The 57,671-nt window shown below is 73.2% G+C and carries 44 protein-coding genes and 2 pseudogenes (1 of these 46 cut by a window edge); 24 read left to right on the top strand and 22 right to left on the bottom strand.

Features of this window, described 5'->3' with window-relative positions; genetic code table 11:
• Positions 1-514: 514 nt before the first annotated feature.
• A pseudogene (locus tag ACFC1R_RS21435) lies at positions 515-954 on the bottom strand (transposase); the annotation flags it as partial.
• A gap of 1,249 nt (positions 955-2,203) precedes the next feature.
• Here ACFC1R_RS21435 and ACFC1R_RS21440 point away from each other — a divergent pair.
• Positions 2,204-3,088, top strand: a complete 885-nt coding sequence (locus ACFC1R_RS21440) for an LLM class flavin-dependent oxidoreductase (RefSeq protein ID WP_375940853.1) — start codon at positions 2,204-2,206, stop codon at positions 3,086-3,088.
• A 388-nt stretch (positions 3,089-3,476) separates the two neighbouring features.
• Entirely contained in the window at positions 3,477-6,161 is a 2,685-nt protein-coding gene (locus ACFC1R_RS21445) for an AAA family ATPase (RefSeq protein ID WP_375940855.1), read from the top strand.
• On the opposite strand, the gene ACFC1R_RS21450 is transcribed toward ACFC1R_RS21445, so the two are convergent.
• A complete protein-coding gene (locus ACFC1R_RS21450; protein ID WP_375940857.1) occupies positions 6,156-7,124 on the bottom strand; it encodes a GNAT family N-acetyltransferase in 969 nt (322 codons plus the stop codon). The two genes, ACFC1R_RS21445 and ACFC1R_RS21450, sit on opposite strands and share 6 nt — an antisense overlap.
• Positions 7,125-7,582: 458 nt before the next feature.
• Here ACFC1R_RS21450 and ACFC1R_RS21455 point away from each other — a divergent pair.
• Positions 7,583-7,776 (top strand): annotated as a pseudogene (locus ACFC1R_RS21455) (LD-carboxypeptidase); the annotation flags it as partial.
• A gap of 159 nt (positions 7,777-7,935) precedes the next feature.
• A complete protein-coding gene (locus ACFC1R_RS21460) occupies positions 7,936-9,105 on the top strand; it encodes a PP2C family protein-serine/threonine phosphatase (protein ID WP_375940859.1) in 1,170 nt (389 codons plus the stop codon).
• Between the two features lie 175 nt (positions 9,106-9,280).
• Here the strand turns inward: ACFC1R_RS21460 and ACFC1R_RS21465 are convergent, their stop codons facing one another.
• From ACFC1R_RS21465 to ACFC1R_RS21480, 4 genes are all read right to left on the bottom strand, one after another.
• Positions 9,281-10,300 carry a tyrosinase family protein gene (locus ACFC1R_RS21465; protein ID WP_375940861.1) on the bottom strand — a complete coding sequence of 340 codons (1,020 nt, stop codon included), beginning with the start codon at positions 10,298-10,300 and terminating at the stop codon, positions 9,281-9,283.
• Position 10,301: 1 nt separating this feature from the next.
• The gene (locus ACFC1R_RS21470; protein ID WP_375940863.1) at positions 10,302-10,634 is read right to left on the bottom strand and encodes a hypothetical protein; all 333 of its coding nucleotides are present in this window, start codon (positions 10,632-10,634) and stop codon (positions 10,302-10,304) included.
• A gap of 213 nt (positions 10,635-10,847) precedes the next feature.
• The gene (locus ACFC1R_RS21475) at positions 10,848-12,002 is read right to left on the bottom strand and encodes a hypothetical protein (RefSeq protein WP_375940864.1); all 1,155 of its coding nucleotides are present in this window, start codon (positions 12,000-12,002) and stop codon (positions 10,848-10,850) included.
• Between the two features lie 57 nt (positions 12,003-12,059).
• The gene (locus ACFC1R_RS21480) at positions 12,060-13,700 is read right to left on the bottom strand and encodes a hypothetical protein (protein WP_375940866.1); all 1,641 of its coding nucleotides are present in this window, start codon (positions 13,698-13,700) and stop codon (positions 12,060-12,062) included.
• 229 nt (positions 13,701-13,929) lie between these two features.
• Between ACFC1R_RS21480 and ACFC1R_RS21485 the strand changes: the two genes are divergently transcribed.
• From ACFC1R_RS21485 to ACFC1R_RS21500, 4 genes are read left to right on the top strand one after another with little or no spacing between them, the layout of a single operon-like run.
• On the top strand, positions 13,930-14,301 hold the full coding sequence (locus ACFC1R_RS21485; protein ID WP_375940868.1) for a hypothetical protein: 372 nt from the start codon (positions 13,930-13,932) through the stop codon (positions 14,299-14,301).
• The gene (locus tag ACFC1R_RS21490) at positions 14,298-14,543 is read left to right on the top strand and encodes a hypothetical protein (protein ID WP_375940870.1); all 246 of its coding nucleotides are present in this window, start codon (positions 14,298-14,300) and stop codon (positions 14,541-14,543) included. The genes ACFC1R_RS21485 and ACFC1R_RS21490 overlap by 4 nt, the downstream gene beginning before the upstream one ends.
• Positions 14,543-15,685 (top strand): radical SAM protein, encoded by a 1,143-nt coding sequence (locus ACFC1R_RS21495; RefSeq protein ID WP_375940872.1) that lies wholly within the window; start codon positions 14,543-14,545, stop codon positions 15,683-15,685. The genes ACFC1R_RS21490 and ACFC1R_RS21495 overlap by 1 nt, the downstream gene beginning before the upstream one ends.
• The gene (locus ACFC1R_RS21500; RefSeq protein WP_375940874.1) at positions 15,682-16,938 is read left to right on the top strand and encodes a glycosyltransferase; all 1,257 of its coding nucleotides are present in this window, start codon (positions 15,682-15,684) and stop codon (positions 16,936-16,938) included. The genes ACFC1R_RS21495 and ACFC1R_RS21500 overlap by 4 nt, the downstream gene beginning before the upstream one ends.
• Positions 16,939-17,048: 110 nt before the next feature.
• Here the strand turns inward: ACFC1R_RS21500 and ACFC1R_RS21505 are convergent, their stop codons facing one another.
• From ACFC1R_RS21505 to ACFC1R_RS21530, 6 genes are all read right to left on the bottom strand, one after another.
• On the bottom strand, positions 17,049-17,624 hold the full coding sequence (locus ACFC1R_RS21505) for a hypothetical protein (protein WP_375940875.1): 576 nt from the start codon (positions 17,622-17,624) through the stop codon (positions 17,049-17,051).
• Positions 17,621-19,003 carry a hypothetical protein gene (locus ACFC1R_RS21510; protein WP_375940877.1) on the bottom strand — a complete coding sequence of 461 codons (1,383 nt, stop codon included), beginning with the start codon at positions 19,001-19,003 and terminating at the stop codon, positions 17,621-17,623. The genes ACFC1R_RS21505 and ACFC1R_RS21510 overlap by 4 nt, the downstream gene beginning before the upstream one ends.
• Entirely contained in the window at positions 19,000-19,806 is an 807-nt protein-coding gene (locus tag ACFC1R_RS21515) for an ABC transporter ATP-binding protein (RefSeq protein WP_375940879.1), read from the bottom strand. The genes ACFC1R_RS21510 and ACFC1R_RS21515 overlap by 4 nt, the downstream gene beginning before the upstream one ends.
• Before the next feature lie 62 nt (positions 19,807-19,868).
• A complete protein-coding gene (locus tag ACFC1R_RS21520) occupies positions 19,869-20,684 on the bottom strand; it encodes a zf-HC2 domain-containing protein (protein ID WP_375940881.1) in 816 nt (271 codons plus the stop codon).
• On the bottom strand, positions 20,681-21,184 hold the full coding sequence (locus tag ACFC1R_RS21525) for an RNA polymerase sigma factor (RefSeq protein WP_375940883.1): 504 nt from the start codon (positions 21,182-21,184) through the stop codon (positions 20,681-20,683). The genes ACFC1R_RS21520 and ACFC1R_RS21525 overlap by 4 nt, the downstream gene beginning before the upstream one ends.
• Before the next feature lie 424 nt (positions 21,185-21,608).
• On the bottom strand, positions 21,609-22,823 hold the full coding sequence (locus ACFC1R_RS21530) for a CopD family protein (RefSeq protein WP_375940885.1): 1,215 nt from the start codon (positions 22,821-22,823) through the stop codon (positions 21,609-21,611).
• 945 nt (positions 22,824-23,768) lie between these two features.
• Between ACFC1R_RS21530 and ACFC1R_RS21535 the strand changes: the two genes are divergently transcribed.
• The 3 genes from ACFC1R_RS21535 to ACFC1R_RS21545 all read left to right on the top strand — a co-directional run bounded on the left by ACFC1R_RS21535 (position 23,769) and on the right by ACFC1R_RS21545 (position 27,534).
• Positions 23,769-24,818, top strand: a complete 1,050-nt coding sequence (locus ACFC1R_RS21535; protein WP_375940887.1) for a substrate-binding domain-containing protein — start codon at positions 23,769-23,771, stop codon at positions 24,816-24,818.
• A 98-nt stretch (positions 24,819-24,916) separates the two neighbouring features.
• Positions 24,917-26,497 carry a sugar ABC transporter ATP-binding protein gene (locus ACFC1R_RS21540; RefSeq protein ID WP_375940889.1) on the top strand — a complete coding sequence of 527 codons (1,581 nt, stop codon included), beginning with the start codon at positions 24,917-24,919 and terminating at the stop codon, positions 26,495-26,497.
• Entirely contained in the window at positions 26,494-27,534 is a 1,041-nt protein-coding gene (locus tag ACFC1R_RS21545) for an ABC transporter permease (protein ID WP_375940891.1), read from the top strand. Before ACFC1R_RS21540 ends, ACFC1R_RS21545 begins: the two co-directional genes overlap by 4 nt.
• A 446-nt stretch (positions 27,535-27,980) precedes the next feature.
• On the opposite strand, the gene galK is transcribed toward ACFC1R_RS21545, so the two are convergent.
• Positions 27,981-29,126: a galactokinase gene (gene galK, locus ACFC1R_RS21550; RefSeq protein WP_375940893.1), complete on the bottom strand. Its 1,146-nt coding sequence runs from the start codon at positions 29,124-29,126 to the stop codon at positions 27,981-27,983.
• A 496-nt stretch (positions 29,127-29,622) separates the two neighbouring features.
• Here galK and galT point away from each other — a divergent pair, with 496 nt between their 5' ends.
• Positions 29,623-30,735 carry a galactose-1-phosphate uridylyltransferase gene (galT, locus tag ACFC1R_RS21555; protein WP_375940895.1) on the top strand — a complete coding sequence of 371 codons (1,113 nt, stop codon included), beginning with the start codon at positions 29,623-29,625 and terminating at the stop codon, positions 30,733-30,735.
• Positions 30,736-30,885: 150 nt separating this feature from the next.
• On the opposite strand, the gene ACFC1R_RS21560 is transcribed toward galT, so the two are convergent.
• The 4 genes from ACFC1R_RS21560 to ACFC1R_RS21575 form a co-directional block, all read right to left on the bottom strand.
• Complete coding sequence (locus ACFC1R_RS21560; RefSeq protein WP_375940897.1) at positions 30,886-32,220, bottom strand: Dyp-type peroxidase; 1,335 nt, start codon at positions 32,218-32,220, stop codon at positions 30,886-30,888.
• A gap of 32 nt (positions 32,221-32,252) precedes the next feature.
• Complete coding sequence (locus ACFC1R_RS21565) at positions 32,253-33,266, bottom strand: hypothetical protein (protein ID WP_375940899.1); 1,014 nt, start codon at positions 33,264-33,266, stop codon at positions 32,253-32,255.
• Positions 33,267-33,338: 72 nt separating this feature from the next.
• Positions 33,339-33,872 carry a hypothetical protein gene (locus tag ACFC1R_RS21570; protein ID WP_375940901.1) on the bottom strand — a complete coding sequence of 178 codons (534 nt, stop codon included), beginning with the start codon at positions 33,870-33,872 and terminating at the stop codon, positions 33,339-33,341.
• A gap of 118 nt (positions 33,873-33,990) precedes the next feature.
• The gene (locus ACFC1R_RS21575; RefSeq protein WP_375940903.1) at positions 33,991-35,064 is read right to left on the bottom strand and encodes a hypothetical protein; all 1,074 of its coding nucleotides are present in this window, start codon (positions 35,062-35,064) and stop codon (positions 33,991-33,993) included.
• A 200-nt stretch (positions 35,065-35,264) separates the two neighbouring features.
• Here ACFC1R_RS21575 and ACFC1R_RS21580 point away from each other — a divergent pair, with 200 nt between their 5' ends.
• The 6 genes from ACFC1R_RS21580 (at position 35,265) to ACFC1R_RS21605 (ending at position 42,392) form a co-directional block, all read left to right on the top strand.
• Positions 35,265-35,468 (top strand): hypothetical protein, encoded by a 204-nt coding sequence (locus tag ACFC1R_RS21580; RefSeq protein ID WP_375940905.1) that lies wholly within the window; start codon positions 35,265-35,267, stop codon positions 35,466-35,468.
• 78 nt (positions 35,469-35,546) lie between these two features.
• Positions 35,547-38,309, top strand: a complete 2,763-nt coding sequence (gene lanL / locus ACFC1R_RS21585; protein ID WP_375940907.1) for a class IV lanthionine synthetase LanL — start codon at positions 35,547-35,549, stop codon at positions 38,307-38,309.
• A gap of 69 nt (positions 38,310-38,378) precedes the next feature.
• Entirely contained in the window at positions 38,379-38,510 is a 132-nt protein-coding gene (locus tag ACFC1R_RS21590) for a hypothetical protein (protein WP_375940909.1), read from the top strand.
• Between the two features lie 53 nt (positions 38,511-38,563).
• Positions 38,564-38,689 carry an ALQxL family class IV lanthipeptide gene (locus ACFC1R_RS21595; protein ID WP_375940911.1) on the top strand — a complete coding sequence of 42 codons (126 nt, stop codon included), beginning with the start codon at positions 38,564-38,566 and terminating at the stop codon, positions 38,687-38,689.
• Between the two features lie 128 nt (positions 38,690-38,817).
• Positions 38,818-40,575: an ABC transporter ATP-binding protein gene (locus ACFC1R_RS21600; protein WP_375940914.1), complete on the top strand. Its 1,758-nt coding sequence runs from the start codon at positions 38,818-38,820 to the stop codon at positions 40,573-40,575.
• On the top strand, positions 40,572-42,392 hold the full coding sequence (locus tag ACFC1R_RS21605; RefSeq protein WP_375940916.1) for an ATP-binding cassette domain-containing protein: 1,821 nt from the start codon (positions 40,572-40,574) through the stop codon (positions 42,390-42,392). Before ACFC1R_RS21600 ends, ACFC1R_RS21605 begins: the two co-directional genes overlap by 4 nt.
• An 87-nt stretch (positions 42,393-42,479) precedes the next feature.
• Here ACFC1R_RS21605 and ACFC1R_RS21610 read toward each other — a convergent pair whose 3' ends face one another.
• Complete coding sequence (locus ACFC1R_RS21610; protein ID WP_375940918.1) at positions 42,480-45,812, bottom strand: BTAD domain-containing putative transcriptional regulator; 3,333 nt, start codon at positions 45,810-45,812, stop codon at positions 42,480-42,482.
• A gap of 955 nt (positions 45,813-46,767) precedes the next feature.
• Here ACFC1R_RS21610 and ACFC1R_RS21615 point away from each other — a divergent pair.
• A complete protein-coding gene (locus ACFC1R_RS21615; RefSeq protein WP_375940920.1) occupies positions 46,768-47,910 on the top strand; it encodes a GNAT family N-acetyltransferase in 1,143 nt (380 codons plus the stop codon).
• 3 nt (positions 47,911-47,913) lie between these two features.
• Complete coding sequence (locus tag ACFC1R_RS21620) at positions 47,914-49,149, top strand: acetyl-CoA carboxylase biotin carboxylase subunit family protein (protein WP_375940922.1); 1,236 nt, start codon at positions 47,914-47,916, stop codon at positions 49,147-49,149.
• Between the two features lie 113 nt (positions 49,150-49,262).
• Here the strand turns inward: ACFC1R_RS21620 and ACFC1R_RS21625 are convergent, their stop codons facing one another.
• The 4 genes from ACFC1R_RS21625 to ribA all read right to left on the bottom strand — a co-directional run bounded on the left by ACFC1R_RS21625 (position 49,263) and on the right by ribA (position 52,225).
• A complete protein-coding gene (locus ACFC1R_RS21625; protein WP_375940924.1) occupies positions 49,263-50,099 on the bottom strand; it encodes a class I SAM-dependent methyltransferase in 837 nt (278 codons plus the stop codon).
• The gene (locus ACFC1R_RS21630) at positions 50,096-50,950 is read right to left on the bottom strand and encodes a 3-keto-5-aminohexanoate cleavage protein (RefSeq protein ID WP_375940926.1); all 855 of its coding nucleotides are present in this window, start codon (positions 50,948-50,950) and stop codon (positions 50,096-50,098) included. Before ACFC1R_RS21630 ends, ACFC1R_RS21625 begins: the two co-directional genes overlap by 4 nt.
• A gap of 97 nt (positions 50,951-51,047) precedes the next feature.
• Complete coding sequence (locus tag ACFC1R_RS21635) at positions 51,048-51,521, bottom strand: hypothetical protein (protein WP_375940928.1); 474 nt, start codon at positions 51,519-51,521, stop codon at positions 51,048-51,050.
• A 2-nt stretch (positions 51,522-51,523) separates the two neighbouring features.
• Positions 51,524-52,225, bottom strand: coding sequence for a GTP cyclohydrolase II RibA (gene ribA, locus ACFC1R_RS21640; RefSeq protein ID WP_375940952.1), 702 nt, complete (start codon positions 52,223-52,225; stop codon positions 51,524-51,526).
• A 289-nt stretch (positions 52,226-52,514) separates the two neighbouring features.
• On the opposite strand from ribA, the gene ACFC1R_RS21645 reads away from it, so the two are divergent.
• From ACFC1R_RS21645 to ACFC1R_RS21660, 4 genes are all read left to right on the top strand, one after another.
• The gene (locus ACFC1R_RS21645) at positions 52,515-53,834 is read left to right on the top strand and encodes a hypothetical protein (protein ID WP_375940930.1); all 1,320 of its coding nucleotides are present in this window, start codon (positions 52,515-52,517) and stop codon (positions 53,832-53,834) included.
• A 52-nt stretch (positions 53,835-53,886) separates the two neighbouring features.
• Entirely contained in the window at positions 53,887-55,479 is a 1,593-nt protein-coding gene (locus ACFC1R_RS21650; protein ID WP_375940932.1) for a gamma-glutamyltransferase family protein, read from the top strand.
• Positions 55,480-55,674: 195 nt separating this feature from the next.
• Positions 55,675-56,937, top strand: a complete 1,263-nt coding sequence (locus ACFC1R_RS21655; RefSeq protein ID WP_375940934.1) for an MFS transporter — start codon at positions 55,675-55,677, stop codon at positions 56,935-56,937.
• Positions 56,930-57,671: the 5' portion of an ATP-grasp domain-containing protein gene (locus ACFC1R_RS21660; RefSeq protein ID WP_375940936.1), read on the top strand. It continues 452 nt past the right edge of the window; only the first 742 of its 1,194 coding nucleotides appear in the window; it begins with the start codon at positions 56,930-56,932; the stop codon falls past the right edge of the window. Before ACFC1R_RS21655 ends, ACFC1R_RS21660 begins: the two co-directional genes overlap by 8 nt.

Genomic DNA, 57,671 nt, shown 5'->3' on the forward strand with positions numbered 1-57,671 from the left:
TTGGTGTGGGGGCCCCCCCGGGTGGCTCGCCCACCGTGGGGGGGGGGCGGGGGGGGGGGGCCGGCCCGGGGGGGGGGTGGGGGCACGCCCCGCCCCCCCCCCCCCGCCGCTGAGGCGTCCGACCTGGGGGGAATGGCGAGGTTCCGGAGCGTCGGCCGCCCGGCCTCGGATGCGTGCAACAAGCTCAGCGGAAGCAGATGCGAGGAGCAGCAGGACGCGATGCGCGGTACCGGATGAGGAACTGGATTGCAGCTGTGGGAAGTTGGGAACATCGGGCTGTTTTCCCGTTGTGCTGCACATGGAGCGGGACGGTCGTGACGACGATCTTCGGCAGGGGTCGGAGTGCTTGCCGCAGCCGGGCTGCGAGTCGGCTGTGCAGGAGGCGGTGCCGCCGGTGCCGGACGACGATCTCCGGGAGGACGGCGGGCACGGTGAGGTTCGGGCGCTGGTGGTGCTGCGACTCGATCAGCTGACCAGTGGTGCGACGATCGCGAGGTAGGGGAGAGCGCGATCGTCAGTGGTAGGTGATCGCCGCAATACGGTCTGCCGTTGAGCACAGATGCTCGTTGAAGGCCTCGGCGGGAGTCCTCCATCCCAGGGTCTTTCGGGGGCGGGTGTTGAGGGCGGCGGCGACAGCGTCGAGATCGCTTCGGCTGTGCCTGCTCAAGTCGGTTCTCATGGAGAAGTACTGGCGAAGGAGGCCGTTCGAGTTCTCGTTCGTGCCGCGCTGCCAGGGGCTGTGCGGGTCGGCGAAGCAGACACCTGCACAGTTGCCCGGTCAGGGTGGTGATCGGGGTGGCGATGGCGTCGCGTACGGCTTCGGAGCCATGCCCGGCAAGCGCCGGGGCCCTTCTCGGCCCGTGGGCCGCCGTGGCCATCCGACGGGGGCAGGTGCAGCAGCATCGTGTAGTGGCTGGTGCGCTCGACCAGCGTGCCGATCGCTGAGCTGTCCAGGCTGGGGCATCTCGTCGGTGCGGTCCAGCCGCCGCCCCAGCAGTCGCTCGCCGAATCCTTCCGACCTGTCCACCACAGCCTTGTGGTTCTTCCGTGCGAATTCCGCCATGGGTACTCCGCAGCAGCCTTTTCCTCGGCCGGCTTCCCCGGTTTGCTTCGATGCAGGTCCGTACACGCCTCGCCGGCGATTTCTCGGTCTCAGCATCGCGCCGGCTCTCACCCCCGCGACATCCGATCCTGGATCGATCTTGTAACTGCGGGGCGTGGCCCCCTGGAGCGGCTCGTGGCCGAAAGTGGGCAAGGTGTTCGGATGGCCCCTGCCGCCGACCAGCGGAACTGCGCAACCCGGAGCGACGGCCTACATCAGGAGCCGCAGGCCCTGGGCCTGTCCCGGACGGCCCGAACGGGGCGCGGAGCCGCAAGGGCGAGCCCAAGCGGTGGTATTTGTGAACCTGGATGCCCCGAATACGTGTTTTGGGGAGTAGCCTGGAATGTGCCGGAAGAAGTTACCGGGAGTCGATCGCGAGGAGGCGAATATGCAGCTCGGTAAAACAGGAGCCCTGATTCTGCGACTCGTGATCGCGAAATTTCCGCCCAGCCTTTCGGCTGGGAGATAACGGGGGTACGTAGGGGTGGGGCGCAGGTGCAAATGCTGTTGTTCGGACTGGTGTTTACGCAGGGCGTAGGCCGTCTCCGCAGAGATGCGGGGGCGGCCTGTCTGTCGTTCCGCCAGGTGGCAGCCGCAGTGAGGTCCCATCCTGCGGCCACCAGCATTCGGGTCGTTTCTCGCCTTCGTTCTCCGGCGGGTGATGCGCCGTCTCCGAGGCAGGGCGCGCCCATGGCCTACGTCTGCCGCTACCGAGGCGTGGTCAAGGCCCGTGGTCGATTCCGGTCGGCCGGGCGGAACTGCTTCCGAAAAAACGACCAGCCAGCCGGTTGAGCCGGGCTCGGTCCTGCTGGGGACGGAGAGGACGGAACTGCCGATGGTGCGTGGTGACCACGGCCGCGCGACTGCGGCGGGTGGCTGCCGGGCCTGGTCACGGTCCGTGTACCTGTACGCATCGCACGTGTCGGCCTGGGCGCGGGCGCCTGTGCATCGGGGTTTCCAGGGCGTCGATCACCGATGTTCCACCGGTGGGGCTTTGGAGGGGCCAAGCGGTCTGCACTTGACCCTGCCCCCTGCCCGGCCGCCGGGACAAGACGCTCGACGGGGCCTCCGGCCGGGGTGCGCCGGGGTAGGGTCGGCGGCATGCGCCTGAGCACAGTGATCCTTCCCACCCGCCGATGGAGCGAAGGGCAGAAGATCTGGCAGCGGGCCGAGGACCTCGACTTCCACACCGCGTACACCTACGACCACCTGTCCTGGCGGTCCTTCCGGGATGACACCTGGTTCGGCGCGATCCCCGTCCTGACCGCCGCCGCGACGGTGACCGAGCGGATCCGCCTCGGTACTCTGGTCGCGTCGCCGAACTTCCGTCACCCCGTCACCCTGGCCAAGGAGTTGCTGACCCTCGACGACATCTCGGGCGGTCGCCTGACGGCCGGCATAGGCGCCGGCGGCCCGGGCTTCGACACGACGGTGCTGGGCCAGGAGGCGTGGTCCGCGAAGGAACGGGCCGACCGCTTCGCCGAGTTCGTCCCCCTTCTCGACAAGCTCCTCACCCGGGACGCGACGACGGAGCAGGGGCACCGCTACGCGGCCGTCGAGGCCCGCAACATCCCCGGCTGCCTCCAACGCCCGCGCATCCCCTTCCACCTCGCCGCGACCGGCCCCCGGGGGCTGCGAGTGGCGGCCCGCCACGCTCAGGGCTGGGTCACCTGCGGCGATCCGGCCGACCCGGACGTCCCCGCCGAGCGCGCGCCCGCCGTGATCGCCGCGCAGCTGGCGAAACTCCACACGGCCTGCGAGTCCGAGGGCCGCGCCCCCGACTCACTCGCCAAGGTCCTCCTCCAGGGCTTCACCGCCGAACGCCCCCTCAGCTCCCTCGACGCCTTCGTCCACTGGGCCGGCACCTATCGCGAACTGGGCATCACCGACCTGGTCCTGCACTGGCCGGTGCCCGACTCCGTCTTCGCCAACGACCTCACCGTCTTCGAACGCATCGCCACCGAGGGCCTGGCACAACTGGGTTGAGGAAGCCGCCGGAAACCACCGGCGCTTGCCTCGGACCCTTCGCCCACCGGGGGCGCCTGTGGCGGGACCGCGAGCCGTTCGGGCAAGACGCTCTCAAGGCAAGGCTGCCGGCGGCCTGACCCGGCCAGGCGCCCGATCGGCAGATGCTCGGGACCGGTGACGCGCTCGCCTTCCAGACCCTGTCGGCGACGCTGACCGGCAGGTCGTCGGTGCTGATGCCGGGGGTTTCCACACCTGCGGCGGCACCGCTGGCACTGACTTGCCCCTGACCAGTGATAATGACCCGGACACGCCTGGCGAGAAGATCATCGAGGCAGTCTCCAGCTGCTGTCACACGGTCTCGCCGGGCCTGGGCGGGGCGATCGGAACACGGGAGCAGGGGCACGTCGTGCGGGGGCGGAACGCGGAGCGGGACCGGATCGAGCAGTTGCTCGCCGACGCCCGTCAGGGGACGAGCGGCGCCCTGCTGGTGCACGGCGAGGCCGGGATCGGCAAGACCGCGCTGCTCGACTACGCCGCCGGGCGGGCGGACGGCGTGCGCGTGCTGCGCGTCGAAGGCATCGAATCGGAGATGGAACTGGCCTTCGGCGGCCTCCACCAGCTGTTCCTGCCCGTACTGGACCTCGTCGACGCCTTGCCGGAACCACAGGCTGCGGCCATTCGGGCGGTCTTCGGGCTGACCGGCGACGGCGTGCGCGACCGCTTCACCGTCGGCCTCGCGGTGCTCACCATGCTGTCGGAGGCCGCGGCCGACGGCCCGCTGCTCTGCCTGGTCGATGACGCGCAGTGGCTCGACCAGCCGTCGGTGGACATGCTCACGTTCGCCGCGCGCCGACTGCGGACGGAGGGCGTGGTGATGCTCTTCGCGGCCCGCGACGGGGCGCCCGGCGCCGCCGTGAAGGGACTGCCCGGGCTGCTCGTCGAGGGCCTCGACCGCGCGGCCGCCGCCGAGTTGCTGCCGGGCCTGCCGCCGTACGTCGCGGACCGGGTCATCGAGGAGGCCCGCGGCAACCCGCTGGCCCTGATCGAGCTGTCGGCCGCGCTCACCCCGGCCCAGCGCGCCGGACGGCTGGGCCCGTCGGCGCTCCCCGAGGCGGCCGCCGGGCTGCCGAGCCGGATCCAGGACGGCTTCCTGGAGCAGATCCGGCGGCTTCCCGAAGCCACCCAGGTGGTGCTGCTGGTGGCCGCCGCCGACGACACCGGGGATCTCACCGTGGTGCTGCGGGCCGCGGAACCTCTCGGCGGAGGGATCGAGGACCTCGAACCCGCGGAACGCTCCGGGTTCGTGCTCCTGTCCGGGGCGGTGGTGCGCTTCCGGCATCCGCTGGTGCGGTACGCGGCCTACCAGGGCGCACCGCTCGCCCGGCGCATCGCCGCGCACCGGGCGCTGGCGGAGGCGCTGGGCGCCGCCGGCCAGGTGCACCGGCGGGCCTGGCACCTGGCCGCCGCGTCGACGGGCCCGGACGAGCGGGTCGCCGAGGAGCTGGAACGGGTCGCCGAGTGGGCCGGGAGCCGACAGGCGATGGCGTCCGCCTCCGCCGCCTACGAGCGCGCCGCCCAGCTCACCGCGGATCCACAACTGCGTGCGCGCCGCCTGGTCCGGGCGGCGCAGAAGGCCGCCGACGCCGGACAGGACGAGCGGTGCGGCGCACTGGCCGACCAGGTGCCACTGCCTCTGGAGGACCCGGGTGTGGCGGCGAACTTCGCGCGCGCCCGGGCGGTGGTCGAGCTGGGCTACCGCAGGCCCGAGACGGCCGCCCGCATCCTGGTCGACAGCGCGGACCTGACCGGCGCCGGCCGCCCGGACACGATGGCGTCACTGCTGACCGACGCGGTCCACGCGGCCTTCTCCGCGGGAAGCGCCACGCTGATCGAGGAGATCACGTCCCGTGCCCCGGACCTGCCGGTACTGACCGTGCCCGCCCGACTGTTCGGCGGTGACGTGCCCGGCGCGCTCGACGCGCTGCACGCACTCGTGGAGAGCGGCCGGAACCCCGCCGCCGGCGTCATGGACCGGCTGATGACCGGGATCTACTGCCAGCTGACCGGCGACCACGCGGCCGCACGGGAGGCCGCTGCCGGAGCGGTCGCCCACTGCCGCGACCAGGGCATCAGCGGATGGCTGCCCACCACGCTCCATCTGCTGGCCCAGGCGGAACTGGCGCTCGGCCGCCATGATGAGGCGTCCGCGCACGCCGCCGAGGGCCTCCAGCTGGCCGAGTACTACGACCTGGCCCACCGGGCCGCCCACCTGCGCGCCGCCCTGGCGATGCTGGCGGGCGTCCGGGGCCAGGAGGAGGAGGGCCGCGCCCTGGCCGGCGAAGCCCTGGCCTACACGCGACCGCGCGGGGTGGGACGGGGTACGGCGGACGCCCTGTGGGCGCTGGGCCTGCTCGAACTCGGCCTGGGCCGGGCGGAGGCGGCGCTGGAACCACTGGAGTCGGCGCGGCGCGAGGCGGCCCATCCGCTGCTCTCCCTGCCCCTGCTGCCGGACCTCGTCGAGGCGGCGGGACGCGCCGGCCGCCCGGAGCGGGCGGCGGAAACGGCACGGCTGCTCGGGGAACGGGCCGCCGCACTGGGGCAGCCTGCCCTTTCCGCCCTGGCCCGCCGCTGTCAGGCGCTGACCGGCTCCGACAGTGCGGCCGAGGAGCACTTCACCGCAGCACTCGCCCTGCACGAGGGCGGCAGCGACTACGACCGGGCCCGCACCGCGCTGCTCTACGGAGAGTGGCTGCGCCGCCTGCGGCGCCAGATCGACGCCCGGGACCAGCTGCGCGCCGCGCTGGAGGCCTTCGAGCGGCTCGGTGCCCGGCCCTGGGCCGACCGCGCCCGGGCGGAGCTGCGAGCCGCGGGCGGGGAGACCGGGCTGACCGCCCGCGAGGACGGGCCGATCAGCCTGCTGAGCCCGCAGGAACGCGAGGTCGTCCGGCTGGCGGCGTCCGGTGCGAGCAACCGGGAGATCGCCGCGCAGCTGTTCCTGAGCCCCCGTACGGTCGGGCACCACCTCTACCGCGCGTTCCCCAAACTGGGCGTCAGCTCCCGCACCGAACTCGCCAGGCTGCTGGCCTCATGAGGCCGGAGCCTGCGTCGCCCCCGGGCTCTCCGGCACCGCGTAGATCATCCGGGTCTGCGCGGTCCGGTAACCGGCCCGGGCGAAGGCGGCGGCCATCGGGGCGTTGTCGGTGTCCGTGGTGGCCGTGATCAGCTCGGCACCCGCCTCCACCTGCACCCGGGTGATCTCGGCGAGCACGTCGTCGACGTACCCCCGCCCGCGCAGTTCGGGGACCACGCCCAGGTAGCCGACGTTGCGGCTGTACGGGGTCGCCGACGGGAGGGCCAGGCCGGCGACCTGCCCGTCCGGCGTGCGTGCCAGGCGCCACCAGGAGCGCTCGCCCGGGCAGCTGAGGTAGAAGGCCACCTCCTCACGGGCGGTGGCCTCGGCGCCGATGGCCGCCAGGTTGCGGCGCGTCTCGCCGTCCAGGCTGTCGACCGCGATCCGCCGGAAGACGTCGAGGAACTCCTCGTCCGACCCCTCGGTGAAGGTGAGGCGCCCGCTGGAGGCCGGGAGCCCGGCGTCAGGGGTCCACTCCAGGCGCAGCCGTTCCACCTCGGCGGTGAGCCCGGCCATCAGCGCTGCGTCGCGCCGCCAGGCCAGGGCGGCGACCACGGCCGGATCCTGGCGCCAGCCGTTCGGCAGCGTCAGGTTGTACAGCGGGGGTTTGGGCGCGCCCTGCTCGGCGAAGGCCCGCAGGCCCGCGGTGATCAGCCCGGCCGCGACCGCCACGCGGTCGGCGACCGACGGGTCGACGTGCAGGCAGTCCAGTGCGACCGGGTGCTCGCTGGAGGCCTGCCCCCACCACAGGGCACGGGCCACGACCCGGCCGCCGTCCTCGGCGATCCAGGTCCACTCCGGCCGGTACATGCCCTCCTCCAGTTCTTCGAGGTAGCGGTCGGCGGGGATCCATCCGACGGGTTCGTCGACCGTCACGGCGGTGACGCGGTCGAGGTCGGTCTCGGTCGTGGAACGGAACAGCATGTGGGTGCTCACTTCTGGTGCGTTGCGTAGGTGGTGATGGTCGCGCCGGTGTTGAAGACGCGGGAGTCGGCCGGCGTGAACCTCGCCGGAAGGAACGGCGCGTGGAAGAGCGGGACGCCGGACCCGGTGGCGACCGGTAGCGCTTGACGGTCGGTTCGTCGATCTCTCCCAGCAGCTGTCCGGCCAGCTGCCCGCCCGGTCCTGCCCCTCGGGGGCGCGGACGAACGCCACCGGGTCTCCGGAGACGGTCTCCACACCGGGGTCGAGCCGGGCGACGGTGCGGGAGCGGACGTACTGGCAAAGGTGCAGGTAGGGGCTGGTGACGCCGACGGGGTGACGTCATCGACGGTAGGCCGACCGCCCTCTGACCGGCATCGGTCATCCCGACGTAATGTGACCGGTCACGGCACCGTGCCCGGCCCGATGTCCGCGCATGTGGCGCCCGGGCGAGCAGGCGCCGCACCTCCGCCCCGCGGACACCAGCTCGCTCACCCAGCAGCAGGCCGTGCTCGACGCTCTCGGTCCGCTGGGCGTCCCGATCATCGCCGACGTCGAGTGCGGGCACGTGCCGCCGTACCTGCCTCTGGTGAACGGTGCACGGGCCCGCGTGGTGCACAGCACGCAGTTTCAGGAGCTGATCCAGATCCTGGACCGACCCGGCAGGCCGGGCACTCCGAAGAAGACCCGATGGTGGAAAGGGACTGGTGAAGATCTCGGTTTCGGCCACTGCCTGCGCGTCGGGCCGAAGCCGAGATCTTCATAGCCCTTCTGCTAGGAGGCCACCGGGGCGTCTGCGAGGCAGGCTGAACGTATGGTGTCGTTCTTCCACTCACCTTCTCGACCAGGAGCGGGCGGTCGAAGCAGGGGCCTGCTCGCACTGGCGCAGTGCGTGCCGTTCGTCATCGCGCTGGCCGTGCTGATCATCGAGCTCACCCCTGCCCACTTCATCTACACCGGCCCCTTTCTCACTGCGGTGCCGGCGCTGGCGGCGGTAACGATGGACCCCAAGCGCACCGCCCTGGCGGTGGTTCTCGCACTGGCGGTGAGCGCGGCCACGGCCACCTACAACCAGGCATGGGGGACCCTTCAGGTCTATACCAACTTCCTCGCTCTGGCTCTGGTCTCCGTAGCCGGTTTCATCACGAGTAGCGTCGTGCGTGCCTACCGGAGGAGCGAGTTCGACCAAATCCGCCGGATCGCCGTGTGCGCGCAGGAGGTCATCCTGCGACCGGTCCCCGAGCGCCTGGGCCCGGTGCGGGCGGCCAGCCTGTGTCTCGCGGCCGGGACCGGGGCGCAGGTCGGCGGTGATCTGTACGAGGCCGTGCAGACGCGGTACGGCGTGCGGATGATCGTGGGGGACGTCCGCGGCAAGGGGCTCAATGCCATGCGCGCGGTCGCGGTGGCGCTGGGCGCGTTCCGGGTGGTCGCGCACTATGAGGACGACCTCGTGGGGGTCATGGATCACTGCGCGGCCGCGTTGCGCCGGGAGGCCACCGTGCCGGGCGCCTTCCCCGAGGAAACGCTGATGGAGGGATTCACCACCGCACTCATCGCCCAGGTGTCGAACGGCGAACCCGTAGTGCAGTTGGTCAACCGCGGCCATCCGCCCCCGCTGGTACTCCACGAGGGCCGAACTCAGGCTTTGATGCCCACCTCGCCGCGTCCGCCACTGGGCTTGGAGGACCTGGTCACCGGTCCTCCCGAGACGCCGGAGGGCTATCCGTTCGTACCGGGGGACCGTCTGCTTCTCTACACCGACGGCGTGATCGAAGCCCGCGACCCCGGCAACGGTTTCTTCCCGCTGCCGGAGGCCATGGAGTCGATCAGCTTCAACACCACCCCTCAGGAGTTCCTCGAGCAACTGCACCAGGCATTGATCCGCCACACCGAAGGCCACTTGGCGGACGACGTGGCGATGATCCTTGTCGACCGTCTCGGCAGCCGATCCTCCGGCGGCCAAGGCCTTCCTGGAGCCGGCTGACCTGCAGGACGCCCGGCTCATCGGGCTCCCGGAGAACTCGACCTCCCGCCTGCGACCGGGCGCCTGGCTCGCGCAATCCGGGATCCGGCCGGTGTTCGGCACCGGCGTCGCCGACCGGGACACCGCGATCCTGCCGGCCGAGCTGGGACTCGGCCACGCCGTGGGCCGTACGGCCTCAGGGCACGACGTCGTAGGTGTAGGCCGCGGACATGTCCAGGACGGACCTCGGCGTCGCGGGGGTGCCCGCCGTGCCGGTGCTGAGCGGGGAGACGATCGGGTCGTCGATGCGCTCGCCCAGGTAGGTGGTGGCGGGGGCGCTCATGTCGGGGGCGTAGAGGCGGCCGTAGCGGTTCATCCAGCCCTGCCAGATCCGGTCCACGTTGCAGTGGTGCAGGAAGAACACCGGATCGTTGGGTGAGGTGGCGGGCGCCATGTCCCCGCCGATCCACGCGTGGACCTGGTTGTGCATGTGCACCGGCCGGCTCGGGTCCTTCGGCAGCCAGCCTTCGAGCCGGTCGCGGAAGCCCTCCGAGGAGGCGTCGAAGGCGGGGACGTCGTACCGGTCCACCGGGTTTCCGCCAGCCGGTGTGAAGGCGAGGGTGTCCTTGACCTCGGCGCCGGTCGGCAGCGTCCGCCACCCGAACGGCGGCGGCTGCGCGAAGGACCGGCGCAGGCCCCGGTGGGTCTGGAGGAGCTTCATGCCGCTCTGGTCGCTCTGGATCCGGACCGTGAAGGTGGCCGGATCGGCCGGGCTGAAGGCGAACGGCCCGGTCGTGACCGGATCGCCGTCGCCGCCGAGGTAGGAGGGAGTGAAGATCCGGGCGTTCGTCGGTGAGCCGAGGTCGCCGTCGGCCGACCAGTCCCAGTACGGCAGGGCGAAACCGGGCTTCTGCAGCACCCGTTGGATGTTCGCCTCCAGGAGGCCGAGCATGACGCGGTGCCACGGCAGGAAGATCGGCCCGCGGTGGGCGGCGTTGCGGACCATCGGGTCCCCGTGCGGCGGTACCGGGGTCATCATGGTCTTGCCGTGCCAGATCACGAACAGGTCGTAGGTGCGCACCGGGGTCTTGGGGCCGGCGATGCCGAACTGCGCGGTGGTGAACTGTCCGACCTCCTGCTTGAGCAGCAGGACACCGCGGACGTAGTCGTCGCGTGCGGTTGGGTCGGTGAGGATGTTCTTCCGGACGACGGACATCTCACGGTCCTCCTGGGAAGGCGTCCGGGTAGTTCTTGATCAGTACGCGGACGGCGTCCACCGCCGACACGAACTGGTAGGCGGGCAGGGCGTGGCACGACAGCATGCCGCTGTCGTCCACGTCCAGCCCGACCTCCAGCGGCTTGCCGTCCACCGTGACGTGGTAGGTCGTGGTGACCACGATCCGGTGCCCCAGGAACTCGGCCGTGCGGACGGACTTCGTCGGGCCGTGCCCGTGGCCCATCGGCGGCATCGGCAGGCCGGCCAGGTAACTGCCGAGTCTTTCCGGTGCAGCGGCGGCGCTCAGGTCTGTCGGGTCGATGCTCTGGTCCATGTGGCTTCCCGGGCAGGTGCGGCTCCGGCGGCGCCGGAGTTCGGCCGTCCCCTGCCTCCCACCATCCCGCCGGAACCCGGATCCCGCAGCTCGGTGGTGGACCGGTGGAGGCGCAAGGGCGCTCGCGGCAGCGGGTGCGGGGTGCGCTGCACCGTGCTCACCGGGTCCGTGAGGTCGGGGGAGCGAGGTCGGGGCGGAGGTCCGGGAACGGGGTCAGCGTCGGCGGGTGGTGAGCGAGCTGGGGGCGGCGGGGGAACTCCGGTAGCCGTGCGCGGAGAGCGGGACCGCGGCGAGGGCGGGCGCGGCCGGTCCGGCGGGCGGCGGGGGGAACTGGACGCAGGCGGTCTGCGGTTGGCTGGTGCTCTGGCCGAACCGGCAGGCGACAGCGGTAAGTCTGATGGTGATGAAGTCGGCGATCTGCGCGCCGTACTGGATGGGCGTGCCGTTGATGGTGATGTCCCCCACCGTGAAGTTCCTGTCCGCGGGGACTTCGTAGACGGCTCGCACCGGGTGGGTGGCGTTGCCGCGCCGGTAGGTCCAGTAGCTCTTCGGGTCGGAGCCGTCCGGGGCGGCCCAGCCATCGGTCCTGAGGTCGTCGAAGTAGAGCCCGACGGGGTTGGTGAGGGCGATGTCGGCCTTCTGCCGGGCGATCGCGTTCACCGCTCCGCCGATGTGCGGGTCGCTGTTGCGTTCCGGCTCACCGTACTTGCCGCACTGGATGAGTTCCTGGTCGGCGGTGAGCTCCCGGCCGTCGATCACCCGCACGATGGTGGCCGCGGCGGCGAGTTCGATCTCGGCGCCGAGGGTGTTGGCGGCCTGGATGAGGTGCATCGCACCGTGGGTCGTGGAGTCGTTCCAGCGGTTGCGCCGCTGGTAGCTGCCGTCGATCCCGAAGAGGTCGCTCTGCTGGACGTTCGGGCTGATGTGGGTCCGGTAGAGCTGGAGGACGGTGGCCGGGCTCGACTGGGCGAGGAGGTCCCAGTACTCGGGCCCCTCGCAGGTGAACATGACCTGGGTGATCTTCCCCGAGGCGGGATCGCGGGTGATGCTCCACTCGCAGTACTCGTCCTGTACGTCGCGGCTGGCGTCCGCGCGCTGCCAGCGCTGGTTGTCGCCGATCGAGTGGACCTTGATCCGGCGGGGGAAGGCCGTCCAGGTGACGGGGGCCTCGGTGGCGTCCGCCGCGGTGTCGGTCCTGGTGAGGTCGTAGAACTGGCTGCGCGGGCTGTCGTTGAGGGCCTGGCCGGCGTCGGGCCCCTTGACGGCCTGGTCGATGCTGTTGGTGATGAAGACGTTCCAGGCCTTCAGCCCGGTCTCGTCCAGGTCGGTGAGACGGCCGGGCGGGTCGTAGGAGTTGATCGTGCTCATACTGAGCTCCTTTGCGGCGGACCGGGTGATCGCCGTGGGTCCGCGGGTGGGGTGCGCCTAGGGGGCGAGGGTGGCGTCCTCGAGCATCGTCAGCCGAGGGGCGTCGGAGGGGATGTCGGTGACCGGCAGGGTGAGTTCGAACTCGTTCAGCCGCATCGCCTTGAACTCGCGGCGGCGGGACTCGGCCAGCCTGACGTAGTCGTCGAAGCCGGACGGTGTGCGGATCCGGGCGCCGACGTGTCCGAGGTAGGTGTCGATGCGTTGCGCGAAGGAAGCGGCCCAGCTGCTGTCGGGCAGGTCCCAGGCGGCCGCGAAGCGGGCCTCCGGACTGGTGGCGGGCAGCTTCGCGGCGGCGGCGAGGATCGCCTGGACGATCTGGGTGGTCAGCGCCGCCACCGTGGTCGGGACGGTCGGGACGTAGGCCATCAGCCGGGCGCGGTCCGTGCTGAACACCGGATTGGTGAAGTCGACCATCAGGGCGCACGCGGCGAACTTCGCCGGGACGACCGCCTGTTGCACCAGCTGGCGCACGACGTCGTTGTCCTCGTACGCGGCCTCGGGCGTCACGAACGCGAAGAAGGTGTCGCCGGGCCGGGAGAAGCCGCACGCCTTCTCCTCCAGGCGGAAGCCGAAGGTGGTCAGGCTGTCGACGTACAGGGACGCGGGCGCCAGGGGGAGCGACGCGGTCGTGGGCAGTGCGAGGTCGTCGAGCAGGGCGTCGGTGTTCAGCCAGAGTCCCGGGGGCAGCGGGAGGTCGTCGCCGGCCGCCGTGATGGTCGCGCTCTGGGTCGCGCTGCTGGTCAGGTTGACCGAGGTGGTGGTGAACAGATGGCGCATCAGGTGGTCGGGGTGCTCGACGGTGCCGTCCACCGTGACTGCGGCCAGCCGGGCCGCCGTCCAGCGGCTGACCAGCGAACGGACGGTCAGCTCCAGGTCCTGGGCGCCGGACACCTGCTGGTAGAGCGGGTCTTTGCGCAGCGGGTCGTCCGGGGCGAGCTGGATGGTGGCGGCCTGGGACTGCCAGTTGGGCCAGGGCTGTTTCAGTTCCTTCATGACGACGCTGCCGTTGACGTGGCTGTCGAAGCAGCCGTTCCCCCGGGAGCCGGGCGCGAGCGCGGACCACGAGTTCCCCGCCCAGACCCAGGCCGGGGTGATTCTCATGTAGTAGTTGAAGACCTTCGCGATCGGATCCCAGGCGGCGACCTGCAGGAACGTGGTGGCCGGGTCCGCGTTGGCGCCGGTGCTGATCAGCAGGTCGACGTCCCGGCCCTGGACGGAGCGGGCGATCGCGAACCTGATGTCGCGGTGCAGCCCGGGCGCGGTGCCCGGGGGGATCTGCCCTGCCTCGCTGATCAGGTACACGGCCTGCTGCGAGGGGGAGGCGGGCTGCGGCAGAGCGGCCAGCAGGTCCTGCACGGTCATGGGAAAGACGTTCCGGCGGAACAGGAGCGCGGCCATCGGGTCGCCGAGTTCCGCGAGCTCCTGCGGAGTCATCGGACGGGTCTCGTGGTCGATGCCCTGCACGTGGCGGTACAGCCGTCCGGCCTCCAGCGCGCGGATCCTCAGGTGATCACCGGCCGAGATGCGGAACGCGGTGGCGCCGGCCGTGACTGCGGCGTCGCCGGGTGAACCGGCGTCCGTTTCGAGGAACTTCCGCGCCCAGGCCGTCGCCCTCCGGTGTTCGTGGAACTCCTGCACGGCTCACTGCCTTTCCGCTGGACCCGGGCCTTCTCGGACAGGGGCGTCCCGTTCGCGACGTGACGGTGCGCGTGGACGATTTATTGGCTCACGCACGGCGTCGGGGCGCGCGCCCGATCAGGCCGAAGGGGGGCTTGGTGACACGGATGCAGCACGGAGAGAACTCATTCGACCACAAACGGTTATGGTTCTCCGGAGAGGGGGGCCATCGAGTAAGTGGAGGCACCTGATGTCCGGAGACAGTGGCGACGCGGAAATCCCGGTCACCAGCAGCGACATCGCCGCTTTTGCCGGTCGGCTCGCGGACTGGAGCGAATCCCTCACCATGACCGAGCAGTCGCTGGCCCAGGTGCTGGTCCAGTACGCACGGGACCTGCAGCCGGACGATGTCCGTCGCAACCAGCTCGTCACCGACCTCGCCGAGGCCACGCGCAACGTCGTCGCGTCCGTCAAGGAACGGTGGAGCAAGGCGGCCGAGGGCGAGGCATGGGTCGAGATCGGGCCGATCTGGCAGAAGGCCAACCCCACGGCGGAGCGGCAGGAGGTGGAGATCGTCCAGTGGATCTACACCCGGCCGCAGAAGTGGACGCCGCAGCTGTGAACGGCGACATCGTCGCCCGCACGACGATCGACGACAGCACGACCGATTCCTTCGCCGCGGCACTGGACCGGTTCGCCACCGGACTGTCCGGTCCGGACCACGCCATCCTCGTCGCGGTGCTCAACGCCGCGATGGGGCCGTGGGAGCGGATGGCCGCACGACCGGCACAGGAGCTACTCGACCCGGCGGACGCCCAGTTGGTGGAACGGCTGGTGGAGCGAGCCCGCCGGGGGGAGGACTAGTGGGCCGCTACCTCGGTCTGATCGTGAAGGCGACGCGGTCGTGCAACCTGCGGTGCGCGTACTGCCACGACTGGCGGAGCGGGCCGGACCAGAGCATGAGCTTTCCGGTGCTGGCCCGGCTGACCGCACGGGCGCTCGCCGATCCCGCCCACGACGCGGTCGAGTTCATCTGGCACGGCGGCGAACCGACCGTGCTGGGGCGCCCGTTCTACGAGCGCGCGGTGTACCTGCAGGCCCGCCTGCGCCGGCCGGGCCAGACGATCCGCAACTCGCTGCAGACCAACGGCACGCGGATCGACCGGGCCTGGGCCCGGTTCTTCAGGGAGTTCCGGTTCAGGGTCAGCGTGAGCCTGGACGGACCGCCCGCGGTGCACGACCGCTACCGCCGCTACGCCTCCGGGCGGCCCTCCTTCGACGACGTGCGCCGCGGACTGGACGCCCTGCGCGACAACGGCGTACCCGTCAGCGTGCTCATGGTCATCGACAGGGGGGCGATCGAGCTGGGGCCGGACCCGATCTTCGACTTCTTCGTCGCGGAGGGGATCACCAACTACGGCCTGCTCGCCGCCAAGCCGACGAACCAGCCGGACGCACCGCCCGGTACGCCGACGTCGCACTACGTGACCCCGGCGGAGATGAGCCGGTTCCTGCAGGCGTACTTCGACCGCTGGGTGGCCCACGGCGACCCCGGCATCCGGGTCAGGGAGTTCGACGGACTGCTGAACCGGCTGTCGGGCCGGGGCGCCAACGTCTGTACGCTCGCCGGTGACTGTTTCGGCCGGTACTACCTGGTGGAACCCGACGGCGAGGTGGCGCACTGCGACCTGTTCGTCGACGACCCCGCGTACACCGTGGGCAACGTGCTGGCCGATTCCTTCACCTCGTTCCGCGACGGGCCTACGCTCGTCCGCCTGCGGGGTTCGAACGACCGCGCGCTCGCCGGGATGCGCGACTGCCCCGACTTCGGCGTCTGCAACGGCTGGTGCCCGCACGAGCGCTACATCGCCTCCCGGCACGACCCCGGATTCACCGGCGACTGCTGTGGACTGCGCGACCTGATCCAGCACGTGCGGGAGCACCTCGCGGTCACCGGGCCGGACGCCTCGGTCGCGCCGGCCGCTTCCGCCGCTTCGGCACCGTGAGGGTCCTGCTGGGGCCGGCGCACGAACTGCACGTCGGCGTGCACGGCTCGCTGCTGACCGCGCCGCCCGCCGGAGCGGCGTACCTCCAGTGCACGTACACGCTGCGCTTTTGCCCCGACCGCGAGTCCTGCCAGGCGTTCTCGCCCCTGCACGATCCGGCGGTCGCGGAGTGGGTGCGGTTCGTCGACGTACCCGCCGACGTGGAGGTCGTGCACTCCTCCCGGCTGCCGGTGCAGACGCCGCTGCCCTGGGTGGTCGACGCCGACTCGCTGCTGACGCCGCTCCAGGTCGGCCGCTTCTTCGCACTGGGCGCGGCGGCCCGTGGTGCTCCACCGGTTCCCAGCCCGGGTGCGGTGGCCCGCCGGGAGGCCGCGATGACGGCACGCTACGCCGGCGGACGCTGTGCCCGGATCCTCTTCCGCACGGAGCACGCCCGACGGAGGTTCCTCGGCCACCTCGACGGTCGCGGCCACCGGCCGGAGACGATCGAGGAACTGGCCGCCAAATCCGAGGTGGTGTACCCGGCCGTCCCGGCGACCCGCAGGGTCGGCCGGCCGGGGCAGCCGGTGTGCGTGCTCTACATGGGCCGGACCGCGCAGGACAAGGGCGCCACCGTGGCGGCCGAGGTCTTCACCCGACTGCGGGAGCGCCACCAGGCCGGGGTGCGCCTGGTCTTCCTCGGCCCCTGCCCGGCCGCTCTCGCCGGTCGGCTGAGCTCGGCCGAGGCGGAACTGGTGCCGGTACTGCCCCGGCCGGCCTACCTGGACCAGCTCGGCCAGGCCGACGTCTTCCTCTCCCCGACGACGTTCGAGAGCTTCGGCATGGGCCTCCTCGAAGCCGCCGCCGCAGGTCTGGCGATCGTCTGCTCGGCCGGACCGGGCATGGAACACATCGGCGAGCTGTTCGCGCCCGGCGACAACGCCCTGTTCGTCTCCAACGCCGACCCGGTGGCGCAGCGGGTGGCCGGTTACACCGCCGCGGTGTCCGAGCTGATCGACAACGAGCCGCTGCGCCGGCGGCTCGCCACGAACAACCACGCGCTCACCGACCGGGGGAAGCTGTCGATCCGGCGGCGCAACGATCGGCTCGGCACGGTGTACGCGCAGGCCGCCGCACTCGGACCCGACCTCCTCGGCGACGGCGGCAGCACACCGGGGGAGGGCGGCCGACGGATCGTCGACTGGCCCGAACAGATCTGTCACTGGGCCGGGCAGCGCTGCGCGGCGCGGATCGGCGGCCGGGTCATCGCCTGACGTGCGAGCCGGCCGGACGGTCGGGGGACCGGTGCGCACCTGCCCGGACCGGTGCGCACCGTCCGCCGGCCCCGGATCGCGAACACCGGTCCGGGACGATGCGGCCGCCGCTAACGCCTCGGGCCCCCGACGGCGTAGACGGCGGTGCCGGTGACGGCCAGGACGAGGGCCGTCCAGGTGCCGGCGGCCGATCCGGGCGGCAGCACCATCCAGGTCAGCACCTGCGTGGCCGTGTTCGTCGCGGGCGGGAGGAGGAAGGAGAACGGCAGCCACCCGAACGGCAGGAGCCACGCGTACTGCCCCCCGAACCAGGCCGCCCCGATGGCGACGAGTCCCATCAGCCCCGCGCTGTTGCGCACGACGAAGGCGGGGGAGGCCGGCTGCCCGCCCGTCGTCTGCACCGCCAGCAGCGCCGCGCCGATGAGCACGCTGCCGAGCAGGACGTGCGCCGCCCTGCGGAGCATCCAGCGGATCGCGGCCGTCCGGTCCAACGCGAGGTCCTGCCCGCCGAGTCCGACCGAGACCGCCGTCGCCCCCGCGAAGAGGACGAGCGTGGACAGGTGCGGATCTCCCGGACCCCCGCCGAAGGCCCGGGCGAGCGCCCATGCCGCCACCGTGCTGATCACCACCACGGCGAGCGAGGCGGGCGCCTGCCGAGAGCGCGCGTACAGCGTCAGCCACCTCACCGGGACGCACCGCCAGTCAGCGCGGCGAGCGGGTCCGAGCAGGAGACCGCGGCGGCGTGCATGGCACTGATCCGCTGCCGCTGCTCCGGCAGCGGCAGCGCGATGAACCGCTCCCACACCGGGCGGGCCACGGTCAGGGCGTTCGCGGAGAACCCGCTCCCGTCGAGCGGCCGGAGGTCCCCGCCGAGGACCCAGGCGGCCCCGATGTCCCGTGCGGCTTCCTCCTGCGGCGAGCCGAATTCGGCGCCGTTGCGGGGGTGACACACCGGGGCCATGCCCTGGCCGACCAGGGCCCGGGTCAGTTGCTCGCCCTTGGCGGCGCCGATCACCGCGTCGTCGGGGTCGATGAGCACCAAGTCGCGCGACCGTTCCGACGCGGCGTCCAGAGCCCGCGGGACGGTGCTCTCGTGGATCGTGACGGGTGCCCGGTCGCCCAGGGCGCCGCGCAGCAGGCGCAGCGCCTCCTTGCCGGGACCCGCCACGTCGTCGAGCCGCGCCTGCCGGGCCGTCGTCACGCACACCGGGCCGTCGCACACCTGCGCCGCCGCGGCCCGGTCGACGACGTACGCGTCGCGGGGGTCCGCCGGGAACAGGAGCAGGGCGACGGCCCCGCCGGCCAGCAGGGGCGTGAGGGCGAGCAGCCGGGCCCGTGGCGTGGCGGCGGCCAGCAGTGCGAGGCCCGTCGCGGCCATGCCGAGCAGCCAGAGCGTCTGCCCGAGGTGCACGGGGACGGAGAGCGTGAGGAGCATCTGGCGCACCTCCGACGCCGCCGGTGACAGCAGCGAGAGACGGTTCGGCGCCGCGAACGAGGTCGGTACCGCGTCGTTCGCGCTCTGCCGCAGGAGGTTGACGAACAGGAAGGCGCCCACGGCCAGTGCGGGCGGGGTGAGGGCGGAGGGCAGGGCCCGCCCGACCCCCATGCCCAGTACGGCCCCGGCGGCCAGCGCGAGCGCCCCCACCAGCGAGACGGGCAGCCAGCCGACAGGGGTGTACGAGGTGTCGCCGGCGAGCACCTGCGCCGCGCCCTGGAGGACGAGCAGGGCGAAGGCCGAGACCAGCGTGAACGCCGTCGCGCCCGCCAGGGCGGCCGCGCGGTGCCGTGCGGGCCGCGGGGTGCTGGTCAGCAGTTCGGACATCTTCGAACGGGGGTCGCGCAGCCCCTGGAGCGCCCCGAGTCCCACGGCGAGCGGCCACAGGAAGACCAGCAGGTACCGGGTCCACAGGGCCATGGAGGTCCACTGGGCCGTCCACGGCGCGGTGCCCGTCCACCACGGTCCGGAGACGAGGTACAGGTACGCGAGCGCGATCGCCAGAATGACGGCGCCGGCCCACGGGGCGACGGACCGCTTCAGCTCGATGCGCAGGATCCGGAGGTTCACCAGGCGCCCCCCGTCCGTGCGGGGGCGGCCAGCAGCGCCGAGTAGCCGCGCTCCAGCGGACTGTCGCCCACGTGTTCCGGGCCGCCCGCCGCGGCCAGCTCGTCCGGGGTGCCCTGGAAGACCAGCCGGCCCTCGGCGAGGAGCACCACGTCGGTGCAGGCGGCGGCCACGTCCTCCACCAGATGGGTCGAGACGACCACGCAGGCGTCCGTCCCCAGCTCCTGGAGCAGTTCGCGGAAGCGCAGCCGCTGCGCCGGATCCAGGCCGACCGTCGGCTCGTCCAGCAGCAGGATCGTCGGGTCGTTGACGATGGCCTGGGCGATGCCGGCCCGCCGCACCATCCCGCCCGACAGGGCCTTCATCCGCTCGTCGGCGCGGTCCGCCAGGCCGACCCGCTCCACGGCGCGCTGCACCGCCGCGGGGATGTCCGCGCCGGGAACCTCCTTCAGCCATGCCATGTACTCGACGAACTCGCGCACGGTGAAGCGCTTGTAGTAGCCGAACTCCTGCGGCAGGTAGCCGATCCGGCGGCGCAGCGCGCGGTGCTCGCCCAGCCCGCCAGCGGACTCCCCGAGCAGCTCCAACTCGCCCGAGACGGGCCGCAGTACGGTGGCCAGCGCCCGGATGAGGGTGGTCTTGCCCGCCCCGTTCGGACCGAGCAGACCGTGCACGCCGGTGCCCAGGGACAGGTCGAGCCCGTCGACGGCCATCCGGTTCCGGCCGGCCCTGACCTTCAGTTCGGTCGCCCGAATCTCCCAGGCGTAGGCCGTGGGGGCGGTGTCGGCCCTGCTCACTACGGGCATCGTGCGCTTCCACTTCTCTCGGGGGTTCTCCCGGGGGCTCTGCCGGGGGTTCTGGCGGAGGCTCAACGGTGGGCTCCCAGCACGGTGTACGCGCCCCTGCGGGCGATCACGACGGCGACGCCGAGTGCGAGGATCAGCCCCCACACCGGCAGGCCGTCCGTCCGCAGGACCACGGCCGTACGGCTGGTGGCCAGCGTCGGCGCCGCCACCACCACGGCCCATGCGGCCACCAGGGCGACGGCGGCGCGGGTCACGCCGATCACCCCGCCGAGCGCCAGGGTCGTCGAGGTGAAGGCCAGGCAGGGCAGCAGCCACTGCACGGCCGTCACCCCCGTCGCCCATCCCCCCGCCAGCAGCGCGGGGATCACCACGGCGAGTACGGAGGCGGTGCGCCGCAGCACCAGCTGGAGCCCCGCCCTCGGGGTGGAGGCCGTCAGCTCGTACGCCGGGTCCAGGCCGCGCGACCACGAGGCCGCCACGCCGCACACGGGCAGGACGGGGGCGAGCAGCAGCACCAGGGACACCTGACCCGAGCCGGGTCCCAGCAGGTCCAGCAGCAGTGCGAGCAGCGTCACGGCCAGGACCGTGGCCAGCCACGGCGTCATGGCGGGCGTCGTCCACGCCGACAGCCGTGCCCGGAGCCGGCGCGGTGGCGCCGGGTCGGACAGGGGCAGTCGGTGTTCGAGATCGGACCAGACGGCCTCGGTCAGCGCCGCCACGCCGGGCGCCCCGGCCGTGACGGCGGCCGACAGCCGGTCACGGCAGACCCGGCACCCCTCCAGATGGGCCTCCAGGCCCCACACCTCGTCCGCGGCGAGGTCCGTGTCGCCGCGCGCGTAGCCGTTGATGAGCCGTACCGACGCGTGTTCCACGTTCATGCCAGCGCCTCCCGCATCGCGACCCGGGCCCGGCGGGCGCGGGTCTTGACCGTTCCCTCGGGCAGTCCGAGCAGAACGGCGGTCTCCCGGACGGACAGTCCGTCGAGCACCATGGCCTGCAGTACGTCCCGGAGCTCCGGCGCGAGGAGCCGCAGCGCGTCCCCGACGTCACCACCGACGGTGGCCACCAGGGCCTCCTCCTCGGCGGCGGGCGCCACGGGGTGCGGAGCGGCGGCGGGCGGCGGCTCCGCGTGGTGGGCCCTGCGCCGGAACGCGTCGACGAGGCGGCGGGCCGCGATCGTCCACAGCCAGCCGACGGCCGTTCCTCCGGTCCGGCTCCCGGCGAACGAGCCCGCCGCCCGCCACACCGCCAGATACGTCTCCTGCATGACCTCGGCGACGATCTGCTGGTCGGCGCAGCGGCGGTGCAGCCGCACCGCCAGCCACGGCGACGTGCGCCGGTACAGCTCCTCGAAGGCGGCCCGGTCGCCCCGGGCCACCCGTCGTAGGAGACGTTCCTCGTCCAGTTCCTGCGGCGCTGCCGCCCCAACCCGTTTCACACCTGCTAGACGCCCGGCCGGGGCGGCGGGTTTTCACCTGGGAGTGATACGGGTCACATTCGGAGCGGTGTCATGGCCGGGCGTCCTTCGGTTCCGTGTGCAGGGGTGGCCGGTCCTCGTCGCCGCCCAGGTCGGGGCCGGTGATCCGCCGGGCCCGGGAGGGCTCGGGAGGGCCGGTGGGAGGCCGGTGGGAGCGGGTCCGGCGGTGGATGCCCGGCTCGTCCGGCGTCCGGTTCGTCCGATGCCCGGCTGCTCCGGCGTCCGGCTCGTCTGCTCCGCCCGGGCCGGGAGCGTCTCGGCGGTGCGCTCCGGAGCCGGTGGTGTCACGGCCCTCGGGGCCCGGGCGGCAGCTCGACCGCTCGGATCAGTTCGGCAGGGGAGCGGAGGTCACGGCTGCCGTGCGGCGGCCGGCCAGCCGGCCGGAGAGCCGGTAGCCGCCGCCCATGAGGACGACCACGGCGACCGTCTCGGCCGTGCCCCAGACCCAGGTGTCCGTGCCGACCTGCTTCGGTGCGAGCTTCGGCAGCTTCTTCGCCGGGACGGCGGTGGCGGACTGCTCGGCCACCTGCGCCTGGTAGGCCTGGTTGCGGGCGGAGCCGTGCAGGAAGGGGGCCACGAACAGCAGCGCCATGCCGAGCAGGACCTCGACGGCGACCACCAGCGGGAACCTGCGGAGCAGCACGGTGACCAGCGGGCGCTGATCGCCTTCGTCGCGCGCCGCGTCGATCCGGGGGTGCAGCCAGAACTGGTTGAACATGCCGAGGAGCAGCAGGCCACCGAAGATGAGGATCTTCACGCCGAGCACGCGCCCGTACATGGTGGTGACCAGCTGGGTCAGGCCGTCCACGTGCTCCCAGTACAGGAACAGGCCGGAGAGGGTGATGGCCGCGACGCAGCCCGTGGCGCCGAGGGAGAAGCGGCGGATGGCCGTCGACCAGAAGGCGCGCCGCTCGGCCGCGGGTATCGCGCCGGGGGCGGCGAGCAGCAGCAGGCCTGCCAGGCCCCCGAGCCAGACGCCGCCTCCCAGCAGGTGCAGCATCCAGATCAGGGTCTCGAAGCCGGTGCGGCCCCAGTCGGCGGGCGTCTTGGTGGGGAACTTGGTGGAACCGAGCGCGACGGAGCCGGCCACCAGGCCGGCGCTCAGCAGCCAGGTGCGGGCTCGGCCGGCCGCGACCGGGCGGGCCGCGAGCGGAGCCACCAGGGCGGCGGCGACCAGGGCGAACGTGACCTCGATCCCGGACAGCCGGCCGGCGTTGCTGCCGTCGTAGAGGGAGTTCCACGCCGCCGTGTAGTCGTAACCGCCGCCGGCCGAAGCGTGGTGGGCCAGATCGGTGAGCACGGCGGGGAGTGCGAGGACACCGGCGACGGCGGCGGCCAGGGCGAGCCGGGCGGTGACCGCGGGAAGCGCGCTCGGTGCCGTGCGGACGGCGGCCGGGCCCGCGGACAGCAACGCGAGGGCGATCAGACCGACCAGGCCCATCAGGGTGACCCAGGTGCTCCAGGCCACGGCGCTGTCGACGAAGGGACCGAGGGGTGTCGAGGGTGCGGCCGCCGCCAAGGACGTCAGGGCAGGGGGCATCAAAGGCGAGGGCACGGTGGCCTTCCTCACTCGTACTCGTAGCGGGGGAAACAGCTGGCTTAGGCTAGCCATACCTAAGTAGTGGCGCAACCATGCGGGAGGCGTTCCTGACGCCCGCCGTGGCGGTCGTGGGCGGGCTCGGTCGCGGCGTCGGAGGTGTGCCGGGTGCGGAGGGCGCTCGTTCGTATCCGCCCACGTCGGCGGTGTGGCCGGGCGCGGCGACGGGGTGGACGCCGACCGGCGCTTCCCCGGTGTGGATGCCGGAGTCCCGTGCGGCGGGCGCGGTCCAGTGGGACGCCGCCAGGTGCCCGGGTCGGATCGGGCCGGGTGGCCGGGTGTCGGGTCGGCGCCCGTGGCCGTTGTGGCGCGGGACCCGCCGGAGCGTCGGGCGGGAACCTGGACCCAACTTCGAACATTAATCAACAACTTCGCATCCAACTGAACGTCAGCGGCCACGGGGTCGTGGTCGGCGTGCGGGGTCGGACGTTGCGCCGAGCTCGGGGGCCGGGTGCGGTGGTCGTCGGCGCGTTCTCACGTCGGCTGTTGATGCCACGGACTGTTGACGCCGTTTCGGCTCCGCCCGCACCTCTCCGGGACGGCGCCCGGACGGGCGGCGGGGCGAGTCGAGCGCTCCGTCCGGACCCGCCGTGACCAGGTCGGCTGCCGGGTCGCCGTCGAGCGTGCTGCCGGCTCGACCTGCACCTCAGGGGGTCCGCGCCGGCCCTGCGCGGGGGCGCCGATTCCCGTCCGCGCCAACTTCCGTGTCCGTGGCGGGCCCTGAGTAGGCGTAACGAGACGGTTTCGAAACCGCCCAGTTGGGATCCAGAGCTTGACTCGGATCTGAACTGGGCGTTTCCTTTTGCTTCATCGCGTTTGATCGCGATGCTTTCTGATCGGTTGTGTTGCTTCTAGCCGGTCGGTCCACCACCCTCAGGAGCCCCCAGCATGCACCCCTCCCTCCGTAGCCGCCTGGCCCCGACCGCCGCGTTGGGCCTGGCCACCGTCCTCGGCCTGACCGCGTGTTCGACCGGACAGACGTCCTCGTCCGGCGCCGATGCTTCGGTGGCGCCGGTGTCCGGCAAGGTCTCGATCACCTACCTGCAGAAGCAGGGCGACCAGCAGTACTTCGTGGACGAGGCCGCGGGGGCGAAGGCCAAGGCGGCCGAGCTGGGTGCCGACCTGAAGGTCGTGGACCTCGGCAGCGACGCGAACAAGACGGTCAGTGAGGTGCAGTCCGCGATCGCACAGAAGAGCAACGGTCTGATCATCGTGGTGCCGGACCCGGCGGTCGGCCCGCAGGTGGTCCAGACGGCCCGGGACGCCAAGGCCGCGCTGCTCACCTCGGACGACCAGGTCTGCGCGAGCGGTCCGTCCCCGGCGCAGTGCGCCGCGGGCGACCTGGTGCCCAGGATCGGCTTCTCCGGCCAGCAGATGGGCCAGCAGGTCGGCCAGCGCGCCGCAGAGGAGTTCAAGAAGGCCGGCTGGAACCCGGCGGACACCCGGATCATCTCCGCGTGGAAGCAGGACGTCACCGTCTGCGGTGACCGGGTCAAGGCCGCCAAGGACGCCTTCGACCAGGCAGTGCCGGGCGTGCGGAACATCGACGTCGCGACCGACAACACCCCGACCGGCGCGCAGGACAAGGTCGCCGCCACCATCACCGCCAACCCTGGGGTCAAGCACTGGGTGGCATGGGGCTGCAACGACGAGAACGTCCAGGGTGCCGTCACCGCCCTGCAGAACGCCGGGGTGAGCCCGGACGACATCGACGGCGTCGGCCTGGGCGCCTACCTGGCGTGCAAGGACTGGGCCTCCGGCAAGCCGTCCGGCATGAAGGCCGCCCTGTTCATCAACGGCAAGGACGTCGGCGCCCTCGCGGTGCAGACCATGGTCGACAAGCTCAAGAACGGCAAGGACTTCCCCAAGGAGGCCTTCGCCCCGACCAAGATGGTCGACGCCACCACCTGGCAGTCCGCGGGCGTGTCCTGCAGCTGACACCGCGTCGAACCGCCGGTGCGGCAGGCGGGCAGCGAGCCGCCGCACCGGCTCCCGCTCCTGAATCCCTTACGCACCGCACCGCCAACGAGGCCCCGATGACCCCACCCGAACCCCCGCCCACCCCGCCACCCGGCGCCGCACCCGGCCTGAGCGCCGAGGGCGTGTCCAAGCGCTTCGGCACCGTCCGGGCACTGGAGGACGTCACCCTCTCCTTCCCGCCCGGGCAGGTCACCGCCCTGATGGGCGAGAACGGCGCCGGCAAGTCCACCCTGCTGCGCATCCTCACCGGCGACCACCGCCCCACCGAGGGCCGGGTCCTGCTGGACGGCCGACCCGTCGACCTGAACTCCCCGCAGGACGCCCGCCGCGCCGGGATCCGGATCATCCCGCAGGAACCCGAGATCATCCCGCACGTCCCGGTCGCCGAGAACGTCTACGCGGGCTCGCTGCCCCGCACCGGACTGCGCCGCCTGGACCGTGCCGAACTGCGCCGCCGCATCACCGACGACCTGCACCGCCTCGGCTTCGACAAGGTCCTCGACCCCGATCTGCTCGGCTCCCAACTCACCGCCGCCCAGCGCCAGCTGGTCGAGATCCTGCGGGCCCTGACCGGGCAGGTCACGCCGCGGGCGATCGCCTTCGACGAGCCGACCTCCTCGCTCTCCGAGCACGAGGTCGAGGCCCTGTTCGCCCTGATCCGGCGGCTGCGCGACGAAGGCATCGCCGTCATCTACGTCTCCCACCGGATGAAGGAGATCTTCCAACTCGCCGACCGCATCGCCGTGCTGCGCGACGGCCGGGTCGCGGGGGTCGTCTGGGCCGATGACACGGACGAGAGCGAGCTCGTGCGGCTCATGGTCGGCCGTGACCTGTCCTCGCTGTTCGTCCGCGGGCAGGTCGCCACCGACCGCGTCGTCCTGGACGTCAAGGGCCTCACCACCGACGACGTGCGCGACGTCGACCTGCAGGTCCGGGCCGGCGAGGTCGTCGCCCTGGCCGGCCTGATCGGCGCCGGACGCTCCGAACTCGCCCTCGCCCTGGCCGGCGACGCCCCGATCCGCTCCGGCACCGTCACGCTCAACGACGAGGTCCTGCGGCTGAAGAACCCGCGCGCCGCCATCACCGCCGGGATCGGCCTGGCCCCCGAGGAGCGCAAGGCCCAGGCCCTGTTCCTGCAGCGCACGATCCGCGACAACACCTCGCTCGTCAGCCTGCGCCGACTCAGCCGCTGGCGGTTCGTCAAGCACCGCCAGGAGAAGGCCCTCGCCCAGGAGTACGCCGACCGGCTGCGGGTGCGCGCCCCCTCCATCGAGGCAGAGGTCCGCACCCTGTCCGGCGGCAACCAGCAGAAGGTCGTCCTGGCCCGCTGGCTCGCCCGCAAGCCCGACCTGCTGATCCTCGACGAACCCACCCGCGGCGTCGACATCGGAGCCAAGGCCGAGATCTACCAGATCATCGCCGACCTCGCCCGCCAGGGCACCGCCATCCTGGTCATCTCCTCCGAACTGCCCGAAGTCCTCGGCCTCGCCGACCGGATCGTGGTGATGCAGAACGGCCACACCACCGGCGAACTCACCCGCGACCAGGCGACGGAAGAGGCCGTCCTCGCCCTCGCCATGGCCGACGACCTCGCCACCGGCACCACCGCCCACGCCCCGACCGGAGACACCCGATGACCACCACCACACCCCCGACCGCCCAACTGCCGGACACCGGGGCCCGGCCCGTCCGGCCCGGCGGCCCGCGCGCCCTGCTCACCGCGATCGGCGGGCAGAACCTCAGCCTCATCGGCGCCCTCATCGCCGTCGTAGCCCTCTTCGGCACCCTCAACCCCAACTTCGTCAGCTGGGACAACATCCAGGTCATCGCCGAAGCCGCCACCATCTCCGGCCTGCTGGCCGTCGTCCAGACCGTCGTCATCATCTGCGGCGGCCTCGACATCTCCGTCGGCTCCCAGGCCGGACTCGCCTCCGTCACCAGCGCCATGGTCTTCACCTCCACCGGCGCCAACCCCTACCTCGGCATCGGCGCCGCCCTCGGCATCGGCGCCGCCATCGGCCTGTTCAACGGGACCGTCATCATCTACGGCCGGGTCAACCCGACCATCGCCACCCTCGCCGGACTGGCCGCCTACAAGGGCGCCGCCCAGCTCGTCTCCGACGGCCGCGCCCAGGGCTACGTGCTCAACGACCCGGTCTTCGTCTTCCTCAGCCGGGGCAAGATCGCCGGCCTGCCCACCATGGTCTGGCTGCTCATCCTCACCGCGGCCGCCGTCCACGCCCTGCTCACGTACACCGACATCGGCCGCAACATCTACGCCATCGGCGGCAACGACACCGCCGCCCGCCTCGCCGGCATCAACCTCAACAAGTACCTCATCGCCGCCTACGCCCTCTCCGGCACCGTCGCCGCCCTCGCCGGCACCCTCCTCACCGCCCGCACCGGCAGCGGCCAGCCCGTCTCCGGCAGCGAGGGCCTGGAGCTCCAGTCGATCACCGCCGCCGCCCTCGGCGGCTGCGCCCTCAAGGGCGGCAAGGGAAGCATCGGCGGCACCCTGCTCGCCGTCGCGCTGCTCGGCGCACTGCAGAACGGCCTCACCGTCCAGGGCATCAACGCCTTCTGGCAGAACGTCGCCCAGGGCACCCTCCTGGTCGCCGCCGTCATCATCCAGCAGCGCCGCAACCGCGAACGCGCGGTCGGACTCCCCGCCTGACGGCAGTCCCTGGGAGGAGGCGCACCACCCGGCCGGCCCCGCCGGACCCGCCCCTTCGGGCGCATGCCGCAGGGAAGGCGGCCTCCGTACCCGACCTGCGGAACGGCCGACTGACCCCTGGGTGGGGCGTTCCGATGGCACGGCACCTCGCCGGCACCCGCCCGGCCGAGACCGGCACCCGCGCGGCCGAGACCGGCACCCGCCCGGCCGAGGCGTGACCGGACCGCCCGTGCCCCCGATCGCCTCCGCCCGCCGTACGGTCGTGGTCGCGGGCCCCACCACGTGGGGGCGTCGGGCTGAGCAGCTCCGCGGCCCTGGCGGAGGCCGACCGTCCCGTCACCGACGACGCCCTCCCGGGGACGGCCCGCGACGTGCTCGCCGACGCGGTCGGCGGGCACGTCGTCGTCCCGGCCGCCGGTCGAGCCGGCGGCTCCGGAACGGACCGGTCAGGCCAGCCGACGGACGCCCGCCGAGGGCACGGCGGTGAACACGACCGGTGCGGCGAAGCCCGCCGACCGGAAGGCCGCCCGCACCGCGTCCGAGACCCCCGCCAGGCGTGCGGCCTCGACCAGCGCGATGACGGACCCGCCGAACCCGCCGCCGGTCATCCGCGCGCCCAGTGCCCCGGCGGCGACGGCGGTTTCGACCGCGAGGTCCGTCTCGGGGCAGGAGACCTGGTAGTCCTCGCGCAGCGAGGCGTGTCCGGCCGTCAGGACCGGCCCCAGTGCGGCGATCTCGCCGCGGACCAGGTGGTCGACGGTCTCGGTGACGCGCTGGTTCTCGGTCACCACGTGCCGTACCAGCGGCCCGAGTTCGCCGGGAAGCCGGTCCACGGCCGCAGCGAGGTCGGCGGGCCCGAGATCGCGCAGCGCGGGCAGGCCGAGCAGGCCGGCGGCGCGCTCGCAGCCGGCCCGCAGGGTGGCGTAGGCGCCGTCGCCGAGGTCGTGCTTGACCCGGGTGTCGATCACCAGCAGCCGGAGCCCGGCCGCCGCCAGGTCGAGCGGCACGTGCCGCTGCTCCAGGGTCCGGGTGTCGAGGAACAGGGCGGAACCGCCGGTACAGCAGGCGGAGGCCATCTGGTCCATCGCGCCGCACGGCACGCCGACGAAGGCGTTCTCGGCCCGTTGGGCGATCAGGGCGAGTTCCGGCGCGGACAGGCCCAACCCGTACAGGTCGTTGAGGGCGGCCGCCGTCGCGCACTCCAGGGCGGCGGAGGAGGAGAGTCCGGCTCCGGCCGGCACGTCGCTGGAGACGGACAGATCGGCTCCGCCGACCGGGTGGCCCGCCTCGGCGAGCGCCCAGAAGACACCGGCCGGGTAGCCGGCCCAGCCGGCGGTGACGCCGGGCGCCAGACCGTCGAGCGGAAGGTCGGTGATCGTGCCGTCGCCCTGGGCGCTGTACAGCCGCAGCCGTCCGTCCTCCCTGCGCCGGGCGGCCACCCGGGTCGTCTGCGGGAGGGCGATGGGCAGCACGAACCCGGCGTTGTAGTCGGTGTGTTCGCCGATCAGGTTGACGCGCCCGGGGGCGGCCCACACGCCGGTCGGCCGTCCGCCGTGGACGGCCTCGAAGTCGGTGGCGGCCTCGTCGATCATCTGCTCAGCTCCAGTGCATCGGGGAAGGTACGGCACACTCTCCCGGCCGGCGTTCGCAGCACGCCGCCGCGGACCGTCCCCTGGGGGCTGCCCGTCGTGCGGAAGCCGCGTGCTGGTTCCCGCTGAGGGATTTCCATCGGCGAGTGAGGGTCAATTCCGACACAATCAAACATGATTGGGCCTCATGGTCAACACCTGCGGGGCTCACGCCCGGTCGGGTCGAAAGAGGTGACGCCGGGAGACCGCCGACGAGCGGCACGGTTGTTGACAAGCGGGAGTATATGTTTGATTCTGTTGGAGCTCGGTATCTGCTGGGGAGTTGAGGGTCAGTCAGTAGGGCCGGCAGGCGGACCACGGACAGCCCGCCCGTGTCGGGAAGCCACGTTCCTGCCGCCCGTGGCGCGTTCGGCCGGGCTCGACGCAGGTCCTGCGCGGCCTGCGGTACGCCCCAGGCCGTGAACAGCCGGGCCGATGTCCCACGTGAAGGAGTACAGCGGTGCACAAGACCGCCACCAAGTTGGCCGACGGCCGCGAACTCGTCTACTACGACCGGGATCCGGGAACGGTTCGCGACGTCGTGGACGAGCGGCCGCTGGAGCCCGCCGCGAGCTTCTCCGAGACCCGGCTCGACCCGGTGCTCGGCGACTGGGTGACGGTGGCCGCGCACCGCCAGCAGCGGACCTACCACCCGCCGGCCGGCGAGTGCCCGCTGTGCCCCTCACGCGACGGGCGGCTCAGCGAGATCCCTGCGGCCGACTACGAGGTCGCGGTGTTCGAGAACCGCTTCCCCTCGCTCGCCGCGAACTCGGCCGAGCACGTGGTGGCCCAGGACGGCCCGCTGCACACCCTCCGGCCGGGAGCCGGCCGCTGCGAGGTGGTCTGCTTCACCTCCGACCACGACGCCTCCTTCGCGGACCTGGACGAGGCCAAGGCGCGCCTGGTGCTGGACGCCTGGACCGACCGCACGGCGAAACTGTCCGCCCTGCCCGGGGTGCGGCAGGTGTACTGCTTCGAGAACCGCGGCGAGGAGATCGGCGTCACGCTGGCCCACCCGCACGGGCAGATCTACGCCTTCCCCTTCGTGGCCTCCCGTACCGCCAGGATGATCGCCCGGGCCGAGGCACACCGCGCGCGCACCGGACGGAACCTCTTCGAGGACCTGCTCGCCGCCGAGCAGGAGACCCCCGAGCGGCTGGTGCTCCGGGGCGAGCACTGGACCGCCTTCGTGCCGTTCGCCGCGCGCTGGCCCTACGAGGTCCACCTCTACCCCAGACGCCGGGTTCCCGACCTCACCGCGCTGAACGAGGCGGAACGCGCCGAGTTCCCCGGCCTCTACCTGGACCTGCTGCGCCGCTTCGACCGCCTCTTCCCGTCACCCGACGGCTCCGCCCCGAACCGGACCCCGTACATCGCGGCCTGGCACCAGGCGCCCAGGACCGGCGGTACCGAACTCGCGCTGCACCTCGAGCTGTTCACCGTCCGGCGAGCCCCGGGCAGGCTCAAGTACTTGGCCGGCGTGGAATCCGGGCTCGACGCCTTCGTCACCGACGTGAGCCCCGAGGCCGCTGCCGAGCGAATCCGCAGCGCCGCACCCGGCGGAAGGGTCTGATCCGGGGAGCACGCCGGACGGGCGGCCCGCGGTACCTCTGCCGGGCCCGACCGGCGTGCTCCCCGGATCGAGGCGTCGAGGAGGCCGTCCGCCCCGGTGCGGGCACGGTGACCGCTGACACCCGGTGCGGCCGGCCGCCCGGCCGTGCGGTCAGTCCCTGAGCTCCCCGAGCCAGCGCAGGGCACGCAGGCCCGGCAGGAAGCAGTACTCGCCGCCGCGCGTGACGACGAACCGGGGCAGCGGGGGCAGGCGCCGTCGCACCGGCCGCCGGGGAACGGTGAAGCCGCCGGTGCCGTCGTGAGAGCCGGTGAGCGGGTCCTTGGCGCTGCCCGCGCCGAAGAAGACGCCGTCGTTCAGCCACTCGGACTGGACGAATTCGAACTGCCGCCCGAGGTGGGCCCCGATGAACGCGAACACGAGGCCGCGGTCCGCCCCGTCGTCCACCAGGGCGCCCTCGGGCAGCGGCGGGCCGTAGACGGCGCCGCGTCTGATCATGCGGTGCAGACGCACTTCCCCCGCCACCGACGCGTCACGGGGGTTGGCGCGGCGGATGTGGCACCCGCCGGGGGTGGCGAACCCGGTCGGATCGTCCTCCTGGTACAGGAAGGTGTTCCGGCGCTGTGCGTCGGCGCCCAGAGCGGGGTCGTCCCGGTGCGGGCTGAGCGCCAGCGGTGCTCCGCTGCGCCAGCGCCCCATGATCTTGGCAGCCAGCAGTTCCTCGTCCTCGGGGCCGGTGGCGCTGTCCCGCAGGTAGCGCCGGAACGCGGCGACGTCCTGGTGGAGTTTGCGGAAGACCGCGTAGCTGCCGTTGCGTCCCAGCGCCTCCGGTTGCGGGGTCTGGACGCCGCCGATCTCGTCCCGGTAGCCGAGCACGAACTCGCCGGCCTTCAGGGGGAGTTCCAGCCGGTTGGACCCGGCGATGCCGCTGCCCTCGACGGCGGGGTGGCTGACGCCGTCGCGGTAGCCGAAGTGCTCGGTCTCGGTGGGCAGCGCGTAGCAGTCCTGCCGCCAGATCGCCGTCACACCGGGAAGGCGGTGGTAGGCGGGGCGGGCCCGGTCGAGGGCCTGGGCCAGCCGAGGGGCGTCGGGTGCGACGGCGGTGAGGACCACGTGGACGTCCGGCGTGCCCAGCGGTGCCTCCCAGTGCTCGGGGCCGCTCTCGCCGACGTCGCCCAGCGCCCTGGCCCGGGCGGCCATCCCCTGCCGGAACTCCCAGGCGAACGTCTCCAGCGACGTGTTCGGCACGCCCAGCGCCGCCAGTCCGTGACAGGTGACCGCGACGCTCACCCACGTCTCCCCGGGGGGACCGGCCGAGTCGGCGGCGGAGGTCGCCACCGCGCTCGCGCGCCGCATCAGCTCCCGTCCGGCCGCCCGGTCGTCGATGCGGAACACGAGGTAGGTCGCCGCGTACGGGGTCGGTCGAGGGCTGAGGACCCCGCGCTGGATGTCGTCGAGCTCCAGCGCGGCCCGTGGGTGTCCGCTCACGCCCGTCGCCTCCCTGCGGCTCTCCCGGGGCGTCACTTCGTGACCAGGTTCCGCCAGAAGGTGCGCAGACTCTCGTCGCCGCCGAACAGCGAACTGAAGATCGTGGAGTCCGCCAGCAGCACGTCGCCGGCCCGCTCACCTCCTGGGGGCATCCACAGGAACATGTTGAACTCGGTGTTGCCGGCCTCGGTGAACGGATGCGGACTGGAGGTGTCGATCGGCTGCCTGGCCAGCACGTGAACGACGTCGGGCGCGTCCGTCGTCACGGCGTAGTGCGGCAGGTGCAGGTGGAAGTTGAAGTTCGTCACCCCCTCCAGCCACCCCCTCGCATCCAGGTCCCGGACCGTGGACAGCGGGGCGATCCGGTTCGGCTCCCGCACGGCGGGACGCAGTCCGTAGCGGTTCTCGACCGGTACCCCGAGGCCCTGCATCAGGCTCCGGACGTGGGTGGCGAACCGCTGCTGCCGGGGGACCAGGGGATCGCCGTGATGGTGGTACTCCATGTCCCGCACCGCGAGATCGTCCGATGCCCCGACGTCGTGGTGCGGACCGAGGACCAGGCAGGTGCCCTCCCGGCCGAGGAAGGCCCGCAGCGCCTCGACCTCCCCGGGCTCGGCCTGCTGCCCGGTGACCATGTGGTCCAGCCCGAACACGAACAGGGTGTCGGTGTCGGCCAGCACCCGCTCGTCGAGCGGGGTGCGGAAACCGGCCTGGTCGATGCGCTGGTACACCGGGACAGGATGTCCGGTGAGCTCCCCGGTGAACTGCTGGAACGGCACCCAGGCCCAGAAGAACAACTCCAGTGAACCCGCGATGCCCTGCTGGAACTGCAGCGGGTCGGACCACTTCGGGTCCTCGTAGGCGGGCCAGGCCACCCGCCGGACCTCGGTCAGGGTGGAGAACCGGTTGTCCAGCTCGGCGGGGTTCCGGCCGGCCTCGGCCGGATAGCTCCACGAGACGTAGATGCTCACCCGCCGCCGGCCAGGGGTGTACGCGCGCGGCGTGTGGTTCTGGTTGTAGGTGCGTGCGGTCCTGACCTCGCTCATCTCGCCTCCGATCGACAGCGGGACCCGCGCGTCGGCCTGCCGTCACGGCAGCCGCCGACGGCCACCGGGCACTCACTGCAACTGGTCGAGCATCTCCGACAGGGCGTTCTTGATCCGCAGAGCCTTCTTGATCTCGTCGGCGCTGACGAACGGGTACTCCCCGTACTCGATGAAGCTCGGGCAGTGGTGGTCGCGTACGAACCTGACGAACGCCTCGGGGTTGGTCCGCCAGTCCTCGGGGAACCCTTCGAGGTTCTCGAACGCCGTGCTCACCCCCGCCCTGGTGAACAGCGCGATGGCGTCTTCGGTGTACTTGTCGAAGTCGGTGTCGAAGATCCCCTGGTACATGAAGCGCGTGTCGTCGTCGAAGAGCACCCAGCGCAGGTAGTGCAGCTTCAACGGTGCGAGCAGGTAGGGATCGTTCTCCAGCGCCTCGGCCAGGGCGTGGCCGTACTCCCGCATCGCCCCGGCCCGGCCCGCCTTCACCTGCGCGACGATGGTGAACCCGTAACAGGCCGGTGTCCTGGGGAAGACGGGGCCGTACTTCCCCTGTTCGAGATGGTCGGTCTCCTTGGGGATGACGGCCGCCTGCGGCTTGATCTCCATCTTCGCTCCTCCCACCCCCCCACCGGCCGGGAACACTCCTGCTCAGCATCCCACGCGGCCCCGCCGTCCGCCTTCGAGCTGTCGACGGGCGCGGGCCGGGCTACCGCGGTCGGCCGGTCTACCGGTCAGGTTCGGAAGCCACCGGGTTCGGACCGGTGAGACCGGCCCGTTCGGCCAGGACGCCGCCCTGGAAGCGGCTGTCCGCGCGCAGGCTCACCAGGACCTCCGCGATGTGCCGACGGCAGGTGCGCAGTGACATGCCGAGGCGCCGCGCGATGACCTCGTCCTTGGCCCCCTCCGCGAGCATCCCGACCAGGGCCCGGCGCAGGCTGTCGGCGACGTCCTTGTAGGCGGCCCCGCTGCACCCGGTGAACGGGGTGCCGGCGGCCCAGGCCTGGTCGAACACCCGGCACAGGTACGCGACGATGTCCGGGTCGCGGATCAGCACCGCGCCCTGGCCCGGGCCGCCCTCGCCGGAGCCGGCCTCGCCCGGGCAGCCCTCGGCCCGGCGGGGGAGGAAGGCGACCGCCCGGTCGAAGACCACGGCCCGGTCGGGGAGTTCGGGAGCCGTGCGGTACTCGGCCCCGGCCGCGGTGAGCGTCTCCACGTACCCCTGGGTCGCCAGGCTGCTGCGCGCCGAGTGCTGGTACAGGGTCCTCATCCGTACGCCGCGGTTCAGCATGGCGAGATCGCGGTCGACCGCGTCGGCCAGCTGTCCGGGTTGCCGGCCGCCCCCCGGCTGGATGGTGAACACCTCTTCGCGGCACCTGGCCGCCTCCTCGGTGAGCATGGCGGAAACCGTGAGCAGGTCCGGCAGCAGATCGCCGCCCCGGCGGCCGTGCTCACGCCGGGAGGAGCGGTACTTCGGCATCAGGGCGTGCAACTCGTCCCTGATGGAGCGCGCCTGGATGCTCGCCTCCGCGATCCGGGCCTCCAGCGGGCCGAGCACCTCGGCCGCCGCCACCTCGGGGCTGGTGGGGATGAGCAGATCGGAGCGGTCGGGCGCGGGCCGGAGCAGTCGCAGGCCGCGCAGCACCTCGCAGGCGCGGTCCAGTTGATCGGCGGTCAGCCCGGCGAGCTCGGGGCTCCCGGTCCGGGGGGCGAGGCTTCCGTGGGTCAGCACGTGGTCGAACACGGCCTTCGCCGCCTCGTCCAGCATCGGCAGTTCTCGGATGTCTGTACCTATTTGCACCCTTCCCCCTCTGTTTGCGACCGTCGGACTTTCGTGCCATGCACACTGTTGCCAGCCCCAGGTGCTGGACCGGGAAGCCACGCCGGGGTGGACTGTGCGTGTCCGGAGAGAGCACGGTCTCCCGCCCTCCGGGACCACCGGTCGGCAGGTGAACCCGCCGCCGAAGCCCTAGTTCGACGTTGAACCACAGGAGCTGGCCCATGCCCACGATCCTCCGTCGCAGCTGTACGCAGATCACCCTCGCCGCCGTGCTGATCCCGGTCGGTGCCCTTGTCACCACCTATGACGGACGGCTCTCCGGTTCGGTTACCGCTGCACGGCCCGCACGTGTGCACCACGTGGTCGTCGACGGCGCCGACACCAGCTGGGGCGACTCCCTCCCGCCGGGCCGCAACACCCACTGACCCCGCCCGTGCCGCCACCGCGGCACCTGCCGCCCCACCGTCAACTCTCACGCCGTCAAGCCGTCTTGAGGAAGCCCCGTGAACCCTGGACTTGACAACCCGCCGGCCGCCGGCCGAGCCGCCGGGCTCCGAGGACCCGGCCACGAGCGCCCCGAGGACGCATCACTGCTGACCGACGTGGTCCGGGCCGTGATCGCGCGGCACGGCACCGGGGAGGAGGACGGCTGGACCGTCGACCCGCAGGAGTTCTGGTGCTACGTCAGACCACGCGGCGTCGACCGGCGCGCCCAGGGCTGGAAACTGCACGTCTCCGCCACCCCGCTCGCCGCGGCCGTCACCCTCGCCAGGGCCGCCGAGGTCCTGATCGCCCACGGCGCGAACTTCAAGTTCGCCGGCACCCTCAACCGGGTCACCGAACTGGTCTCGGCCCGCTACGCCCGGGGCGGCGGCGGCAAGTTCATCACCGTCTACCCGAACGACGACGAGCAGTTCCGGCTGCTCGCGGAGGAACTGCACCGGGCCACCGTGGGGTTGCCGGGCCCCGCCGTGCTCTCCGACCGCCGCTACCTCCCCGACAGCCAGGTCCACTACCGCTACGGCGTGTTCCACGCCGCGCCCCGGCTCACCAACGACGGCAGCTACGCCTCCCGGCTCACCGACCCGGACGGGCGGCCAGTCCCGGACGAGCGGAACGCCTGGTTCAGTCCGCCGCCATGGGCCGAGAACCCCTTCCCCGACCGGGAGCCGACGCCGCCGCTCAGCTCCGCCGCACTCAGGCCCGTCCTGCTGAACGACCGCTACCTGGTGCGCGGTGCGATCCGGCACGCCAACAAGGGCGGGGTCTACCGGGCCGAGGACGGCCGCACCGGTGAGCAGGTGATCGTCAAGCAGGCCCGCGCCCATGTCGGCGCCACCGTCGAGGGGTTGGACGTCCGGGACCTGCTGCGCCGCGAGGCCGCCATGCTGGACCGCTTCTCCCGGCAGGGTGTCGCGCCGCGCGTGGTCGAGGTGTTCGAGCAGCAGGGCAGTGTGCTGCTGGTCCAGGAGTCGGTGCCGGGTGCCTCGCTGCGCCGTACGGTCGCCCGGCGGCTGTCGGAGACCGGCCACGCCTGCGCGGACGACCGGGACGCCGCGGTGCTGGTCGAGGGCCTGATCGGGCTGGTCGCCGCCGCCCACGGCGAGGGCGTCACGCTGAACGACTTCAACCCCAACAACGTGATGGTCACCCCCGACGGACGGCTCCTGCTGATCGACCTGGAGATGGCCGCCAGGGAGGGCGAGCGCTGGGTCCTCGGTGCCACCCCCGGCTACGCGGCACCGGAACTGCTCGCGACCGAGGCGATCGCCCCCTGCCTGCCGACCACCGTCGACCTCTACGCGCTGGGCGCCACCGTCCTGCACGCGCTCAGCGGCGCCGATCCGCTGCTGGCCGAGGACCACCCGGAGCCCAGGCCCACCGAAGGGCGGGTCGCGGCCCTGGTCGGCCTGCTGGCCAGGGACCACGCCCCGGTGCGGCGCTTCGCACCGCTCGTCCTCGGGCTGATGCGCGACGAGCCGAAGCAGCGTTGGAGCCTCGACCGCGCCCGGGAGTTCCTGACGGCGCGACCGGTGGCAACCGCCCAGCCGGAGCCGCCGGACGCCTCGGAGCGCCTGCTCGTCGACGGGATCGGCCACCTCGTCGCCACCATGCGGCCGGACGCCGAACGCCTGTGGCGCTCGGACGACTTCGGTGAGACCTGCGACCCGGTGGCGGTCCAGCACGGATCCGCCGGCGTGCTCGCGGTCCTGGCCCGCGCACTGGGGACCCTGGGGGACCGGGACGGGCTCGAGGACGCCGTCCGTACGGCCGCGCAGTGGACCCTCGCCACGCACGAGACGATGCCGAGCAGGCTGCCGGGGATCCACTTCGGCCGCTCCGGGACCGCCTGGGCCCTGCACGACGCGGCCCTCGCGCTGGACGACGCCGACCTCGCCGAGCGCGCCGTCGACCTCGCCCTGGAACTCCCGGTGCGCTGGCCCAACCCCGACGTGTGCCACGGCGCCGCCGGCTCCGGCCTGACCCAGCTGCACTTCTGGCGCGCGACCGGCGACCCGCGCTTCCTGGCCCGTGCCCAGGAGGCGGCACAGGGGCTGCTGGAGGCCGCCCGGCGGGTGCCCGAGGGCGTGTTCTGGCCGGTGCCGGACGACTTCGACTCGGCTCTCGCCGGCGTGTGGCACTACGGATTCGCCCATGGCGTGGCGGGCGTCGGCACCTTCCTGCTGGCCGTGGGAGAGGCCGTCGGCGACGAACGCCTGCTCGCCGCCGCCGTCGAGGCCGGACAGACCCTCGCCACCGCGGCACGCACCGGGCCCGCCGGGGCGATGTGGCCGGTGGACCGCGAGCGTCACCTCTCCGCCGACCCGGCCCCCGTGCGGTACTGGTGCAGCGGCTCCTCGGGCGTCGGGACCTTCCTGGTCCGGCTCTGGCAGCACACCGGGGACCGGGCGACGCTCGGCCTGGTCGAGCAGGCCGCCCGCGCGGTCGTCACCGGCCGGGCAGTCGACTCCACCGCCGCCTGCCACGGGCTCACCGGCAACGCGGAGTTCCTGCTGGACGCCGCCGACCTGACGGGCGAGGCGCACTACCGGGAACGGGCCGGACTGCTCGTCGACCACATCGCCGTCCAGGGCGTGCTGCGCGACGGCCGGCTGGTCGTCCCGGACGAGAGCCGCCTCGCCGTGCTCGCGGAGTACTCGACCGGGCTGGCCGGCGCGGTCGCCCTGATGCTGCGGCTCCGCCACGGCGGCCCCCGGATGTGGCTGCCCGAGTCCGCCCCCGCGCTCGTGAGCCGCCACCCCTGATACTCCGCCGGTTCCCCCGAACCGGCGGCCCGCAAGATCACCACCGCACCGAGACGAAGGGACACACCCGTGGAGAGCAACCTGGACGCCCTGCAGATCCTGCCCGAGGAGGCCACCGAGGGCCTGCGCTGCGGCGAGGACTACACGTGCGACTGGACCAACAACACCCCGGCCTGCCGCCGGGTCATGTCCACCCTCTGATCCCACCCTCTGGTCCCACCCGAGCCATCCGTCCCGCCAACCGAGGAGCAGTCATGACCGAGACCGACCTGGACGCCCTGCAGACCCTGCCCGAGGAGGCCACCGAGTCGCTGCGCTGCCGCGACGAGTACACCTGCGCCATCACCCTCCCGTGCCGCGTCCACTTCTCGACCCTCTGATCCGGTAGCGATCGAAGGTCCACGCGGGCCCCTGAGCAGGCACACGCTCAGGGGCCCGTCCCCGTATCGGGCGCCCGCGCACCGCGACCCTGCACCGCCCCCCAGCCCGCCCCCCGGAGGCTCCCCGGATGACCCGCACAGCCCCGCCCGCCGACACCCCGCCGGTCACGCCGGGCCGGCTGCTCGCCTCGGCCGCCCGGCGGACCGCCGGACGGCTGGCGGCGTTCGCCGTCGCCACGCTGGCCGGAGCGGCCGCCGAACTGCTGCTGCCCGCGGCCCTCGCCGCCGCCGTCGACGCGGTCCTGCACTCCGGCACCTCGGGCGCCCACGCGCCGGGCCCGGCCGCCCGGGACCTCGGACTGCTCCTCGCGCTCGCCGCAGTCGCCGAACTCGGGTCCGAACTCGCCCTCACCGTAAGCTCGGTGCGCATGGCCGCCGACCTGCGCGGCAGGCTGGTGGCCCACACCCTCGCGCTCGGCCCGGCCGGACTGCGCCGCTTCTCGGCCGGCGACCTGGCCAGCCGGATGGCCGGGGACAGCGAGAGCGCGGCCGGAGCGGCACCCGTCCTGGTCGGTTCCGGACTCTCCCTGCTGGTCTCGGCCGCCGGCCTGGTCGCCCTCTTCCTGGTGGACGTGCGGCTGGCCGTCGTCGTCCTGGTCGCCGCTCCGACCGTGGCCCTCGTGGTCCGCTCCTTCGCCCGCGACAGCTCGGCCCTGCACCTGCGCTACCGGCGCGGCCAGGGCGCCGTCGCCGCCCGGCTCACCGACGCGCTGGAGGGCATCGCCACCATCCGGGCCGCGGGCACCGTCGCCCGCGAGGAGGCACGGGTGCTCGCCCCGCTGGCCGAGCTCGCCGCCGCCGGACGCGGCCTCTGGGACCTGCAGCGGACGGCGGTCTGGCGGATGCGGCTGCTCTCCGCCCTGGTCGAGGCCGGCACGACCGCGCTGGCCGGTTACGAGGTCCTGCGGGGACGGCTCACCCCCGGCGGGATGCTGGCCGCGATCGGCTACGTGCACCTCTCGCTGCGCCTGGTCGGCGAGGTCGACGGCCTGCTCGGCCTGACCCGCTCCTGGGCCGGCGCCCGCCGCCTCGCGGAGGTGCTCGCCGAGCCCGCCCGCAGCGCCCTGGGCGGCAGCGAACCGGTGCCGCCTGGCCCCGGCGCACTCGCCTTCCGCTCCGTCACCGTGACCCGCGACGGGCACCCGGTGCTGACCGACCTCACCCTCGACGTCCCGGGCGGGACCTCGCTCGCCGTGGTCGGCCGCTCGGGTGCGGGGAAGACCACCCTCACCGCCCTGATCGGGCGGCTCGTGGAACCGGACGCCGGAACGGTCCTCCTCGACGGCGTCCCGCTCCGGGACATCGACCCGGCCCGACTGCGCGAGCAGGTCGGTTACGCCTTCGAACGCCCCGTGCTGTTCGGCAGGACCGTGGGCGAGTCGATCGCACTGGGCGCGGCGGCCGCCTCGGAGCCGGAGGTCCGCGCGGCCGCCCGTGCCGCCCAGGCCGACGGCTTCGTCCGCCGCCTGCCCGAGGGCTACGCCACCCCGCTCGCGGACGCGGCGGTGTCCGGCGGCGAGCGGCAGCGGCTCGGCCTGGCCAGGGCCCTGGCCGGCAGCCCCCGGGTGCTGGTCCTCGACGACGCCACCTCCAGCCTGGACTCGGTGACGGAGGCCCAGGTGGGCGCCGCACTCGGCGAGGTGCTGCGGGGACGGACCAGGATCCTCGCCGCCCACCGGGTCAGGGCGGCGGCCGCCGCCGACCGGGTGGCCTGGCTGGAGGACGGCCGGCTGCGCGCGCTGGACGCCCACCACCGGCTCTGGGCCGACCCGGAGTACCGAGCCGTCTTCACCCCCGAGGCCGCCCCGGCCGGGGCGGCCAGGTGAGCGCGGGCCGCGCCGGTCGGGGCCGCCACGTGAACGCGGGGCTGCGCCTGCTCGGCGAGGAGCTGCTCGCCAGCCGGGCCGCCCTGCTGCGGGTGGGGCTCTGGTCGCTGGTCGAGGCCGCCCCGTCGCTGTTCGCCGGCCTGGTGGTGGCCCGCGCGCTGGACGACGGCTTCCTCGCCTCCCGCCCCGCCGTCGGTTTCGGCTGGCTGGCGGTGTCCGCACTGGCGCTGGCCGCCCAGGCGGCGGCCGGCCGCCGGACGTACCCGTGGCTGGCCGAGGTGGTCGAGCCGCTGCGCGACGCACTGGTGCGCCGCGTGGCCGGAGCCACCCTGCGGCGTGCGGCGGAGGGCACCGAGCGGATCGGCGGGGACGCCGTCGCCCGGCTCACCGGGCAGGTGGAGTCGGTCCGGCAGCTGGTCTCGGCCGAGCTGCGCACGCTCCGCCAGCTGGTGCTGACCGTCGTCGCCACGGTCCTCGGCCTCTGTGTCCTCTCGCCGCTCGCGGCGGCCCTCACCCTTGTGCCGCTGGCCGTCGCGCTCGGTGTGTTCGCACTGGCGCTGCGCTCCCTCGCAGCCCGCGAACGCGCCGTGGTGCTCGCCGACGAGCGGCTGTCGGCGCGCAACGCCGAGGTGCTGGCCGCCGTACGGGACGTGGTCGGCTGCGGGGCGCAGCGCTGGGCCGCCGACACGGTCGGCGAAGCGGTGCGGGCCTGGGCGCGGGCCCGGACGTCCCTGGCCGCAGCCGGCTCCGTCCGCACGGTGGTCGTCGCGCTGGGGGCGCAGGCACCGGTGGTGCTGCTGGTGCTGGCCTCACCCTGGCTGCTCCGGGACGGCGGGCTGTCCGCCGGGAAGCTGGTGGGCGCGATCACCTACCTGGGGACCGGACTCGAGCCCGCACTGCGCCTGCTGGTCGGTTCGGTCGGCAGCTGGGGGCTCGAACTGGGCGTGGTGGCAGGGCGGTTGGCCGAGGCCACCGCCCCTCTGCCGGCCGCCCCCGGGCCGGCTGCCGGGTCCGGTCCCGGGCCGGTCCGCTCGGCGAAAGTCCCCGAGCTGGTGGCCGAGCGGCTCACCTTCGCCTACGGTCCGGCCGCCGAGCCCGTCGTGCGCGACCTCGATCTGCGGATCCCGCCCGGTGACCACCTGGCGGTGGTCGGCCCGAGCGGAATCGGGAAGTCGACACTGGCCCTGCTGCTGCTCGGCCTGCGCACCCCGGGGCGGGGCCGGGTGCTGTTCGACGGTGTACCGCTGGAGCGGGTCGGCGCTTCGCGGCTGCGCGGCGAGACGGCACTGATCCCGCAGGAGGCGTACGTCTTCGACGGCACGCTCGCCGAGAACCTGAGCTACCTGCGTCCCGGGGCCCCGGCCGCGGAGCTCGACCGCTCGGCGCGGGCGGTCGGGCTCGGGCCGCTGGTGGACCGGCTCGGCGGCTACGACGCGGTGCTGGGGGCCGACGGCGCACGGCTGTCGGCCGGGGAGCGGCAGCTCGTCGCGCTGGCCCGGGTGCACCTCTCGGCGGCCGGCACGGTGATCCTGGACGAGGCCACCTGCCACCTCGACCCGGCGGCCGAGGCGGTCGCCGAGCGCGCCTTCGCCGCCCGTGGCGGCACGCTGGTGGTCATCGCCCACCGGCTGGACTCGGCGATCCGGGCCCGCCGGGTCCTGCTGCTCGACGGTACGTCAGCCCTCCTGGGGACACACGAGGAACTGCTCGGACGCTCGGCGGTCTACGCCGGGCTGGTGGGTGCCTGGGAGCCCGAGCCGCTGATGGCCGGGACGCCGCGGGCCGCGGCCCCGGTGCCGTCGGGGGAGACCGGATGAACGACCGGCGGCGCACCGAACCGCCGTCCGCGCCCTGCTGTGGCACGGCGCCGCCGTCGCGGCGCGGTGTCACGGCAGGGCGCGTCGTCACAGCAGGCTGTGGAGCAGCCCGGTGGCGGGCAGTGCCGGATGCAGGTAGACGTGCTCACGGTGCTGTTCGACGGCTGCGCGCAGGGTGCGCAGGGTCGCCCTCGCTTTCTCCTGGTGCCCGGCGTGGTGCTGTGCCTGGGCGAGCAGGCCCAGGTGGAGCGGGTGGCGCAGGCGTGTCCGGGAGCCGCGCAGCTCGGCCAGCGAGGCGTTCATCAGGACGAGGCCGTCGTCCTTGTGTCCGGAGTGCGTCAGACCCCATCCTTCGAGCAGACGGAGCATCGCCCTCCAGTAGATCAGCCCGTGTTCGCCCGCCAGCCGGGCGCCCTCGGCGCCGGAGGAGTGCGCCGTGCGGACATCCCCCTCCCAGGCCGCCACGACCGCGTCCACGTAGAGCGCGAACGACCGGTCGGAGGGCCGGCTCTCGTACTCGGTCAGGGACAGCAGCTCGCGACGGCGCTCCGTGGCGGTCTGCCGGTCGCCGAGCAGCCAGTGGGTGAAGGTGTCGTAGGAGCGGCAGGAGACACGCGGATCGTGCTGGAAGGTGCGGGCCAGCGAGTGGCCCTCGCGGGTGAAGCGGTCTGCCATCTCGACGCCGCGCTCCAGTTCGGCGAGCGCCTGCGGCAGCAGGCCGCGCACGTGCAGCACGATCCCCTCGCCGTAACTCGCGCCGAGCAGTGCCACCGGCTCGCCGTTGTGGTCCGCGATGTCCCGCAACAGGCCGGAGAACTGCCGGGAGGCGTCGTAGCGGCCGGTGACCAGGTACGCCGCGCACAGGGCCCAGAGCACCGAGGGGTCCTCGGGGGTGTGGGTGGCCGCGCTGAGTGCCCGGCCGTGCGCGAGCGCCGTCTCGGCGTCGAGATGACCGTAGCCGTGGGTGGTTGCCAGCACCTGGCCCAGCTGGATGTGCAACTGCTGTTCCAGGCGCACGGTGGCCGGGGCGTCGGGGGGCAGGAAGCCGACCAGGTGCACCGCGCGCCGCAGCCAGGTCTCCACCTGTTCGTACGCCAGCTGCTGCTCGGCGTGTTCGGCGGCGTGCAGCAGCCGGGGGAGCGCCTCCTCGGCGGGCAGCGCCCGCTTGGCGTGCCAGGTGTGGTGGGCCACCCGCTCGATCTCCTGGTCCCCCACCTGTCCGCGCCTGCGCGCGCAGAGCGCTTCGGCGACCCTGGCGTGCAGTCGGTGCCGCTCCGTGCGCGCGAGCTCGCCGACGAGCGTCTCCTGCACCAGGGCGTGGGCGAAGTGGAGCCGCCCGGGGTGGTGCGGGTCCTCGCCGAGCAGCCCGGCGTGGATCGCCGACTCCAGTGCCGAGGCGACCGGTTCGTCCTCGGTGGCGGTCCGGTGCAGCAGGTCGGTGTCGACCTCGGTGCCGATGACGGCGCACAGCCGCAGCACCCGCAGGACCGGTTCGGGCAGCGTGGCGAACCGCTGGTTGAGCGCCTCGCGCACACCGGTGGGGACCCGGGCCAGGAGCATCTGCACCGCGTCCGGGCGGTGCAGGCTGCGAGCGTCGTCGAGGAGGGACAGCAGCTGCATGACGAAGTAGGGATTGCCTTCGCTGCGCCGGTGCAGGACCTCGACGACCTTCGCGTCCACGCCCGGCCCGGCCTGTGCCCGGACCAGGGCTGCGACCGCCTGCCGGGAGAGCCCGCCGAGCCGCAGGTTCTCGGTCCTGGGCCCGCGCAGGATCTCGGAGAGCATCCGGCGCAGCGTGGCGTCGGATTCGACCTCGAACTCGCGGGCGGTCAGCACGATGCCGAGCGGCTGGCCCTGGCGGCGGGTGCTCAGCAGCCTGAGCAGGTCCAGCGAGGGCGTGTCGGCCCAGTGCAGGTCTTCCAGGAGCAGCACGAACGGCCGCTGCGCGGCCAGCGTGAGGAGGGTCTCGCAGACCGCGTCGTTGGTGAGGAACCGGGCCTGGCCCCAGTCGGATTCGGTGCCGGCGGCGGGTCCGGCCGCCCGCTCGGGCATCAGTGGGGCGAGCAGCGCGCCGAAGGGTTCCGTCGCGCTGCGGAAGGCCTCCGGGCGAGTGGCGGACAGCCGTCGCAGGACCTGGGTCCACAGCCAGTAGGGCGGGACGCCCTCGCCGGGGAAGCAGTGGCTCCAGACCACCTCCAGGCCGGTGCCGTCCGGGCCGGTGCCGGCGGCCTCCAGCCGTGGGGCGAGTTCGAGGAGCAGGCGGGTCTTGCCGACGCCTGCGGGGCCGAGGACGCTGGCCAGGTGCCCGTGGCCGACGAGCGCGCCGGTGGCCGCAGCCGTCAGACGGTCGAGCTCCTGGTCGCGGCCGGCGAACGGGGCGGGGCCGGCGAACGGGGTTTGGGCGGCGAACGGGGCTTGAACGGCGTCCGGGGCTTGGGCGGCGTGCGGGGCGGCCGGTCGCGCCGCCTCCGGGGGTGCCTCGGCGTCGGCGTGCGCCCCGGCCTGCGGTGTCCCGTCGTCGTCCGCTGCCCCCGCAGCCGTGGTCCCGGGAGCTCCTGCGACCGTGGTCCGGGCGGCCTGCGCCCCGGCCCGGGTGCGTGCGGGGCGCGGTTCCCCGGCGGGCCCGCCCGCTTCCGGCTCCTGGCGCAGGATCGCGGTCCTGATCCGGCGGAGTTCGGCGGCGGTGTCCACGCCGAACTCCTCGGCCAGGTGGCTGCGCGTCCGTTCGTAGACGTCCAGCGCTTCGGCCTGCCGCCCGAGCCGGGACAGCGCGGTCATCAGGTGGCCGACGAGGCGTTCCCGGGTGGGATGGCTGCGTGCCTCCCGGTCCAGCTCCGCCGCCACCTCCTCGGCTGCGCCGAGCGCCAGCCGGGCCTCCGCGCAGGCTTCCACGGCGGTGAGCCGGACCAGCCTCAGCCGTGCGGTCTCGTCGCTGAGCGGCGGGTTGGCGTCGAACTCCGCGTAGGGCGAGCCGTGCCACAGGCCGAGGGCCTCGGTGAGCAGGTCGCGCGCGGCGAGCGGGTCGCCCCGGTCCAACAGCCGCCGTCCGTCGCCGACCAGGCGCTCGAAGCGGCAGGCGTCGACCTGGTCCGGATCGAGTTCCAGCACGTAGCCGGGGGCCCGGTGGCGCAGTACGGGGGGACCGCCGGGACCGGTGGCCGGTGCCAGGGCGCGGCGCAGGTGGGAGATGTGGCTCTGGAGCGTGGCGACGGCCTGGCGGGGTGGGTTCTTGCCCCAGAGCTCCTCGACGAGTGCTTCGGTGGGCACCACGCGGCCGACGCGTATCAGCAGCAGGGCGAGCAGCGCCCGCCGTCGTGGCGGGCCGAGCGGGAGCTCGCGTCCGTCGTGGCGGGCCGACATCGGCCCCAGGACGCTGAGCAGGGGTTCGGCCGGGTCGTTCGCCGTCGGGGATGCGGGCATGTCGATCCCAATCTCGCACACGCACACCTGTACTGACGGTCGGTCGGCGCTGTGCGGTCCGCGCCGTCCGAACCGTGATGGTGACATAGCAATCGGTATATTCCAAGATCACCTTTCGGCCACCGGCAGGCCGACGGCAGGCGATCGGCAAGGAGTCCGCAGGGATTCCGGCAAGGACGGCGGGGATCGGTCGGCCGGATCGGCAGGGAAGCGCAGGCGTCCCGACCAGGTCGCGGCAAGGGCGGTGGCGCAGGATGTCCGGCATCGGGGGTGGCCGTCGGGCGGCGAGTACGCGAACCGGCCCGACGGCAGCCCTGGACCCGCTCTCCGCCGTGGTGCGGTGCGGCGAGCGCGTCGTGCGTCGTGCCCGGCGTCGTGCCGGTCCCCGGCGGCTCTGCGTCCTCTCGCCGATCGCGTCCACCCCGTCGCGGAGGCCGTCCCGGAACGCCCCGGGGTGGGGGACTCGGACGGTCGGCAGGAGAACCCGGCCGTGGCGACCGGCATGTCCCGGGAAGCGGCATGCCCTGGGAGACGGACGCGACCGCTGCGAACGTGCGCCGGGACGAGGGCCGCCGCTCAGGTTCCCCGGTGGGGCGGGTGTTGATCGGTCCTCCGGCCGGGTAAGGGCCCGGAGTCCGGGACGACGCACCCGTACCCGACGGCACACCGCTGCACGACGGCACACCCACTGCGCACCACGGCACACCCGTACCCGACGGAGCCGCTCGGAAGGACCGATCTGACGGAACGTCAGGGAGGGAACTCCGTGACGGCGACCGGCCGATCCCGCCACGACCGGACGGCCTTGACCGGGTGAACCGGAGGCGGACGGGTATGTCTTCCAAGATCGGCTGAGTCCCGGCGTCAGAGCGACTGCGCGGCTAGGGTGATGCCCAGGTTCGTACACGTGCACGGATGCCGGTCGGCGGAGCGTGCAAGGAGGGGGATGAGGGCCTTGGCAACCATACGTCCGGTGGTCTCGCGGGTCCTGGGGGTGAGGGAACTGGATCCGGCGGTGTGGCAGCGGCTGACGGCGAGCGGCTCGGACTTCTACGCGAGCCTGCCGTGGCTGGCCGCGCAGGAGGACTTCAGCGGGCAGTCCCAGCAGCTGCTCGTCGCCACGCAGGGCGACGAGGTGTCGGCCGTGCTGCCGTACGCCGTTCCGGAGCGGGAGTTCAACCAGTTCTACGAACCCCGGGCGCTGTGGGGCGAGTCGGCCCCGGAGGCGAGCGGTCTGCTGCACCTCGGCGTCGGCCGGGGTTACTACAACCCCGTCCTGCTGACGGCCGCCCGGGGCGAGGAGCGCGCCGCCCTGACGGCCGCCCTGGCCGACGAGGTCGCCCGGCTGGCGGCGGAGACCGGCCGGCCGGCCGTGGCGCAGTACGTCCGCGCCCGGCAGGCGGACGAGGTCGCCGCGCTGCTCGGCGGCGGTCCGACGACGGTGCTGCCGGTCGCGTTCAACGCGGCGATCCGCCTGACCGGCGCCGACTTCGACGACTACCTGCGCGGCTTCGCGGGCCCCCGCAAGCCGCGGCGCGTGAAGATCAGGCACGAGCGGCGCAGCTTCGACGCGGCCGGCTACCAGCTCGGTTGCGAGGAACTCCGCGACTGCCGGGACGAGTTGGCGCCGCTGCTGGTGCAGCTGCAGCACAAGCACGGGCAGAGCGCCACGACGGAGTCCACCGAGCGGGTGATCCGCACCCAGGCGGACCACCTGGACGGCACCGTGTTCACCTGTCGGCTGGAGGGCGAACTGGTCGCCTTCGCCCTGGTCTACCGCTGGCACGACGCCCTGTACGTGCGGATGGCCGGGTTCGACTACGAGCGGCTGGTGGATGCGTTCGAGTACTTCAACCTCACCGCCTACCTGCCGATCGACCACGCCTACCGGCACGGGGTGCGCGAGGTGCACCTCGGTATGGAGAGCTACCGGGCCAAGCTGTTGCGCGGCGCCGAACTCGAACCGCTGGTGACCGTGCTCGGGCCGGGCGCCGTCGTCGACCCCGACGGGCTGCGCGCCGGGGCCTGGGAGCGGGTCGCCGGCTGGGAAGACGAAGTACCCGATCCGGTGCGGCTGTTCCGCACCCAAGGAGGCTGAACCATGTCCGAACGCCCGAAGTTGCTGGTGCTGGGGGCGGGGAACCAGCGTGAGCGGGCCTTCCACCGCTGGGCCGCCGACGGGCTGGAGGTGACGCTGGTGGACGGGTTCTCCTACGCGCGTTACGACCACCTCGTGGAGCGGTCGTTCCCCGGCGACGTCCGTGACGGCGCGGCGCCAGACCTGGCGGCGCTGGCCGCGCTGGCCGCCGGGCACCAGGGGGTGACCACGCTGTCGGACGAGTGCCAGATCACCACCGCCCTGCTCGCCGAGCGGCTGGGGCTGCCCTCCGCCGGGGTGGGGGCCGCGCGGCTGGCCCGCGACAAGCGGCGCCAGCGCGAGGTGGCGGCCGCGCACGGCCTGCCGAGCGTGGCACACCACGCGAGCGAGGACCCGCAGGCGGTCGCCGAGTTCGTCGGCGGCCGGCCGGGCCCGTGCGTGGTCAAGCCCGTGGGTGCGGGCGGATCCGCCTCCGTGACCCTGGTGGCGGGCGCCGACGAGGCGCTGGCGGCGTGCGAGGCGATGCGGGAGCGCGGCCACCGGAGCTTCCTGGCCGAGGAGTTCCTCACCGGGCCGGAGATCAGCTACGAGGCCGTGGTGCGCGGCGGGCGGGTGGTGCTGGCTTCGGTCACCGAGAAGGAGGTGGTCGGGGCCGGCTGCTTCCTGGAGCGCCGGCACCTGGTCACCGCGCCGGGGAAGGCGGCGCCGGGGTCGGTGGGGGAGCGGGCGGCGAACGACGGTGTCCCCGCGCTGGCGGACGGACTGGTCCGGGCCTTCGGGGTGGCGGACGCGATCGTCCACCTGGAGGTCAAGCTCACCGACCGGGGGCCGGTACCGGTGGAGATGGCGGTGCGGCCGGCCGGGGACTGCATCCCCGAGCTCGTCGAGCGCACCCACGGCCGCGACCTGTACCGCCATGCGGCGGCACTGGCCACGGGCCGGGAGGCGCCGGGGGACGAGCGGACCGACGACGGCGCGACGGTGGCCGGGGTGCGGTTCTCGCTGGGGACCGGGAGGGTCACCGGGTACGCGCGGCCCGCCGACGTCCTCCAGGGGCTGGCGACGGTCCGCGCCGCCGTGCAGATCGGCCAGGTGGGCCGGACCTACGGCGAACCCGTGGGCAACTGGGACCGGGCCGGCTACGTGCTCGGCTGGGGCGCGGACCGTGCCGTCCTGGAACGGGAGTTGGCGATCGGCTGTGATCGTCAGCTCTCCCTCGCCGGCCTGAAGGGCAGGTAGCAGAAGGGGGCGGGCCACCTGGGCCCGCCCCCTTCCGTTCCTGCCTTCCGTTCCTGCCGTCTGTGCAGACCTTCTGAGCCGACCGGTTTGTCGACCCGGTCAGGCCGGCCGGCTCAGGCCGGCCGGCGCAGCACCATGCAGGTGCTGACGTGCACCAGCTCGACCTCGGTGCGGGCACCGCCGAGCGCCTCGGTCAGCACCCGGACCGCCTCGTGCGCCTCGGGCCGGTCCGCCGACCAGGGGCCGCCGCTGGCCACCCACCAGGTCGCGTACGCGGGGGCGGGCAGCGTACGGCGGCGCTCGACGACGAAGACGTCGTCCACGGCCAGGTCGGCGGCGTCCGCCAGGTCGACCACGTCCGCCGCCGTCAGCCGGCGCCGGTTGAAGGAGGAGCCGTCGCCGTCCGGCAGGACACCACGGGTGGCCTCCTCGATCCGCTGGTCGAAGGCGTCGGCCGCGGCCGTCCGCCCGGCCGCGGCGGCGCAGAGCAGGCCGCCGGGGGCGAGCAGGCGGCGGATGCGCGCGAAGCCGTCGGCGTAGTGCGGATGCAGCCAGTGCAGTGCGGCGTTGCTGAACACGGCGTCGTAGCCGCCGTCCTCCGCCGCGTCGACGCTCCGGCCGTCGGTGGTGTGGTCGTCCTCCAGGAACGAGCCGAGCCGGAACTCGACCCGGTCCGGTGCCAGCCCCCGGTTCCGGGCCAGGCGCAGCATGTCGTCCGACACGTCCAACGCGGTGATCCGGGCCTTCGGCAGGACCTGCGCCAGCTCCTCGGTCAGCGCGCCGGTGCCGCAGCCCACCTCGTAGGCGCGCTGCACCGAGTCCGGGTCGGGGTGGAGCCGTGCGACCAGGGCGGCGTTGCGCTGCTGGAGCCGTCCGGTGGCCTCGTCGTACTCCTCCGGGGTGTGCCAGCGGTGGTCGGTGACGGTCTCGGTTCGCATGTTCTCGCTCACGTGCGGTCCACCGGCTTCAGGCCGATGATCTGGCGGGCCTCTTCGGGCGTGGCCGGCTCGCGGCCCAGCTCCCGGCCGATGCGCACGGCGCGCTCCACTAGGCGGGCGTTGGTGGCGTCGGTCCGGTCGCTCCAGTCGTAGTACGGGTTGTCCTCCAGGCCGACCCGGACGTGGCCGCCCAGCGTGGTGGCGAGGGTGTTGGCCCGGGTCTGGAAGCGTCCGATCCCGGCCAGCGCCCAGGTGGTCCCGTTCGGCAGGCCGGCCAGCACCGCGGCCACGTTCGCCGCGCTCAGGTCGGCGGTGCCGCGGGAGCCGAGCAGGATGTTGGCGTAGAACGGACCCTGCAGCACGCCCTTCTCGGCGAGCGAGCGGGCGTAGTTGGCCATGCCGACGTCGAACACCTCGAGCTCGGGGACGATGTCCCGCTCCTGCATCGCCCGGGCCAGGCCCTCGATGGTCTGCGGCGAGTTGACGGAGGGTCCGGTGGGGAAGTTCATCGAGCCGAGGGTGAGCGAGGCCATCTCGGGCTTGGAGACACCGGTGACGGTCAGCGAGGCGGACCGCTTCTCCAGCTCCGACCAGTCCCGGCCGCTCGTGGTGACCACCAGCACCATGTCCGGGGTCTCGGCGGCCACCGCCTCGCAGATCTCCTGGTACCGCTCCGGACGCCAGGTGGGCTCCTCGTCCTCCCCCCGGGCGTGCAGGTGCACTATGGACGCCCCCGCGTCGCGGCACCGGCGGACGTCGGCGGCGATCTCCTCGGGTGTGACGGGGACGGACGGCACCTTGGCGCGCCGGGGGATCATGCCGGTCGGACAGAGGTTGACGATGAGTTTGTCGGCCAGGCTCACAGCAGACACCTGCTTTCTGACGTGCGGGTCTTGGGACGGAGCCCGAGGCGGGCTTGTAACGTGCACCGGGTGGCCGGTGCCACGGGACGGCCGGGCGTCACAGGGCGGTCCACCGGTCGGCCGCCCCGCCGGGGCCGTCCGTGCCGGTGGTCACCGCCCAGCGGTAACGCCGTTCGCCGTCCTGCTCGGTGAGGAGACGGCCGGGGCCCTCGCCGGCCGACAGGACGACGGTGCCGCCCCGTTCGCAGGCGTGGCTCGGCGGCGGGCCGTCCCAGGTGTAGGCGCCGATGTCGGGTGGGTGCGCCCACAGTTCGGGGGCGCTGTCGGTGAAGCTGCGCAGCGGCGGCGTGGGGTCGGCGAACAGCTGCTCGCGCCAGGACCAGTCGCGCCACAGCCAGTACGCGCAGAACCGCTGCGGTTCGTCGAGGCTGCGCAGGACCCGGTAGTCGAGCAGTCCGGGCGGCGCCTCGTCGGCACAGAACCGGTCGGCCAGCAGGCGGTTGAGCTCGGCCAACCGGTCGGCGGCCGCTCGGTCGCGGGCCGTCTGGAACCCCAGGACCGCGACGGTCACGCTCAACGGCCCTGGTGGGCGGCGTCGGTGAGCGGTCCGAGGCTCCCGAGGTGCCCGAGGATCTCGTCCTTGGTCCTGAGGTAGTCGACGTTGCTCGCACTGACGAAGCCGCCGTGCGGCACCCGTTCCACCGTGAAGCCGGCCTCCTCCAACGCGGCTATCTTCAACGGGTTGTTGGTGGCCAGGCGGAGCCGGGAGACTCCGAGCGCGCGGAGCGCCTCGGCCGCGGCGGTGTAGTCGCGGCTGTCGACCGGAAGCCCGAGGACCACGTTGGCCTGGACGGTGTCGAGGCCCTGTTCCTGGAGGGCGTAGGCCCGAATCTTGTTGGCCAGTCCGATGCCCCGGCCCTCGTGGCCGAGCAGGTAGAGCAGTATTCCGTGGCTGCTGGTCAGCACGGCGTCGAGCGCGGCCGACAACTGCGGACCGCAGTCGCAGCGGAGTGATCCGAGAATGTCGCCGGTCGCGCACGCGCTATGTAGACGTACCAACGGATCAACGGATTCGGCATCTTCGGTACGGTGTACGGCGGCCATGACCAGTTCCGGTCCTGACTCGCCCTCACCGAACACGTACAGCCCCATGTCACCACCTGCGACGGGCAGGGTGCAATGGGCCTGGAGCGTGATCTGCGGCACGGGTCCCCCCTCTGTGCAAATTCTGTGCAAAAAAATCAAGGCCGACCTGGTCTGTTCGCTCACGTCCACTTGTGGCCGTTCGAACTCCTCCGGAGCCTTCTTCCACAAGCTACAGAACGGAGACGGACAAAAGAACGCACGTCGGGAGCATGACCTGAATGCGCCGATGATGAATGGGACGCTACCCGAACAGATCCGGCAAAATGCGGGCGGATCAGGGACGTTCGGGCCCTGCCGAACGAGTCCCTTCGGCCATTCCTGGCGGGGTTCGGGCAGAAAAGTTTGGCCGTCGTGCGGCGGGTGTACCCGGACTCGTGGCAAGGTCTAGCCCAGCGAAATCCCTTACGAGGAGGCTGTGGTGACCGAGGTACTCCTGCTGCGCAGCGGCAATCCGCGACGGCTGACCGAGCCCGCGTGGCGCGGCACCGTCGACCTGTGCGCCGAGGCGGGCGTCCCGATCCTCAGCACTCCCCCCACCCCGTTCGGCGGCCCCGAAGACGCCCTGCCGGCCGGTCAGTTCACCCTGGTGCCGGAGGAGGCGGGCGCCGAGGAGGTCGCCGCGCTGCTCACGGAGCGCGGCCCCGACCGGATCGTGCACTGCGCAGACCCGGACGCGCTGGTCCGCCGGGACGCCGCCGCCGCCCGCAGCTACCGGCACGCGCGCGGTCGCGTCGAGGAGGCGGAGCGGGCCGCCGCCGCGTTCGACACCCTGCTGCACAAGGGCCTCACCCGGGACCTGTGCGAGGGCCTCGGCATCGGCACCGCCGAGGGCGTCTGGGGCCCGGCGTCCGACCCGGCGCTGCGGCACCGCGCGGCCGAACTGCTGGCGCAGCACGCCCGCGTGGTCGTCAAGGACCCCGAGGGCTGGGCGGGCCGCGGCCAGCACACCGCCGTCCACCCGGACGAGCTGACCGCCGCCCTGGACGCCGCGGGCGACCTCGCGGTCGTCGTCGAGGCGTTCGTCCGCGGCGAGGAGGTCAGCGTCGAGGTGCTGCTGCACAACGGCCAGGGCGTGGTGCTGGGTTGGGCGGTCAAGGGCGGAACGGACGAGGGCGGGCACCCGCTGCACCGGCTGCGCCTGACGCCGGCCGGCCCGGTGCCCGCGGTGCTGGCCGACCACGCGCTGCGGCTGTGCCTGGCGGCCGGTCACGAGGGCATCGGCGAGCTGGACTTCGTGGTCGGCGAGGACGGCCGGGCCCGGGTGCTGGAGTGCAACCCCCGGGTGAGCGCCACCTCGCGTGCGATCGCCGCGGCCAACGGCCACTCCTCCACCGAGCTGGCGGTCCGTGCCGCGCTCGGCGGGCTCGCGGCCCTGCCCGACCTGGCCCGGCTGGAGAGCGCGGACCGGGTGCTGCCGGCCGACCTCTCCCCGGAGACCTTCGCCGCGCTCGCCTCCGCCCCCGGGATCGCCTGGGTGCACCCGGTCACCGACGGCTTCCAGCCGCGCGCCCTGCTGGGCGGCCTGGCCGGCGAGGGCCGGGTGGACGAGGCCGTGCGGCAGATCGCGACCCTCGCCGGTGTCGACCTGGCGGAGCCGCTCGAGGAGCGGCGGGCCACCGCCCGGCGGATCGCCGCCGCACTCGACGCCCCCCAGGAGACCCTTGCGGCCTCCCAGGGCCTCGCATACGCTCCTGGTGATCACGGGTCGGCGGCGCGGATCGGCATGGGGGCACTGTGAGCGACCACTCGACCTGCCGGACGCCGCTGGTGAAGGGCGGCCCGCTGTGCGCGTGATCCTGAGGGACCGTCAGCAGTGGGGCCACCGCGCCCTGGCCTCCACCGGCTCCTCGCTGGCCACCGTCGCCGCGCTCGCCGTCCTGGAGGAGGGCGGCAACGCCTTCGACGCGGCCATCACCGCCTCGGCGCTGCTGACGGTGTGCATGCCGATGGCCTCGGGTCCCGGGGGTGACGCCGCCGCCGTCCTGCACGTGCGCGGCGAGGACCAGCCGCTGGCGCTGACCAGTCTGGGCCGGGCGCCCGGCGCGGCCGACCCGGCCGCGTTCCGCGACCGTGGGCTGGGCACCGTGCCGCGGACCGGGGTCCTCTCCTCGACCACACCGGCCCTGATGGACGCCTGGTACGCACTCCACGAGCGGTTCGGCAGCAGGCCGTTGGAGGAACTGCTGCGTCCCGCGGTGCGCACCGCCGCGGACGGCGCCACGGTCACCAGCCAGTTCCAGCGCTGGACGCGGGAGAACCTGCAGGTACTGGAGCAGCCCGCCTTCCGGGAGGTCTACGCGGCCGCGGCCCGGCCCGAGGCGGTGGGGACGCGCCTGCGCCAGAGCGGCCTGGAGCGGCTCTACACGATGGCCGGACAGCTCGACGCGGGCGGCCTGCGCCAGGAACTGGCCGACCGGGTGGGCCGGTTGAGCACGGAGCTGGACGGGCTGCTCGCCCCCGAGGACCTGCTCGCCTCGCACGCCCGGCTCGGCCCGGCGACCACGCTGGAGCTCGCCGGACACCGGATCGCGGTGCCGCCCGCGCCCACCCAGGGCCCGCTGATGCTGCAGAACCTCGCGCTCTACGCCTCGTTCGCCCCCGAGGAGGGCAGCGGGTCCGCGGCGGGCATGCACGTACTCTCCGAGATCTTCAACCAGACCTTCAACTGGCGGCTGGAGCACCTGCGCGACCCGGAGGTCGTGGACAAGCCGATGCCCGATCCGCTGGACCCGGGCGTGCTCGCCGAGTTGGGCCGCGGCGTCGACGTGGACAGGCGCAGCGCGTGCCGCTACGCCGGCCACTACTCGCACGGCGACACCACCCACTTCGTCGTCGCCGACCGCTTCGGCAACGCCGTCACCTGGGTGCAGAGCCTCGGCCTCGGGTTCGGCGCGGGCGTCGGCGTCCCCGAGCTGGGGCTGCTGCTCTGCAACCGCCTCGGCCGCAGCAGCACGCTCTCGCCGGACCACGCCAACCGGGTGCGCCCCGGCGCCCGCCCGGTCAACACGATCTTCCCCTGGACGATCAGCGACCACCGGGGCGGCCGCCGGCTCGGCGGCACGCCGGGCGGGGACGGACAGTGCCAGTGGAACACCCAGGTCACCGCCGCCCTGCTGGTCGACGGTGCCACACCGCTGCGTGCCCTGACCCTGCCGCGCTGGACCTACTTCCCCGGCAGTGACAAGACCGAGGCCGACCGGCCCGAGCAGCTCCAGGTCGACGAGACGCTGGACCAGGCGGTGTTCGAGGGCCTGGCGCACCGGGGGCACGAGCTGGTCCGCAAGGCGAGCGTCGGCGGCGTCAGCCGGCTGCTGGAAACGGGTCCCGGCGGTCTGTACGGCCTGGACGACGGACGGCAGGAGGGCCTGACGGCCGCCTGCTGAACCGGTCCTGACACGGCATCAACGAAAGCGCGGGATCGCTGTCGGCTCAGGCACGGCACCGCCAGAGGGGGGAAACGCCGGATGGCGGACGAATCGTCTTCCGATCCTTCAGTTCGACACACCGGGGCACCGGAGCACTCCGACGCACCCGCGGCCTCGCCGACGGCCGCGCCGGATCCGCCCGCGCCGGATCCGGTGCCAGGTCCGACCGGCACGGTCGGGTACCCGGCCCTGCTCGTCTCCTTCGCGGTCTCCAGCTTCGGCAGCGGCATGGTGCTGCCGCTCACGGCGGTCTACATCTCGTCGCAACTGGGCCTGGGGGCCCAGGCCGCCGGACGGTACTTCGTACTGATCGCCGTCACCAGCTTCCTCGGCACGCTGGTGGGCGGCAGGCTGGCGGACCGGCGGCGGCCGGGAGCCGTGGCCGCGGCCGGACTGGTCGTGCTGGCCGCCGGGTACGCGCTCCTGGCACTGGCCGGATCCGCACTCTCGGTGATGCTCTGCGCGGTGGTCGTGGGGGCGGGGAACTCCCTGCTCTTCCCGGCACTGCCGCCGGCGCTCGGCGCCGTGGTCCCCGAGTCGCAGCGACGGCGCGCGTTCTCGCAGCGCTACACGGCGATGAACGTGGGCATCGGCCTGGGTGCCGCGGCCGGCAGCGCGATCGTCGGCCGGCTGCACGGCGACACCGGGTACCACCTGCTCTACCTGGCGGACGCAGCCACCTTCCTCCCGCTCGCCGTCACCCTGCTGCGGGTGGGACCGGTGGGCCGGGACGCCGAGCCGGCCGGGCAGCCCGACGAGCCGCCGCAGGAGCAGGAGCGGCGCACCGGCTCCGGCTACCTCACCCTGCTGCGGTCCAGGCCGATCCTGCTGCTGGCCCTGGTCCAGTGCTTCAGCCTGCTGTTCGGGTACGCGCAGTTCGAGACCGCGGCTCCGCTGCTGATCCACCGTGCGCTGGCCGGAGAGGTGTGGCTGCTGGGGGCGGTGGTGGCGGTCAACACCGCGGTCGTGGTCCTGCTCCAGGCGCCCCTGCGCCGCTGGTTCAGCCGCCGTACGGAGAGTTCGGCGCTGGTCGTCGGTGCGCTGTTCTGGGCCGGCGCCTACGGCTGCGGTGCGCTGGCCGCCGGTCTGCGGTCACCGGTCGGCCCCTCGGTGATGGTGGCGTTCGCGGTGCTGTTCGCCGTCGGAGAGACCGCCTACGCCTGTTCCTTCTACCCGTTGATGATGCGGCTCGCGCCGGACGGGCTGCTCGGCCGGGTGAGCGCCCTGACCTCGCTCGGGTCCAACGTGGGCTCGACCGTGGGGCCCGCGCTCGGGGTGGCGGTGGCCGCCTCGCTGGACGTGCGGGTCGGCTGGGTGCTGCTGGCGGGCGGCGCGCTCGTGCTCGCCGGGACCGGTGTGCTGCTGCATCGCACCGTGGGATCCACCACTGTTGTCGCAAAGGAAGAGCATGTCTGACGAACTGCTGTTGATCGGTGCCGGTTTCCTGGGCGTCCCCTACATCGAGGCGGCCCGCCGACTCGGTGTCCGGGTCAGGCTGATCGAGACCGCCCAGCACGCGAAGCTGCTGGGTGACCGGGTGGACGAGGTGGTGGTGACGCCCGGCGGACCGGACGAGGTGTGGGCGCAGGCCGCGTGCGCGGCGGCCGAGGAGCGGCGCCCGGACGGTGTGCTGGCCTTCTCCGAGCCCCAGGTGCTGGCCGCCGCCCTGGTACAGGAGCGTTTCGGTCTGCCGGGACCGTCGATGTACGCGGCCTCCGTCTCGCGCAACAAGGCGCTGCAACGGGCCGCCTTCGGCGCCCTCGGCCTGCCGCAGCCGCGCCACGTGGTCACCGACGACCTCGCCTCGGCCGAGGAGTGGGTGTCCGCCGAACTGCCCGTGGTGGTCAAGCCGCTCACCGGGGCGGGCAGCGCGGGAGTGGAACTGGTGGCGGACCAGGCCGCCTTCGCGGACGCCGTCCGGCGCCGTGCGGGCAGCGGCCGGCTGCTGGTCGAATCCCTGGCCACCGGCCCCGAGTACAGCTGGGAGGGGCTGCTGCGGGACGGTGAGGTGCTGTTCGGCAACCTCACCGCGAAGGAGACCACCGGCGCGCCGCAGTTCGTGGAACGCGCGCACCGCCCCGGACAGCGGCTGACGGGCGCGGCGGGAGAGGCCCTGGACCGGCTGGTCCCCCGCGTGGTGAGCGCACTGG

The organism is Kitasatospora sp. NPDC056138, assembly GCF_042264695.1.
GTDB lineage: Bacteria > Actinomycetota > Actinomycetes > Streptomycetales > Streptomycetaceae > Kitasatospora.

Coding starts and splice junctions, on each gene's coding strand:
- ACFC1R_RS21580 (WP_375940905.1), top strand. CDS start 35,265: ATGCCCACGATCCTCCGTCGCAGCTGTACGCAGATCACCCTCGCCGCC.
- ACFC1R_RS21460 (WP_375940859.1), top strand. CDS start 7,936: ATGGTGTCGTTCTTCCACTCACCTTCTCGACCAGGAGCGGGCGGTCGA.
- ACFC1R_RS21570 (WP_375940901.1), bottom strand. CDS start 33,872: ATGGAGATCAAGCCGCAGGCGGCCGTCATCCCCAAGGAGACCGACCAT.
- ACFC1R_RS21470 (WP_375940863.1), bottom strand. CDS start 10,634: ATGGACCAGAGCATCGACCCGACAGACCTGAGCGCCGCCGCTGCACCG.
- ACFC1R_RS21540 (WP_375940889.1), top strand. CDS start 24,917: ATGACCCCACCCGAACCCCCGCCCACCCCGCCACCCGGCGCCGCACCC.
- ACFC1R_RS21620 (WP_375940922.1), top strand. CDS start 47,914: ATGTCCGAACGCCCGAAGTTGCTGGTGCTGGGGGCGGGGAACCAGCGT.
- ACFC1R_RS21530 (WP_375940885.1), bottom strand. CDS start 22,823: ATGCCCCCTGCCCTGACGTCCTTGGCGGCGGCCGCACCCTCGACACCC.
- ACFC1R_RS21450 (WP_375940857.1), bottom strand. CDS start 7,124: ATGCTGTTCCGTTCCACGACCGAGACCGACCTCGACCGCGTCACCGCC.
- ACFC1R_RS21545 (WP_375940891.1), top strand. CDS start 26,494: ATGACCACCACCACACCCCCGACCGCCCAACTGCCGGACACCGGGGCC.
- ACFC1R_RS21565 (WP_375940899.1), bottom strand. CDS start 33,266: ATGAGCGAGGTCAGGACCGCACGCACCTACAACCAGAACCACACGCCG.
- ACFC1R_RS21520 (WP_375940881.1), bottom strand. CDS start 20,684: ATGAACGTGGAACACGCGTCGGTACGGCTCATCAACGGCTACGCGCGC.
- ACFC1R_RS21485 (WP_375940868.1), top strand. CDS start 13,930: ATGTCCGGAGACAGTGGCGACGCGGAAATCCCGGTCACCAGCAGCGAC.
- ACFC1R_RS21440 (WP_375940853.1), top strand. CDS start 2,204: ATGCGCCTGAGCACAGTGATCCTTCCCACCCGCCGATGGAGCGAAGGG.
- ACFC1R_RS21515 (WP_375940879.1), bottom strand. CDS start 19,806: ATGCCCGTAGTGAGCAGGGCCGACACCGCCCCCACGGCCTACGCCTGG.
- ACFC1R_RS21610 (WP_375940918.1), bottom strand. CDS start 45,812: ATGCCCGCATCCCCGACGGCGAACGACCCGGCCGAACCCCTGCTCAGC.
- ACFC1R_RS21475 (WP_375940864.1), bottom strand. CDS start 12,002: ATGAGCACGATCAACTCCTACGACCCGCCCGGCCGTCTCACCGACCTG.
- ACFC1R_RS21535 (WP_375940887.1), top strand. CDS start 23,769: ATGCACCCCTCCCTCCGTAGCCGCCTGGCCCCGACCGCCGCGTTGGGC.
- ACFC1R_RS21465 (WP_375940861.1), bottom strand. CDS start 10,300: ATGTCCGTCGTCCGGAAGAACATCCTCACCGACCCAACCGCACGCGAC.
- galK (WP_375940893.1), bottom strand. CDS start 29,126: ATGATCGACGAGGCCGCCACCGACTTCGAGGCCGTCCACGGCGGACGG.
- ACFC1R_RS21600 (WP_375940914.1), top strand. CDS start 38,818: ATGACCCGCACAGCCCCGCCCGCCGACACCCCGCCGGTCACGCCGGGC.
- ACFC1R_RS21595 (WP_375940911.1), top strand. CDS start 38,564: ATGACCGAGACCGACCTGGACGCCCTGCAGACCCTGCCCGAGGAGGCC.